Raw genomic sequence first — 54,281 nt, forward strand, 5'->3', positions numbered from 1 at the left:
TGTGACGCGCCCGCACCGGCCGGTCGCAGCGGCAAGCGAACAACCAGAAAGAGCAGGTATGACGGTTCCCCTCCAGCCCGCTCCACGGAGACCTCCCCTGAACCGTGCCCCCCACGTCGCCGCCCTCGGGCTGGCGGGCACCTTCGCGCTTCTCGTCGGCACCGCAACACCCGCGCTGGCCGACACCGAGGCCGCCACGGCCGACCTGGCCGCCGACATCGACGAACTCCTGGCCGACCCGTCGCTGGAGGGCGCCACGAACGGCGTGGTGGTGCGCAGCCTCTCCGAAGGCGACGTGCTTTACGAGAGCGAGCCCGGCACCCCGCTGGTCCCCGCCTCCAACACCAAGCTGCTCACCTCGGTGGCGGCCCTTGAGGTGCTGGGCCCCGACCACCGGTTCACCACCACCGTCTCGGCGAGCGACCAGCCCACCGGCGGCGTGCTCGACGGCGACCTCCACCTCACCGGCGGCGGCGACCCGACCCTGACCGTCGCACGCTACGACGCACTCGCCGCCGACGTCGCGGCGGCCGGCGTCACCGAGGTGACCGGAGACCTGCTGGCCGACGACACGATGTTCGACGACCAGCGGCTGGCCGACACCTGGGAGGCGAGCGACGAACCCTACGCCTACGCGGCGCAGATCTCCGCCCTGACCGTGGCCACCGACACCCGCTACGACACCGGGGTCGTCAACGTCACCGTGAAGCCGGGCAGCGCCCCCGGCGACCCGGTGTCCGTCAGTGTCAGCCCCGACGTCGGCTACGTGACGGTCGACTCGGAGGCGAAGACGGGGGAGGCGGACGGCGGCGCCGGACTCACCATCACCCGGGAATCCGGAACCAACACCATCTCCGTCTCCGGCTCGCTGCCGGCCGGCGGCGGCGCCCAGGCGCAGCTCACCACCGTGCACGAGCCCACCGACTTCGCGGCGGAGGTCTTCGCCGATGCCCTGGAGGAGAACGGCGTCGAGGTGCAGGGCGAGGTCGGCCGCGCCGAGACGCCGCAGGACGCCATTCAGGTCGCCGAGACCACGTCCGCGGAGCTCGGCGACATCCTGGTGCCGTTCCTGAAGATGTCCAACAGCGGGCACGCCGAGATGCTGGTCAAGACGATCGCCCAGGAGACGGCGGGCGAAGGCACCTGGGCGGCCGGGCTGCCGGAGGTCGAGGCCGCGCTCAACCGCATCGGCGTCGACACCACGGGCGTGCAGCTGGCCGACGGTTCCGGGCTCTCCCGCTCCAACGAGGTCCCGGCCGAGGTGATGGCCGACCTGCTGGCGGCGACCCGCGAGCAGCCGTGGTCCGAGACCTGGGAGGCCGCCCTGCCGGTGGCGGGAGAACCGTCCCAGATGGTCGGCGGCACCCTGGCCAGCCGGATGGTGGACACCCCGGCCGCCGGGAACGTGCACGCCAAGACCGGCACCATGACCGGCGCCAGCGCGCTGTCCGGCTTCGTCACCACGGCCGACGGCGAGGACCTGGTGTTCAGCGTCATCAACAACGGCTACACCGGCGCCGCGCCGCGCCCCGTCCAGGACGCCATCGCGGTCCGCCTGGCCGAGTTCAGCCGCGCCGGCGCGACCAGCGGTGTGCAGGAGCCCGAGCAGCCGAGCAGCACGGAGACGCGTTCGCTGGCGCGCTTCGTCGATGTCCCGCAGATCGAGGGCATCGAGCGCCCGGACGAGCTGGAGTGCACCTGGGTCGGCGCCTGCTAGCCGCACCCCGCCCCGAGCCCGGACCACCGGGCACCGCGAACGCCGGCCGGACCTTGGAGGTCCGGCCGGCGCCGTTCTTCCGGTTCCTGTTCTTCGGGGCGTCAGCTCTTGGCCGTGGGAGGGACGGCGATGACGATCGTCCGCCCGGCGTGGTCGTGCACCGTACGGTGATACGGCTCGTCCACCAGTCCGATGATGGCGTCGATGAGCGTCCCGATGCCGGAAACCGCACTGAGACCGATGATGGTGAGAAGCCGGAGCGCGGACCGCCCCTTGCTCGGCGGGAGACCGGTCTCCATATCGATGACGCGGATGCCGAGCACCCGCTTGCCGAGTGTCTGACCGGATTTGGCCACCGGCAGCCAGAAGTAGCACCAGTAGGCGGTCAGGCCGCCCAGGAAAGCGATCGGGCCGGTCAGCAGGATCGCGACCCCGTTGAGATCGTCGGGAGTGCCGCCCATCAGCAGGGCCGTGATGAGCATGAGGCCCGGAAAGAAGACGTAGAAGATCAGAGTCGCGAGAAAACCGTCCAGCATGTTGGCCAACAGCCGCTGCCAGATGCGCGCCGGTTGGGGGCCGTACGACGGGACGTGGACTCTCCCCCAGTCCGCGGGCGGGTACGCGTCTTCCCCAGGGGCGGGCCATCCAGGCGCTGGCGCACCACCGTACGGGGCGGGCGTCGGGGCCGGAGCCGCCGGAGGCAGGAACGTGGGGTTCCCGCTGTTCACGGGCCGGCCGGAGTACGGTCCGGCAGGCTGACCAGCGGGGACGCCGGGCTGCGGCGGCGGGGCGGGGTAATTCACTCTTCTGATTCCTCAATGTCGGGTGCCACGGGACGGGGGGGACCGGCACGCGGGCGCGTTCCGGTGGGTTCCCGTGGGTCACCCCGAGCGACGGCCGGCAGGCCGGTCGGTCACCCGGGGTGCGGCGCACCAGGGCCGTGATCGCCGTGGCGAGCGCGATCGGCATTTCTACCACTTCGCACCGACAGCGGGGCGGGAAGCCGGTCCGGCCGGTGCCCCCTTCCGGCCGAGGGCACCCGACGGCTGTCAGGCGACGGTGAAGCCACCGTCGACGGGGAGGATCGTGCCGGTCACGTAGTCGGAGCGGACCAGGTAGCGGATCGCTTCAGCGACGTCGGCGGGCTGGCCGACCCGGTTGGCCGGCAGGCTCGCCGCCGCCTCCGTGAACTGCGCCTGGCGGTGCTCGTCGGGCAGGAACGACCACCAGGGGGTGTCGACGACCCCCGGTGACACGGCGTTGACCCGCACGGGCGCGAGCTCGGCGGCCAGCGGCGGCACGATCCGGTCGATCGCCCCGTTCACCGCGGCCAGCGTCACCGTGCCGGGGACGGCGGCCCGTGCGCTGGCGGCGGAGACCACGGTGATCGATCCGGTGACCTGAGCGTGCTGAATCGCCGTCAGGTAGCCGAAGAACTTGCCGTCGAACGCCGCTCTGATATCCGCCTGCTTCGTCTCGCGAACCGGCCCCAAGCCGATCGCACCGGGGCTGAACGCCAGGACGAGGTGGTCGAACGCGCCGATCCGGTCGAAGAACGCCGCGACCTCGTCCTCGGACGTGCCCTCGACCGCCTCCGCGGCCGTCACTCGCTCCCGCACCGCGGCCAGCCGGTCGGTGTCGCGGCCGGTGACGATGACCTCGGCGCCATCGGCCACCAGCTGCTCGGCGGTGGCCAGCCCGATGCCGGACGTGCCGCCCATGATCACAACGCGCATGACGCGCCTCCATTTCTAGACGTTGCGTCTCGATATTAATCCGAGACGACACGTCTTGTAAATTGGGTTCCATGACCAGTGAGCGCCGACCAGGGCGGCCCCGCAGCGAGACAAGGCGACGGGCGATCCTGGCCGCCGCCATGGCGGAACTGGAGGAGCGCGGCTACGCCGACCTGACCATCGAGCGCATCGCGGCCCGGGCAGGTGCGGGCAAGCAGACGATCTACCGCTGGTGGCCGTCCAAGGCCGACGTGGTACTCGACGCCCTGGTCGACATGGCGGAGACCCGGATCGCCCTCCCTGATGAGGGATCACTGCCGGACGACCTCATGGCCTTCATCTTGGCGACGTTCCGCCAACGCGGCCAGCGCCCGGTTCTCCTCGGCCTGCTGGCGCAGGCGCTGCTCGACCCGGTGTTCGCGAAGGCGTTCCGGGACCGGTTCCTGTTCCGCCGACGTGCCGTGCTCCGCCAGATCCTCGACCGGGCGGTCGCCCGAGGGGAGATCGCCCCGGAGACGGATCCGGAACTCCTCATCGACGTCGTCTACGGCGTGCTGTGGTACCGGTTGATGCTCGACCACGCGGCGCTTGACGACGATGCGGGCCGGCAACTCAGCTCACTGCTCTTGCGCGCGGCCCGGCCAGGACCATAGCCGCGAACGATCGGCGCGGCCACACCCTTCGTGTCCCGGCGCACGACCGACGTCCGGGGCCCGCTGCGGGGGCGCCCGCCACAGGCCGACGGGCGGTCCGATCACTCGGGCAGCCGCCAGGCAGGCCCCGCCGGGCCTCGCAGCCACGCCCGGTGCGTCCCGTCGACGCCGACCGTGAGGCCGTACTCCGTGATCCCCGGGCGTCCGTACCGCTGCCAGTCCCCGTATGCGTCCGCCAACTCGTCCCACAGCCGACGCGGTCCGGCCTGCTCCACCCGGCCGTCCGCGTACAGCCTGGCCCACGAGGGGCCGTCGGCCGCCGAGACCCAGACGCACTGGGCGCCGTCCACGAGGCGCACCCCGATGCGGATCGCCGGCACCATCAGCGCCAGTTGGGGACCCGCCTCGGCCATCACCATCGTTTGCGGATCGCCGTCCAGGGTCCGTACGTCCTCCGCCGTCCCGTTCAGGTCGTGCGGCGGGCCGCCGCTCCACCGGTGCCCGCGCAGCTTCATGAAGGCGGAGCCGCCGGTGAACCGGCCCTCGGCCCTGTCCCGTTCCTCGGACACGACCAGGCGGGCCATGAGACCACCGGGGAGATCGGCACCCGGAGCCCACGGGGTCACGATCACACCGCCCGGCCGCGTCTGCGTCACCCAGTCCGGCGGGACGCGGACGACGCAGCAGGTCGCGATCACCGCATCGAACGGGGCGGCATCGAGGCACCCTTCGGTCCCGTCCCCGGTGACCACGCGGGCGGCGTAACCTGCGGCGGCCAGATTGGCGCGCGCGGCGTCGGCGAGCCCCGGGTCGACCTCGATCGTCGTGACGGCGCCCGACGGGCCGACGAGTTCGCACAAAACCGCCGCGTTGTAGCCGGTGGCGGCACCGACCTCCAGGATCCGGTCCCCCTTCCGCACGTCCGCCGCTTCCAGCATCGCCGCCATGACGGAGGGCTTCGATGACGAGGAAGTCGGGCGACCAGGGCCGTCACCGGTGCTGTCATCGACCTGGGTGACGATCGAGGCGTCCTGATACACCAGGTCGGCCCACGCCTCAGGCGCGGACTCCCGATCCAGCGGCGGACCGAACGTCTTGGGCCACACACGGGACGGGATGAACAGGTGGCGGGGGACGGCGGCGAACGCGGCGCGGATCGGACCCTCGACCGTCATGGCCGAGACCATGCGCCAACGTCGTTGCGACCAGTCGGAAATTGGGATCACTTCTGCCCCGTCCCATTGCAGTTCGGGCACGGCACCAGCTCTCGGGATTTCCACGGGTTCGACCCGTCGCCGTCCGTTTCGACGGTGATAGCGCCGGTTCCATCGCACATTTGACATTTGGACACGCGCCGCGCCCTCCGGATTCGTCAACACGACAGGACGAAGCGTAGTTGCAGGGTTGTGACGCGTCATGTTGCTGGCCAAAGGAGGTCACGAGGTGAGTGAGTGCCGCCGAGCGTGCCCGCTTGTGCTCCCGCCCGGCCAGTATGTCGACATATCGACTTAGCGCTGGTACTCGCCGATCCACAGGCTGGGGGCCGTGCTCTGGAGGTGGGCCGCCATTTTGCGGTAGTCGCCGATGCCCCGCACCGGGAACCGCAGGCGGGCACCGGGCAGGTCCGGCCGGGGTGGCTGTTCGCGCTGCGTGGTGGACTGGATGAGGGCGAGGCGCTTGTGCCCGGCCACCGAGTTCGGGTCGGTCAGGAAGACCTCGATCGCGAACTTCTCCCGGCCATCGTCGGTGAGCGCGGCGCGGGCGATCTCCTTGCCGATCGCGCTGCCGAGACTGCTCGCCGGGGCCTTTCGCGCCCACATCCAGCTGCCGCCGATGGCGCGGATCAGCGGCCACGCGACGAGTTCGGCCTGCTGGCGGTCGATGTACCAGAGGCCGAACCGGTCGAACGCCACGCCGTGCGTCCGCAGCGCGTTCGGCAGCGACACCAGGACGGCGAGCAGCAGCAACCCGAAGAACACCGCGATGACCGCCGAGATGATCCGCAGCGTGCCCGGATCGCCGCCGGTGAGGAACCGCTCCGGCCAGATCGCGCCGAGCGCCGCGCAGACGGTGAAGAACAGCAACAGCGCGACGCCGAGCAGCAGGCACCCCATCCCGCTGCGGCCGAGATTCACGAACGCGGCATCGGCCGCGGGCCATGGCTGGTTCGGGTGCTTGGGCGCGGGTATCCGGTCCATCGGTCGTCCCCCCTCAGGGCTCGGGAAGGTGATCACGTGACGCCGTTGTTCGACGTCACCGGCCGGCCTGCCGTTCCCGGGCGGGGTGACGGGGGAGGGTTACAGCTCCTCGCGCTTGACGGCGGTGAGGAAGACGGTCCACTCGGTGCGAGAGAGGTAGAAGGCACCGGCGTCGCGGTTCTTGGAGTCGCGGATGGCGTAGGAACGGGCGCCGCCCAGGGTCGGTCCTGCCTCGACGCACTTGGAGTTGCCGTTGGCGCTGTAGCTGCTGGTGCGCCAGCCGACTTCGACGCATTGGCCACTGCTATTGACGCTGTAGCTGCTGGTGCGCCAAATCCACTGCGTCTGTCTCATGAGAGATCCTTCTCCTTGGCCGTGATGAAGCTGATCGACTCCGTGGTGCTGAGGCACTTGTCCCGAAGCCGACCGTAGAGGTCTGTCAGCTTAGTGACGTCTTCTCGCTCCAGGAAGATCATGCCAGCGGCACTATCGATATGCGCGACCTGCGGGAAGGGGTCCGGCAGCTTGATGAGTGTGAACTCTCCATCCGGGTTCGCATAGATGCCTGCCTCGAAGGGAAGCACTCGGATTTCGACCGTGGAGCGCGTGGCCATTTCGGCGAGGCGCCTGCACTGCCGCGCCATACTCTCTCGGCTTCCGGGGAGGCGGTGCAGTGTAGCCTCATCGAGGATGACCGACAGTTGCGTAGGACTATCGCCCTGCAAGATGTTCTGCCGGGTCATGCGCATCTCAACCCATCGCTCGATCTGCTGCTGCGATGCAGGTGGATCACCAGCATTGACGACCGCGTACGCGTACTCGCGAGTCTGGAGCAGTCCCGGGACGACAAATGGGCTGAAGATGCGAATGTGCTGGGCGCGATTCTCAAGCCAGACATAGTCGATCGTTCTCTGGAAGACGTCCTTTGAGTACTTCTCCCACCAGCCGGTCTTCGATATTTCGTCCGCGAGCTGGAGTAGCGCTTTCCGTTGATGCTCGCCGTCAACCCCATAGAGATTCAACAGGGATAGAACGTCTGCGCGATTGATCGGGAGATCGCCAGATTCGAAGCGGCTCAGCGTCGATGGGTTGCGTTGGATGTAGTCGCCGGCTTCCTTCAGTGTCATGGCGTTGCTCTCACGAAGGTCCCTGAGGAGCTTGCCTAGCCACTGGGCACGCAACGTCGGATGTCGCTTGTTCGCCATCAGGGGCCACCTCGAAATCTGTCCGGAAAGTTTTCCGGAATGCTTGCGGAGATCAACGCCAGCTGCCACTCTAGCAGTCAGTGAGAGGTGTTTCACGTGGAGTGATTGCACTGAGGGCCTCAAACAAGCGGCCGTTGGCGGGTGTCGACACCACCCGCCAACGGCCTCGTCCCACTCGCCTGGTCATGACAGGGAGCGAACATGTCCCACGTTATCCCGCGCCCCACCCCCGCGCACCCCGGCGCCGCATGGGGACCCGCCTACGACCACCTGGGCCTGCCCGGAACCCTCGAAGCCCCCGCCGAGCTGCGCCTTTGGGCCGTCCGCCGACTCGTCCAGTGCGGCCGTCCCTACGGCAACACCCCCGACCTCGCCGACGCGCTCCGCCTGGTCGCCAGTGAACTCGCCACCAACGCCATCCGGCATTCGGCCTCCGGCGAGGACGGCGGCTTCCTCATCGCCGCCCTGCACTTCCCGCACGACTGCGTCGCCCTGCGCGTCTTCGACCTCGGCCCCAAGACCTCCGCACCGACCAGCCCCGCCGAACCCCCGAACGTCCTGGACGACCCCGACCTGCACGACGCCGAGCACGGCCGTGGCCTCGCGCTCATCGCCCTGCACGCCCGCCGCTACGGCTGGACCCGGCCACCCCGCCACCGCGTCCACTCCGTCTGGGTCGAGCTGCCGGTCGAACCCACCCTGGAGGCGGCATGACGACGCTGTACGTCCACCCCGTCCCTGCCGCCGCACCCGCCCCGGCCGTCCGACCGTCCTGGCGACCGGCGCCGTCAACGGCCGTCCCGGACTGGATGCGGCACACCCTCCGCGCAGAGGAAGAAGCAGCCGCCCGCGCAAGCCGGATCGCGGCCGGTGCCACCGCCACGCCGACGGACGATCGCCCAGACGACTCCCCGGCGGCCGTCGCCCGCCGCACCGGCCACTACCGCCCCCGGCACGCCCGCCCCGGCCCGCGCCTCCGCAGGTCCCGGGGACGACGGCGCGGCACGGTGGCGCGGCTCGTGCACGAGGCGCGCACCTCGATCGGCGGCATGCTGCTGCTCCCGCCGTTCACCGCCGTCGGCTATCTCTGCTCCGAGCTGCGCATGCTGCTCTTCTGACGGCGGCCCCGCGGCACCGTCCGCAGCGCAGCGTGGGGAAGAAGTCACAACCCGGTATGGCGCCTGTGCGGCGTCACCCGGTAGAACGGTCGGCATGTCCGCCAGCAACGCACACGTCGCCGCCTGGTCCCGGATCGATGTCGCGGAAGGGCTCGGCATGGGGTCGCTCATCGCCGAGCCCACCGGCTTTCGGCTGGAAGGAAGCGAGGTCATCGCCGAGGGCGATGACCGCTACTCGTGCCGCTTCACGGTCACGGCCGACCTGGCGTGGCGGACCCGCGTGGCGCGCGTGGAGGTGGTGTCGGGCAACGGGACGCACGTCGTGGAGCTGGCGGCCGCCAACGGCGGGCACTGGACGGTGAACGGGCGGCGGGATCCGGCGCTGGACGGCTGTGTGGACGTCGACGTCGCCGCCACACCGGTGACCAACACGCTCCCGATTCGCCGACTCGGCCTCGCGCCCGGGGAGTACCGCGACCTCGCGGTGGCCTGGGTGGACGTGCCCAGCCTCCAGGTGCGCCGACTGAGCCAGCGCTACATTCGGCTGACCCCCACGGCCGGGGTGGACCGCTACGAGTACATCCACCCGCCCACCACCACCTACACCTTGACGGTGGACCCCGCCGGCCTGGTGATCGACTACGAGAGGTTCGCCCGGCGGGTGCGATGAGCGGGAGCGGCGCGGCCCCGCCGGTCGCGGTCGGGCAGGCGCCTCACGTCAGCCGGAACCGCCCGGCTTCCGCGTCCCACTCCGCCGCCGTGCCGTCCACGTGGACCCGCCATCCGGTGGTGGGAAGCGCCGCCCGCACCTCGCTGAGCAGCTGCAGCCAGTGCTCCACCTGCAACAGCATCAGCTCCCATGGCGCCTGCGTGTGGCTGACCTTGACCGAGCCGGCGAGGACCTCGCCCGGCTCCAGCGTGTCGGCGGAGTACCAGCCGAACGGCTCGCAGTACTCCCGGACCAGCTCCGCGGCCTTACCGGGGAACTCGCCGTCCACACGGTCCACGAGGCCGCCGCTGTACCGCTCGGTCAGCGCGTCGACGCGTTCCCGCTCGGTGGGCGAGAGGGGAGTGTCGCGGGTGATCGTGTAGTAGAGGGAGACGCCCATGATCCGTTCCTCCGGTCGGCGGGGGCGGCACACTACCGCGAGACACCGACAGTGGCGCCGTGCCCGACTCTCCGGCGTGCTCGCCTGCGGTACCTGGCAGGAGGACGGGACGGGGCCGAATGCGAGTGCGGCACCGTCCAGGAGGCGGGGGAGCCGCGGCTTCCTCTTGTACCGCCTCTTTCGGGGAAGGGAAGGGCAGACCCGCGCCACGGGGGCCTGGCGCGGGTCCCGTCCGATGGCCGGGCATGAACCGGGACATCAGCCGCGATTCGCCCGATAAACGGGCGAACGTTGAAGAAGATAGCGACCCGCTTCGGCTCGCGACAGGGCTGTCACGCAGCGCGAGGAACAGGCGGAGCGCGCCCTAAGTTAACGTTGAGTAACCCACGCATCACCTGCGGAGTGTGATGTTTCGAGTGAGTAGGGCGAACACCAAAATGTTCGTGGGCCGTTCGAAGCGGCGGGTAACGTGCCGTGCGCCCGCAAGTGGCACGGGTGTCCACTTTCGGCCAGCGCCGCGTCACCGGACGTAGTCGCGCCGGAGGCGCGCGGACCGTCCGGCGGCCGTGCGCTCGGGACGGTCGGCGGGCCGACAGGACGAGGGGGAAGCGTGCGCCCGGAGGTGGGAGCCACGCTGTCCCGGTGCCGGGAGTGCGGCGGACACGCGTACGGCGGTGCGCCGGCGTGTGCGAGCTGCCGCGTGCTGGTGGACGGGCTCGTGGAAGAAGAGTGGCGGCGCCTGCTGGAGCGCTGGGACGTGGCCGCGGAAGAGGAGACCGCCCTCGCCGAGCCGGTGGCCGACGAGCCCCACCGGCACGACCGGCGGGTGGTGGACGCGGCCCTGGACCGGCTGGTGTGCCCGGACTGCGGCGGCAGGCTCGGCCGCGGTCCCCTCGGCTGTCCCGCCTGCGACCTCGCCCACGGCTACCGCTACTCGGCGATCGAGACCGATCGCCCGGGCGTCCCGCCGGGCAACGAGCACGCGATCCGTGTCAACGTCTCGGTGGTGCGCCGCCCGCACATGACCTCGGCGAACGAACTCCTCCTGCGCCGCCTGCTGCTGCCGGCCCTGCTCGTCGGTTTCCTGCCGACCACCAGGCAGGCCCAGGCGATGAGCGCGCTCGCCCGGCGGACCCCGCCGAGGGAGCGGGCCGCCCTCATTGAGCGGGCGGTCGACTGCGCGGACGCTGACCCCGCACGTCCCGGCGGGCGCCCGGCGCGGTCGCCACTCGCCGGGCGCCCACCGGTCAGCCGTGGGAGCGCGGGCGCTCCAGAAACGTCCCATCGGGTGCGGCGAAGCCGAACTTCGCGTACAGACCGTGCGCGTCGTCGGTGTGCAGCAGCCAGCGGAAGTTGCGCCCCGGCCCGTTCTCGATCATCTCCTCGACCAGCCGGACGCCCAGCCCGTGCCCTCGCTCCGCCGGTTCGACATAGACGTCGGCCAGGTAGCCGATCGCCACGCCGTCGGAGACCGCCCGCGCGAACGCGACCATCCGCCCGTTGTCCCGCCGGTACGCCGCCACCACCCGCCACGCCGACGCAAGTTGCGCCTCCACCATCTCCCGGGTGCGGTGCCGGGACCAGTACGCGTGCTGGGACAGGAACGTCCATAGCGCGTCGCGGTCGATCCGGGACGGGTCGGCGTCGAACTCGACATCGGGTGCGGTCTCGTCCACGCTCATGCTCCTTCCTCCGTTGACGGCGGATGGCCGTCGCTTGACCTGGCAATATGGCGCATGTCACGCGCGTGAGCCGCCGCTGTCGCCGGTGGCCGGGCGCCGGCGGCCGGACCGCCTGCCATGGCGTACTCGGCTACCCGGCGTGCCGCCCGCATGGCACTCGGTGATTGGACAGATGAGGTAGACCTGGAGTTCATGAATCCATGGGACATTGTTTACGACCGCCGGGGTCACGGCACCCCGATGGTCCTCCTCCATGGACTCGGCCACAGCCGGAGGGGCTGGGACCCGGTCATGGACGAACTCGCCGCGCGCCATGACGTCATCTCCATCGACCTCCCCGGGTTCGGGCAGTCCCCGGCGCCCGCCCGCGACGCCCGATTCGACGTCCCCGCCCTCGTCCAGGCCGTCGGACGGCTCTGCGGCGAGCTGGGACTGCGCCGGCCGCACATCGTGGGCAACTCGCTCGGCGGCGCCATCGCGCTGGAACTGGGCGCCCTCGGCGCGGCGGCCTCGGTCACCGCGTTCTCACCGATCGGCTTCTCCCCGGTGGGGGAGACTTTCGGGCGGCGCATGCTCGCCTTCGGCGCCGGGCTGGCGGCCCGCGTGCCGGAATCCGTCCGGCTGGCCGCCGCCGACAGCCCACCGGCCCGCGCCCTCGCCCGGCGCGTGCTGCGCGGTCCCGCGGCCGACCCCGCCACCGTGCGGAACCTGAGGTTCGACGCCACCATGCTCGCGCCGGGGACGCCGTTCGTCCGCCTGGCCGCGCACGTCGCCGGATACGTGTTCGGGGCCGCCGAGATCCGCTGCCCGGTGACCATCGGCTGGGGCGACCTCGACCGGGTGCTGCCGGTCCGCGCCGCCCGCCGCGCCGTCGCCCGCATCCCGCACGCCCGTCAGGTGACGCTGCTCGGCTGCGGACACGTGCCGATGAGCGACAACCCCATCGCCGTCGCCGGCACCATCCTGGACACTTGCCGGGTCGCCGAGGTGCTGGCCCGGGACCTCGCCGTCCGCGCGTGAGACGGCCCGGCGGTCCGGGGGCTTCTCGCGGTGCACAGCGGGCCGTCCCGGCACGCGCGCCGTCGGTGGGGGCTGGAACACTCGTCCCATGAACGCGATCCCGCCGGAGAACTACGCCCAGAGCTGGGCCGACGACACGCGCACCCCCATTCCGCTGGTGGGGGACGAGCGGGAGATCCTCACCGCCGCCCTCGACTGGCATCGGGCGACGTTCGAGCTCAAGTGCGCGGGCGTCCCCGCCGAGCGCCTCTCCGAGCGGGGCGTCCCGCCGTCCGGTCTGAGCCTGCACGGCCTGCTCCGCCACCTCGCCGGAACGGAACGGTGGTGGTTCCGCCAGCAATTCGCGCGGGAGGACGTGCCGCACCTGTACTACTCGGACGACCGCCCCGATCAGGATTTCGAGGACCTCGACGGCGACGTCGGGGAGGCGTTCGCCGTCTGGCGGGCGGAGTGCGCCCACGCGCGGGCGATCGTCGCCGCCGCCCCCTCGCTGGACGCGACCGGCGTCCAGCTCGCGACCGGCCGGCCGATCTCGCTGCGCCGCATCCTGGTGCACATGCTGGCCGAGTACGCCCGGCATAACGGGCACGCCGACCTGCTGCGCGAACGCGTCGACGGCGCCACCGGGTTCTAGGCACCACCGGTCGTCGCGCCGGCCGGGGGCGAGGTGTCTACTGGAACGAGCGCACCGCCCCGGCCGCCGTCACGGCCCGCCGGTGATCGCGTCCGCGGGGCCGCGCGGCACGCGGCAGCGACTCGTGGAGGCGACATGACGCAGGAGGCACGGCCACCCTTCCCGCCGTTCACCCGGGAGACGGCCGTCCAGAAGGTCCGCCGGGCGGAGGACGCCTGGAACACCCGCGACCCGGAGCAGGTCGCCCTCGCCTACACCGAGGACTCCCGCTGGCGGAACCGGGCCGAATTCGTCACCGGCCGCGACGAGATCACCGCCTTCCTCACCCGCAAGTGGCGGCGGGAACTGGACTACCGGCTCATCAAGGAGCTGTGGGCCTTCGACGGCGCCCGCATCGCCGTGCGGTTCGCCTACGAATGCCACGACGACTCGGGGAACTGGTTCCGCTCCTACGGCAACGAGAACTGGGAGTTCGACGCCAACGGCCTGATGCGGATCCGGCACGCCTCCATCAACGACCTGCCCATCCGGGAGGCGGAGCGCAGGTTCCACTGGCCGCTCGGCCGCCGCCCCGACGACCACCCCGGACTCAGCGATCTGGGGCTGTGACCGCACGGGGCGACGGCCGGGGTGCCCGGCACCCGGGCCCGAATCCGGTGGTCTCGCCGGTCAGATTCCCCGCACCGACGCGACGGTGAACGGGGTCTCGGGGGTGCCCGGTCCCATGGGGCCACCCTGATCGAACTGCGACCGGACGACGAAGAGCCGTCCACGGTCGTGCACCAGCGTGGTGGGCAGTTGCAGCGCGTCGTCCGTCAGCAGCCGTTCGCGGCGCGCCGTCGTCCCGTCGGAATCCAGCCGCCACCTGCTGATCGCGTCGGTGGTGTTGTGGGCGGCCCACAACGTGCCGCCGCGTAGTTCGAGGCCGTCGGCGTTCAGCATGTCCCCGCCCTCCAGCGCCACCCGCCGGACCGAGCCGGAGACCAGGTCGACGCGGTAGAGGCCACCCTCCGTCATGTCCGCCGTCAGCAGGTGACGGCCATCGGTGACGATCCCGTTGAGAGAGAAGACTCCGGGTTCGCGGGGTCCGAGTTCGCCGCTCAGATCGACGTACTCGGGAAGCGCCGCCGCGCCGCCCTCCGTTCTCGCCAGAAGGCCGGGGGTGACCCGGTAGACGACGTTCCGGAGGCTGTCGGTCAGATACGCGGTGCCGTCCGGCGCGACGGTGACATCGTTGACGAAGAACGGGGCGTCGCCGGGGACGTCGAAGCGGGCGAGCGGTTCGCGGTCGCGCGTGTCGTAGACGGTCACCCCGGCCGTCGAGTCGGTCACCCACAGCCGTCCGGACCGGTCGACCGCCAGCCCGTTGGCGGTGGTGCGGCCGTCCGCGCCCGCCGGCAGGAAGATCTCGGCCACCCGCCGCCCGGGGGCCACCCGGAAGACGGTGCCGTCGGCGTAGGAACCCGCGTAGAGCACACCGGTGCGCGGATCGGCGGCGATGCCCTCCGGGTACACCCGGTCGCCGGGCAGTTCGAAGGCGGTGGAGATGCGGGCGGTGCTGTGGAGGCCGGCCGCGGACGGCGGTGGCGCGGGCGGTGATGTGGCGGCGGTCGCGGCGGGTGCGACGGTGAGGACGGCGCTGAGGATGGCCGTCGCGGCGACCGCGCGCAGGCGGAACGAGGGCATGGCACCTCTCTCGGAATGCGTATGCTCGGCTTAAATCGTGTTCGAACGTTAGTTAGCGTTCTAATGTTTCGTCAAGCCGTCGCGGGGTGACTAACATGCAGGAGTGACGACGATGCCCCTCGCCGAGCGTCTGGGCTCTCACCTCAAGCGCACGGTGCGAGCGCTCGATTCGGCCAAACAGGCGGCCCTCAAGCCGGTCGGCCTGACCGTGCCGCAGTACGCCGCGCTGCTCGAACTCGACGAGAACCCCGGCATTTCCGCGGCCGCGCTGGCCCGGGCGTGCGGAGTCACGCCGCCGACCATGAACACCGTGCTGCGCAACCTTCAGGATCAAGGTCTGATCGAGCGCACCACGCACGAGTGGCACCGCAACGTCCTGGAGATCCGGCTCACCGACAAGGGGCGGGAGGCCGTGAACCGCGCGGACGCCCGCGCGGTCCCGCTGGAACGCGGGCTCGCGGCCGAGTTCACCCCCGAGGAACGGAAGACGCTCCTCGCGCTGCTGGCCCGCTGCGCCGACTACCTGGAGTCCCCCCGGGCGGACTGACGGCCCTAGGGCGCCGTCCGCCCCCCGTTATCCGGCCCGGTATGACCGCTGTCCCCTGTCGATCGGATGACCACGCGGACCGGTACCTGCGCACCGGCGAGCCGCCGCCGGGCGGCACCGAGTGCTGACCCGGTTCGGGAGGAGACCCCGGCTCGTCCGGGGCCTCACCAGCCTGCGGGAGTGGCGGCCAGCGCCGCCACCACGGCCAGCGCCATCAGGGCGCCCGCGCCCAGCGAGGCACCGCAGCCGTGCCCACCGGCCCGGGCCACCAGGGTCGTGATCGCCCACGCGATCCCGGCGAGCCCGGCCGCGTCCCAGAAATTCCACGGGGGCTGGAACGGCAGCGTCGCGAGCGTCCAGGACCCCTGCGCGAGAGCGAACCCCATGGCGTCCTCCAGGGCCGTGCGATGCCGGCGCGATGGGCGGGCGCCGGGTGAGCCCACGGGCGTGGGGTCCGGCAGCGCCCCCTCGTCCGCCGGGGTGCGTGCCGCGCGCAGCCTATCCCGGTGAACCGGTGATCGGTACCCGTGGCGCCGGGAGCCGGGGGTGCTGCCGTGAGAACGGGTCCGCCCGCACGTGCGCACCGCCCGGGGTCGTGCGGCGGGTCTCCGCGCCGGTCACGGCGAACGCGGCCGAGCGGCGGTCGCCGGTGGTACGGCGCTGCGGGCCGGGCGGAACGTGCCGCCCGGCCCGCAGCGCGACGGGTGACCGCTCCCTACTCCGCCGCGCTGGTGGCGCGGCGCTTCTTCGCGACCCGCGACCGGTCGAGCAGCGGCTCGAAGCGGGCCGTGTACTCCTCGACGCAGGTCTGGCAGGCGTCGATCTCGCGGACGGCCTGGTCCCAGGCGAACTGGATGACGCCGTCGGCTTCCACTCGCGTGCCCTGGAAGTCGTGGGCGTCGCAGTAGGTGCGGGTGATGACCTCGGTTACCACCGTGGCAACGTGTCCTCTCGGCAGTGACGGGGCGGGCGACTGCCCGCCGGGCGCGGCGCGCCGAACCGGAAAGATACTCCCTCTCGGGGACATCTTGCGGCGTTTTGTTCGATCGGTGACGTGTTCGCCGACGGAATCGCCGGACGACGCCGCCGACTCCGCGCGGCGCCGGCCGCACCAGGGGAAGCGCGGGGCGGGAACGCGGTCAGCCGGCCGCCACGGCGCGCTGGACGCTCTCCCGGAGCAGGGTGCGGCGCCGCTCGTGCACCTCCGGAGGTTCGTCGGCGGTCGCGGCGTAGACGTTGCTGACCGGCGACCATGCCATGGACATCGCGATGACCACGGCCATCACGTCGAACGGGTCTCCGGGCCGCACGGTGCCGGCGGCCTGCGCCTCGGCGATGGCGCGCAGCTTGGGGTCGTCCAGTCGCTCCGCGTCGGCGACGAGGTGACCGGCCGGGCGGCGCTCCAGGCGTGCCCATGTGGCCAGGCGGATGAGGTCGGGACGGCGCAGGTACTCGTCGTAGAGGCGCACGGCCCAGTCCGCGAGGTCGGTCGCGTCGATCGGCACGACGTTCATGATGCGCTCCAGCGAGCCGAAGAAGATGGCGTCGAAGAGCCCGTCCTTGCTGCCGAAGTACGCGTAGAGCTGCGCCTTGTTGGTGCGTGCGGCGGCCACGATCCGCTCGATGCGCGCCCCGGCGATCCCGTGCTCGGCGAACTCCCGGGTCGCCACCTCGATGATGCGGTCGCGGGTGGCGGCGCCGCGAGGGGTGAGGGCGTGGTCGGCCATGCCCGCCAGCATAGCCAACAGAACGGTCGGTCTTTTTCGCTCGCCGCCTCGGCTAGCATCAAATAGACCGAACAGTCTGTCTGGAGGAGTCGGTATGCGAACGACAACGGGATGGCGTGCGGACGGCCCGACGCTGCGGCGGGCGACCCTCGAACGGCGCGACCTGCGTCCCGACGACATCGCGGTCCGGGTGGACTACTGCGGCGTCTGCCACACCGACCTGCACGCCGTCCGCGCACACACCGGTGCGGACGGCCCCGTTCTCGTGCCCGGCCACGAGTTCACGGGCGTGGTCACCGAGGCCGGGCGCGCGGTCACCCGGTTCCGCGTCGGCGACCCGGTCGCGGTGGGCAACATCGTCGACTCGTGCGGCGCGTGCGCCATGTGCCGGGCCGGCCAGGAGAACTTCTGCCACGAGTTCCCGACCCTGACCTACGGTGGTGCCGACCGCGAGGACGGAACGACCACGCTCGGGGGCTACTCCCGCGAGTACGTGGTCCGCGAGCGATTCGGCTACCCCCTTCCCGCCGGTCTCGCCCCCGCCGCCGCGGCCCCCCTGCTCTGTGCCGGGGTCACCGTATGGGAACCGCTGCGCGCCCTCGGTGTCGGGCCCGGTACCCGCGTCGCCGTCGCGGGACTGGGCGGCCTGGGCCACCTGGCGGTGAAACTCGCGGTGGCGCTCGGCGCCGACACCACCGTCGTCAGCCGCACCCCGGACAAGGCCGCCGATGCGCACCGGCTGGGCGCCCATGACCTCGTCGTCTCCACCGACCCGGAACAGATGGCCGCCGCGAGGGACCGGTTCGACGTCGTCCTCGACACCATCTCCGCCCCGCACGACCTCGGCCGCTACCTGCGGCTGGTGGCCATGGACGGGACGCTCAGCCTCGTGGGCCACCTCGGAGCGGTGACCGTACAGGCCACCGACCTGCTCATCGGACGGAAGAAGCTCGGCTCGGCCGGCAGCGGCGGGCGGCCGTCCACGGCCGCCCTGCTGGACTTCTGCGCCGAGCACGGCATCACCGCCGACATCGAACTGATGCCGTCGGCACGCGTCAATGAGGCCCTGGACCGCCTCGGGCGCAACGACGTCCGCTACCGCTTCGTGCTCGACCTGTCCGACCTGTCCTGACCGAGCGGTGCGGCCACCGTCACTCGTCCCAGGCCTGCACCATCAGATGGCGCGAAATGCGCCCGTCCTCCAGATCGAGCATCGAGTTGCACAGCACGCACGTCCCATCGGGGTACCGGCACGACTCGGTGTAGGCCGCCAGGTCGTCGTACACCACGCAGCGGTCCAGGGAGTGCGTCATGTCGCGGGCGCAGACGTCCTCCAGCGTCCGGCGGATCTCATCGCGTCCGCGCAGAATCAGCGGGTTGCTGGGGGAATTGGTGTGGTCGACGATCTCCACCTCGGCGTCGTCGTTGTAGAGCGAGATCAGCATGTCGGCGTCTCGCCCCTCGATTCCGCGCCGGAGCCGCGTCTCGTCGAACGTTCCGGCCATGGTCGTCATGTCGGGCCTCCTCACGTCGCACTCCGGCGGGCGTCCACCGTCCCGCCCGCCGGGCGAGTGCGGTCTCTGCTACCCATCATGCGCGCGGGGGCGTCAACCATGGCCCAATCGGGCGTCAATCCGGTGCTGTGCGCGTTTTCCGGCCGAGCAGCCGGATCCGGGCCCCCTCCAGGCTGTCCCGGTGCAGCCGCTCGATGACGCACGACCGGTGTGCCACGAGCGCGGTCCCGCCGGGCCCGTCGGCGCTGCGGGCGTCCAGGACGATGCCGTCGCCGCCCGGCGACAGGACGGTGGGCGTCCCGCAGAGGTCGCAGCCCCACCGGAACTCGCGCAGGTCGGCCGAGCGCAGGGTGAGACGGACCAGGACGGGCGGGAACCACCGGCGGACCGTCTGGACGACGGCGTCGGCCTCGGTCCCGACGGCCGGGTACTCGCCGGGAAGCGCGCGCGGCGATCCCGACGGGCTGTCGATCACGGCGGCGTCCACCGACGCCGCCACGTCCGGGTTCTCCAGGATCGTCACGAACACGCCCCACGGCTCATGGCGGGCGATCCGCACCCGTACCCGCATCCCGGGGACGAGGTCCGCCGCGGCGGAGTCGAAGCGTCGCATGCCCGCATTGTCCCGTGTGCCCGGGGACGCGGTGCCGGGCGTCCGCGTGCTGTTCAATGATCGCCATGACCGACCCCGCACCGGTTCCCGTGCCTCCCGCCGCGCCGCGCGCCCGCGCAGCCGCGGAGAGCCCGCTCCGTCGCCCGTCCACGGGAACGGCGGCCGGACCATGAGCGACTACCACGACCTCGTCTTCCGCGCCGTACTCCCCACCACCGTGTCCGAGGAGTTCCTGGCCGAGCTGCGGTGGCAGCTCCGGCTCCCGCACGCGCCGCAGCCGGAACACCCGGCGGTGTCCTACACCGGCTGGGGCGATGAGCCGTACCCCGTGTTCATGGGGGACGGCCCCAGTACGCACTTCACCGGCAATGACCACTCGCGCCTGCTCCACCGGCCCGGCGGCGTGGAGTGGCTGGTCGACGTGCGCTCGGAGGTGCACGAGGACGAACTGGGGATCGTCTGGGAGGTCCTGGAATGGATCCTCCGGCATTCCGTCACCCGGGGGCGGTTCGGCCGGATGACGTCCACCGGTGACGATCACGTCTGGACGCTGTTCTGGGACGGGCGGCGGGCGGTGCCCCTGCGCGACGCGACCGCCGCGCCTCCGCCGCCGGAGCCGCCGTCCGAGCGCGGCCCGGGCGGCGCGCGTGACGCCGCGACGCACCGGCCACGTGCGGACGCCGCCTCCGCCGGGCGGTCACCGCGGACCGTGCTGGTCCGGGGCCCGGCCGGCACACCGGACGTGTCGCTGGGCGTGGCGGCTCACCTGCTACGGCCGAAACCCGGCCGCGCCGGCGCCGACGGCCCCGCTCCGGAGCCCGGCCGGGGCCGGCGATCGGGGAACCGGGGCACCGACGCCGGTCCGTCGTCGGCCCGGTGACCCGGCCGGGTGCCGGTTCACGCGGTGACGCCGTTCTCATCGCCCCGGAACACCGTCGGGGCGATGGGGATCGGTGATCGGCCGACGCCCTCCGGCAAGCCGTGCCCGACGCGGAGGTGCGCACCGGTCCGGCACGCGGCGAGGTGCTGCGGCTGGACCGGCTGGACCAGGAGCTCGCCTCCGGAATGGGGCGGTTCCTGGGCACGACGGCCGCGCTCGCCCTCATCGTGGCCGCGGTCATGGTGGCCGGGCTGTTCGCGCTCGCCGCGCGGGGCAGAGCCCGTGAGTTCGCCCTGCTGCGCACCGTCGGCGGAGCGGCCGACGATTCGAGCCAGGCACCCCGTCCGGGCTCCCGCGATGGTCCTCGCGTGATCGGCTCGGCCTCGACCACGGGGTTCGCTGGGGCCGCCCCGAGCCGGCGGCCGGCGCTGCCGCGTAACCCCACCTCGCCGGAACGCGGTCGGCCCTCGGCATCCCTGAGCCCCGGCTGTGCCCAGAGGCGGCGGTACGTGGATCGTCCTCAGGGACGAGGCACGGCAGGTGCGGCTGTGCCCGTATCCCGTGGGACATCGCGGTGCGGCCGGGCGGGGACGACGCCGACCGCCCGGCCGACGTCACACGGTCCTGGCCCAACGGGCGTCCGGCGGCTGCCGCCGCCGGAGGTGGGCGCCGACGGTGGTGCGCGCGGCCCCGGAACTCCGGGCTCGCATGGCGGCCCGCAGCTGGGCCGCCGTGACCGCGGAGGCCGACCGGACAGTGGGGGCCGGTCGCCAGTCCACGCCGTCGATCACGATCCGCCGCTCCGCCGTCATCCCGTTCTCGCCCCGCCGGAGGCGCACCGAGAACTCGCCGGGGGTGGCGCCGGGGTCGTCCGGCGTTCCGGTGAGCGCCGGCCGCGCCTCCCAAATGACGTGACGGGGGGTCGTCCAGACGCCGCCGCGATCGAGGCGGACCTGGTTGTTCCACTGCTCCGTCTCGTTGTCGAGCTGGTGCAGGCGGGGTATCAGGCTCGCCCGGGCGCCGGCGGGCAGCGCGGCGAGGTCGCTCGCGGCGCCCGGGGAGATCTCCAGGTGCCGGAAGACGGCGTCGCGGAAGAAGGGGGAGTGGTCCCGGCACTCCTCGGCGGTCAGCCAGGTGCGCCGCCATCTCTCGAAGCGCACGCCCGCGGTCTCTGCGGAATCCATGGAGTCATCGTTCCACCGTGAGACGGCCGTCCGGTCAGGCGGCCGTCAGCCGCTGGCGCTGCCGGCCCAGGCCGTCGATCTCCAGCTCCAGCACGTCACCGGCGGCGAGGTACGGGAACCGCCCGGACAGCGCGACACCCTCCGGGGTGCCGGTGTTGATGACGTCGCCCGGGTCCAGCACCATGTACTGCGACAGGTGCCAGACCAGGTGGTCCACCGGAAAGATCATGTCGGCGGTCGTGGAGTCCTGCCGCGCGTCACCGTTGACCCACGAGCGCAGGCCCAGGGCGGCCGGGTCGACCTCGTCGGCCGGGCGCAGCCAGGGCCCGAGCGGGTTGAAGGTCTCGGCGCACTTGCCCTTGGACCACTGGCCGCCGGACCGCTCCAGCTGGAAGGCGCGCTCGGAGACGTCGTTGGCGATGGTGTAACCGGCGATGTGCGCGGCCGCGTCCGCCGGAGAGGCCAGGTAGCGGGCACGGCGGCCGATCACCACCGCCAGTTCCACCTCCCAGTCCACCTTCTCCGCCCCGGGCGGGATCAGCACGTCGTCGTCCGGGCCGACCACCGTGTTGGGATGCTTGAAGAAGACGATCGGCTCCTCCGGCGGCGCGGCGCCGGATTCCGCGGCGTGTGCGGCGTAGTTCTGCCCGATGCACACGACCGCCCCCGGCCGGGCGATCGGCGGGCCGACCCGCAGCGACTCGGCGTCCGGTAGCACCGGCAGCCTCTCGGCGGCGAGCGCGTCGCGGACGGTGGCCGGTCCGCCGGCCGCCAGGAACGCGCCATCGATGTCGGCGGTGAGCGGGCGCAGGTCGCGCACCGCGCCGGAGTCGTCGCGGACCGCGGGGATCTCGGAACCGGGCGGGCCCAGACGCATCAGGTACATTGCGGCTCCCTTGGGAGGTGCGGGCGGTCGGCCCCGCAGCGGCACCCGCGCGCCCGGCGTCGTGCCCGGGCGGTCCGGTGTCGGCGTGCGGGTCACCCGGCCATTCTGCGCCACCGGCGGTGCGGCGGAACGGCCGGGCCGCGCATCGCCGGTTCCCGGGACGCCGTAGTGGCAAGAGCAGGAAGAACGACGCCGACATCACCACGCCGACGATGCACACGATCATCCCGATCGCGATCACGACGCCCAAGCCGTCGCCGATGCCGGACACGCTCTCGGTGCCATAGGACGTCCGCGGTCACCTCGTCGTGCGTGGCCACGTAACGGATCAGGAACGGCAGGAAACCGGCGCAGGCCACGCACACGGTGGGGGCCGCCCATCGTACGATCCGCCACCCGGCGTCCTCGTCCGGCGGCCGGAGGACGGCCGGGCTGCGCGCGGGCAACTTGTCGGCGAGCAGCCGGGCGCCCTCCGTGAGGCCGTTGATCCGCAGGCGGGAGCCGTCCGAGAACCCGACCACGCACCAGACGTCCACGCCGAGTCAGTGCACCAGCCGTCCCAGCGGGGTGGGATCGTCGCCCGTGCCCGACCGCACGCCTATCTCGGCCACCTGCTGCCATGTCCAGCACTGCCGCGTGCCTTGGGTGCGGTGCGCAAGCCCGTTCTCGTACGACTCGACGGCCTCCGAGCGGCCACCGCGCATCGCGCTGGTCAGGAGTGCGGCGACCAGGGACCCGGCGGCCACTGGTATCAGGGGGGAGACCGTCGATGGGGGTTTGCCGGACCGGCGGCAGGCATGGTGAAGCGCGCCGAAGACGCGGTGTACGACCCGCCTCGACGCCCTGGGCAACGTACCGCCGTCTCGACGACCACGTCGCTGACTCGGTCCGGCGGCACCGGACACCGGACCCCGCCCGGCCGTGACCCAGGTCCCGCCGGGCCGCGATCCCCACCGCCGGAGGTCGTCACACCGGCACATCGAGGCGGTCATTCCGGGAGCCGAAGAGTCGGCCCGGGCCACAGCCCCATCAGGCACGCAGCACCGAACGGCTCTGGGCACGCCCCCGCCAACACGTCCTCGCCCTCAACCCCACGATCCGAAACGACCGGCTTGCCGACGTGCCCGTCAAGCACTCACTCGCGGCCTACGACCATTGAGCAGCACACGGCCCAGTTCAACGATCGAGCCCCGGATCCTGCCGGAGCCGGAGCCAGGAGCCGGAAACGCGATGGAGACGGTCGGCGGGAGGGCTGCGAGAAAGGCGAGTCGGAGCGCCGTCCAGCGGCGCGCGTTGTCCACCGGGTGCGTGCCGACCAGCCGGCCGAGCCGGCCGTCGTCCGGTTCAGCGGTCGCCGTCACGGCCGTTCCCCGCTTCCCACCCGGACGGCCGCACCGCTCGCCGGTTCGGCGCGCGCGGGCGGATCCGGCCATCGGCAGGCGGCCATCATGCCCGCCGCGCCGCCGGGGACCGTGCCCGGAAGCGGTCAGCCGGCCACCCGTCCGGTGCCGTCCGCGTCGTCGGTGCCGAAGTACTCCGGGTGGCGCTCTCGGACGAACTTCACGGTCTCCAGGATGAGCCGCAGGTGCGGCGTGAGGACCGCGTCGCCGGCCGCGGCGTCGCGGGATTCCACCGCGTCCACGATGGCCCGGTGGTCGGCCACCAGTCCCTCGTATCCCGTGGCGTCGGGCAGCGTGAGCCGCCGTACCCGGTCCATGTGCGGGCGGGCGCGCCGGGCGACCGCTCCCGCGCCCGAGTGGCCGGCGGCGTCGAACAGCAACTGGTGCAGGCGCTGGTCCAGCTCCACGAACCGTTCGGCGTCCGCGCGGCGCATGGCGTCCTCCTGCTCCGCCAGGTTGGCGCGCATGCGGGCGATGTGTTCGGAGGTCGCGCGCTCGGTGGCGAGGCGCAGCGCGGAGCGCTCCAGGGACTCCCGGACGAACTGCGCGTCGGCGAACGCCTGCTGGTCGATCCGGGCCACGAAGGTCCCGTGCTGCGGGAAGACCTCGACCAGCCCCTCCTCGGCGAGCCGGTACACGGCGTCCCGGACCGGCGTTCGGCTGACGCCGAGTTCGGCGGCGAGGTCCTTCTCGGACAGCCGTCCGCCGGGCGGATAGCGGACGGTGACGATCGCCTGGTAGAGGCGGTCGTACACCTGCCCCGACAGGCCGCGGGAGGTGCGCCGGGGGAGCGGGCCGTCGAGCGGGCCGGTGGTCGGGAGCGTCATGGCGTCTCATTTTTCCACATCCCGACTGTTGACACACTTGCATGCAAGCATGCTTAATGTGTGGCGCAGGTTACGTGACTCCGGTCATAGCTCCGGAGCGGATCATGCGGGAGCACCATGAGCAGTGAGCCCAGCGGCCGGCCCGACGGTGGAGTGGCCGGCCGGCGGCTGATCGTCACCGGCGGCGGCAGCGGCATCGGCCGCGCTGTCGCTATCGGCGCGGCCCGGCGCGGCGCGCGCGTCGTCGTGGCCGGCCGCCGGGCCGCCGAACTCGACGCGACAGCGCGGGACGGCGGCGGCCGGATCACCGCGGTGCCCGCCGACGTCGCCGACGACGCCCAGGTGGACGCCCTCGTCGCGACCGCCGCCGAACGGCTCGGCGGCCTGGACGGGGTCGTCAACGCCGCCGGCGTGCACGGCGCCGCCGCCAGCATGGACCTGAGCACCGGCGACTTCGCCCGGATCCTCGACGTCAACCTCACCGGCGCGTTCCGGGTCTCCCGCGCGGCGGGGAGGGTGCTCGCGGCGTCCGGCGGCGGCGCGATCACGCACGTCGCCTCGCTGGCCAGCTTCGGCGGCTTCCCCGGACGGCTGGCGTACGGCGTCGCCAAGGCCGGGCTCGTCCAGCTGGTGCGCACCCTCGCCGCCGAGTGGGGGTCGCTCGGGGTACGCGTCAACGCCGTCGCCCCCGGATTCGTCCGCACGCCCATCGCGGACGAACTCCAGCGCCGCGGCATCCTCGACACCGCCCAGATCGAGCGCCGCACCCCGTTGCGCCGCCGCGCCGACCCCGAGGACATGGTCGGCCCCACGCTCTTCCTGCACTCCGCCGACGCCGGGTTCGTCACCGGCGAGTGCCTCGTCGCGGACGGCGGCTGGCTCGCGCACACCGGCTTCGTGGACCACTACAGCGACCCCGAACGCCCGGGCCCGGCCGGCGCGAGCCCCGGCTGACCGGTCCCCCGCCCGGACCGGCCACCCCTCGCCCGAAACACCCCCGTGCCTGACCCCCACCGGCACCCCACCCGTCCCAAGGAGACGTCTTCGTGGACACACCGAGCGACGTCCGCGCCCCCCTACCCCGCCCTCGGGGGCTGCGGCACAACCTGCGCTGGGCGATGGTCGGCCTCTGTTCGCTGGCCTTCGTCTTCAACTACCTCGACCGCACCGTGCTCAGCGTCTCGCTGCCCTACATCGGCGAGGACATCCACATCCCCGCCAGCGTCGAGGGGCTGCTGCTCGGCGCCTTCTTCGTCGGCTACGCGCTGTGCCAGCTACCGGCCGGGGCGCTCATCGACCGGTTCGGCGTCCGGCGGCTCTTCGCCGGCGGCGCGCTCATCTGGGGCGGCGTCACCGCCGCCACCGGCCTGGTCCGCACCCCCGCGGAGCTCGTGATCGCCCGGCTCGGCCTCGGCGTCGGCGAAGCGGTCGCCTACCCCGGCTCGGCCAAGGTGGTCTCACGGTGGTTCCCGCGCCGCGAGCGCGCCCTCGCCAACAGCATCTGGGACAACGGCTCCCGGATCGGCGCCGTGCTGTCGCTGCCGCTCGTCACCGCGCTGATCGCCGCCTTCGGCTGGCGCTGGGCGTTCGCCGTCGCCGGGTTCCTGGCCGTCGCCTGGGTGGTGCTGTGGGTGCGCGCCTACCGCGAGCCGCGCGAACACCCCCGGCTCAGCGCCGAGGAGCTCGCCTACATCGAGGCCGGTGGCGCCCGGCTGGAGGACGCCCCGGCCGAGGGCGCGTCCGCCGCGCCGCGGGTGCGCTGGCGGTCGCTGTTCCGCTACCGCACGGTGTGGGGCATGATGCTGGGCTTCTTCGCGCTGAACTACGTCATCTTCTTCTTCATCACCTGGTTCCCCAGCTACCTGGTGCGCGACCGCGGGTTCGACCTGCTGCAGCTCGGCGTGTACGGGATGATCCCCGGCATCGTCGCCATCGGCGGCAGCCTGGCCGGCGGCATCACCTCCGACGCGCTGCTGCGCCGGGGCTGGAGCCTCAACCGGGCCCGCAAGACCTGCCTCACCGGCGGGCTGCTGTTCTCCTCGGTCATCGCGGCCGCGGTGTTCGTGCCCACGGCGGGCATGGCGCTGGCGCTGCTGTCGGTGAGCTACGCCAGCGTCGCGTTCGCCGCCGCCAGCGTCGCCTCCCTGCCGGCCGACGTCGCCCCGCAGCCGGAGCAGGTCTCCTCGCTGGCCGGTATCCAGAACTGCGCCTCCAACATCGCCGGTTTCCTCGGCCCGTCGGTGACCGGCCTGATGCTGCAGCTCTCCGGCGGATCCTTCGTCGGCCCGCTCGTCCTGTCCGGCGCGATCGCGGTCGTCGGGGCGCTCTCCTACGGCCTGCTGATCAAGCGCGTCGAACCGCTGCCCGTCCACCCCGTGAAGGAGGCGACCGCATGACGTCACCCGGCCGGCCCGCCGCCCTGCTGCTGGAACCGCGCAAGATCGAGATCACCCCGCTCCCGGTGCCCGAGCCGGGGCCCGGACAGGTGCAGGTGGCGGTGCACTCCGTCGGCCTGTGCGGCTCCGACCTGCACTACTACGCCGAGGGCCGTAACGGTCCCAACGTGCTGCGCGCGCCCTGTGTGCTCGGGCACGAGGGCGCCGGGACCATCACGGCGGTGGGCGCCGGCGTGCCCGCCGAGCGGGTGGGCGAGCGCGTGGCGATCGAGCCCGCGCACCCCTGCGGCGACTGCGAACTCTGCCGCGGCGGACGGTACAACCTGTGCCGCGCCGGCAGGTGCTTCGGCTCCCCGCCCACCCACGGCCTGCTGCGTTCCCACACGGTGCTGCCGGCCGCGTTCGCCCACCCGCTGCCCGGCACGGTCGGCGACGACGAGGCCGCGCTCGTGGAACCGCTGGCCGTGGCCGTGTGGGCGGTCCGCCGCGGGCGGGTCGGTCCCGGCGACCGCGTGCTCGTCACCGGCGCCGGACCCATCGGGCTGCTGTCCGCACTGGCCGCGCTGCGGTGCGGCGCCGCCGAGGTGACCGTGCACGACGTCGACCCGGTCCGGCTCGCCGCCGCCCGCGCGGCCGTCGGCGGCACCGGCGTCCAGGTCCGCGACGCGCCGCCGGGCGGCGAGGTGGACCGGCTCCTGGAGTGCTCCGGCGCCCCTGCCGCGCTGCGCGCCGCCGAACGGCTCGCGCCGGGCGGGGTGCTCGCCCTCGTCGGCACCCCCTCCGGTGCGCCGCCGGCCGAGCTGACCGCGCTCACCCAGCGCTGGGAGTTCGACGTCGCCGGCTGCTTCCGGTACGGGCCCGCCTCCTTCACCACCGCCGTCGCCTGGGCGGCCACCGGCCTGCCCGGCCTGCGCGGACTCGTCACCGCGCGCTACCCGCTCGCCGAGGCCGCCGCGGCGCTGGAACGGGCGCGCACCGACCGATCCCAGCTCAAGGTGGTCATCGACGTGACCGCTCCCCCCGCCGACATCCCCGCACCGAAGGAAGGGCAGAGCCCAGCATGAGGATCACCGACGTCAAGGTCATCGTCACCGCGCCCGGGCGCAACTACGTCACCCTGAAGATCAGCACCGACGAGGGCGTGGTCGGCTGGGGCGACGCCACCCTGAACGGCCGCGAGCTTTCGGTCGCCTCCTACCTGACCGAGCACGTGGCGCCGCTGCTCGTCGGCCGCGACCCGCAGCGCATCGAGGACATCTGGCAGTACCTGTACCGCGGCGCGTACTGGCGGCGCGGCCCCGTCACCATGACCGCCATCGCGGCCGTGGATGTCGCCCTCTGGGACATCAAGGGCAAGATCGCCGGGCTGCCCGTCTACCAGCTGCTCGGCGGCGCCTCCCGCGACGGCGTCATGGTGTACGGGCACGCCAACGGAGAGACCGTCGACGACCTGCTCGCCGACGTCGGCCGGTTCCTCGACCTCGGCTACCGGGCCGTGCGGGTGCAGGCCGCCGTCCCCGGCCTGGAGAAGACCTACGGCATGGGCGGCAACAGCCACGGCCGCACCTACGAGCCGGCCGACGGCGACCTGCCCGCCGAGCACGCGTGGGAGACCGGGCCCTACCTCGACTTCCTCCCCGGTCTCATGGCGGCGGTCCGCGAGCGGTACGGCTACGGATTCCACCTGCTGCACGACGTGCACCACCGGCTCACCCCGATCGAGGCGGCTCGGCTCGGCAAGTCGCTGGAGCCGTACCGGATGTTCTGGATCGAGGACGCCACCCCGGCCGAGGACCAGCAGGCGTTCCGGCTGATCCGCCAGCACACCACCACCCCGCTCGCCGTCGGCGAGGTCTTCAACTCCATCTGGGACTGCCAGCAGCTGATCTCCGAGCGGCTCATCGACTACATCCGCACCTCGGTCTCGCACGCCGGCGGGATCACCCACCTGCGCCGCATCTTCGACCACGCGCACCTGCACGGCGTCCGCACCGGCTCGCACGGCGCGGGCGACCTCTCCCCGGTCTCCTTCGCCGCCGCCCTGCACGTCGACCTCGCCGTGCCGAACTTCGGCATTCAGGAGTACATGGGGCACCTGGACCCGTGGCAGGAGGTGTTCAAGGTCGGCTACACCTTCGAGAACGGCCTGTTCCACCCGGGTGACGCGCCGGGGATCGGCGTCGACGTGGACGAGGAGGCGGCGGCCCGCTACCCGTACCAGCGCCGCTACCTGCCGGTGAACCGGCTGCGGGACGGGTCCATGCACGACTGGTGACGATTCGGCGAAGCGCCGAGGCCGGCCGTCGGCACGCCGCCCGATCCGATCGGGACCGTCGGCGGCCGGCCCTGGCATGCGCCGACCGGATCGGCCCGTCGGCCGGGGCCAGGGCCGGACGTCCTCACGCCGGCAGCGCGTCGTCCCGGGCATCGCCGGGGAGCGTGCCGCCGTCCCGGTACCGCTGGGGGCTGATTCCGCGTTCCCGCTTGAAGGCCGCGCTCAGCGCGAAGGCGCTGCCGTACCCCACCCGGCGGGCCACGGCGTCCAGCGGCGCGTCGGACCCGCGCAGCAGGTCGGCGGCGAGCGTGATCCGCCACCCGGTGAGGTAGGTCATCGGCGGCTCCCCGACCAGGGCGGTGAATCGCCGCGCCAGCGCCGCGCGGGAGACGCCGGTCTCGGCGGCCAGGGCCGCGACCGTCCATGGGCGGGCCGGAGCCTGGTGCAACAGCCGCAGGGCCCGGCCGACGACCGGGTCGCCGTGCGCGCGGAACCACGCGGGCGCGTCCGCCTCCGGGCGGGTGAACCAGGCCCGCAGCACCGCGATGAGCAGCAGGTCCAGCAGCCGGTCGAGCACCGCCTCCTGTCCGGGCAGCTCCTTGACGACCTCCTCGGCGAGCAGGGGCACCAGCGGGCTGTCCCACGCGTCCTGGGGGAGGACGAGCAATCGGGGCAGCGCGGTGAGCGGCCGGCGCCCGACCTCGCCCGGAACCTGGTAGGTGCCGGTGAGCAGCACCGTCGAGCCGTCCAGCCGGGTGCCCCAGGTGCGGACGCCCAGATCCGTCAGGTCGGTCAGCGGCGTGCCCGTCAACGTGGTGCAGCGCTGGCCCGGATGGATGATCGCCCGCGGCGGCGTTCCGGGGGTGTCGGCGACGACGTAAGGGTCCGGCCCGCGCACGACGGCCACGTCACCGGTGCGCATCACGGCCGCCGGGCCGTCCCCCGGAAGCACCCAGGCCGAGCCCTCCAGCACCGCCATCAGGGTGAGCGGCGCCCGGTCCTCGATGCGCAGCGACCAGGGCGGACTGAGGACGGACCGTTGCAGGAACGCCCCTCGGGCACGCGGCCCGTCCAGTAACCCCGCGAGTGCGTCCACGCGGGCGAGTGTAGACGCCCGCGTATGGGGACCGACGTCTCGGCCATGGCCTCCGCCACCCGGACGTACTTCACTGGTGGGGGCGGCCGATCCGGGCCGCCCCACGACCGGCCGGGACGTTGGAGGACCACACGATGCCGGAGCTGTTCCGAGACGCCGTTCTCGTCGCGGCCACTTTGACCACGGGACTCGCGGCCGGCCTGTACTACGGGTTCGCCTGCGCCGTCATGCCCGGCCTCGGCCGGGCCGACGACCGGACGCTTGTCACCGCGATGCGGCAGATCAACGCGGCCATCCTCAACGGGTGGTTCCTGCTGCTGTTCCTCGGCGGACCGGCGATGACGGCGCTCGCGGCCGTACTGTCCTTCGGCGCCGCCGACCGTGCCGACCTGCCCTGGACCATCGGCGCGCTCGCCGGGCACGCGGTGGTGCTCGGCGGGACGTTCGCCCGGAACGTCCCGCTCAATAACGCCCTCGACCGGTCCGCCGCCCCCGGCGCCCCAGCCTCGCCCGAGACGGCGCGGGTGGGATTCGAGAAACCGTGGGTGCGCTGGAACGCCGTTCGCACGGTGGCGGCCACGGTGGCCTTCGGCTGCCTCGTCATGGCGCTCGCCGCGCCGGTGGGCGGGTGACCCCTTCCAGCAAGTCGGCACCCCGGCGGCCCGGCGGCCCGGGCGGGGCGCCGGCACGGCCGCTCGGGCGGTCCCGGCATCATCCGGCGCGCCTCGATCGGCAGGCAACGGCGCGCCGCTCAGGCCGGGGCGGTCGAGACCTCGGACCCCGTCCCACGGTGCCCGCGACACCAGGCCACGGGCGCCATGCCGCGCCGCCCGGCGGGCCGGGAATCCCACGTGCCCGCCGGGCCGGTTCGCGCTAGGGTCGGAAGAGTGACGGAGCGGCGGCGCGGACCCCGCCCGTACGCGACCGGACGCACGACAGGAACGCAGGCGATGGCACACACGGTGGGGCGGCGAGCTAGTCGCGCCGAGCCGGGGAACGACGGCTCCGTTTCCTAGGCCCTCGGCCCGGCTCGGCGGTGCTGGTCCACCTGTCTGCTTCGTCCTGAAGAGGCTGATGCCGTCATGCGCTCCACCGATATTCGTTCCACCTTCTTCGACTTCTTCGCCGCGCGCGGGCACCGCCGCGTCCCGTCCAGCCCGCTCGTGCCCAGCGACCCCACCCTGCTGCTCGCCAACGCCGGGATGAACCAGTTCAAGCCGTACTTCCTCGGTGAGGCCGAGCCGGAGTCGACCCGGCTGATGAGCGTGCAGAAGTGCGCGCGCACCTCCGACATCGAGAACGTCGGCCGCACCACGCGGCACGCGACCTTCTTCGAGATGCTCGGCAACTTCTCCTTCGGCGACTACTTCAAGGCCGAGGCGATCGAGTACGCCTGGCGGCTGCTGACCGACGGGTACGGCCTGGACCGGGACCGGATCTGGATCACCGTCTACACCGACGACGACGAGGCGCACGCGCTGTGGCGCGGCCTCGGCGTCCCGGACGAGCGCATCCAGCGGCTCGGCATGGCCGACAACTACTGGTCGATGGGCGTCCCCGGGCCGTGCGGACCCAGCTCGGAGGCCAGCTACGATCGCGGGCCCGCGTTCGGCCCGGAGGGCGGCCCCGCCGTCAACGGCGAGCGGTACGTGGAGCTCTGGAACCTCGTCTTCATGCAGAACCTGCGCGGCCCCGGCCACGGCAAGGACGACTACCCCATCGTGGGTGAACTGCCGCGGCGCAACATCGACACCGGGCTCGGCCTGGACCGGCTCGCCGCGATCCTGCAGGGCGTCGACACCGTGTGCGAGACCGACCTGCTGGCGCCCACGCTGCGCCGCGTGGAGGAACTGGCCGGCCGCGGATTCCCCGGCCGGGACGGCTCGGAGGAGTCGGTGGCGTTCCAGGTCACGGCGGAGCACGCGCGCTCCATCGCCTTCCTCGTGGCCGACGGCGTGCTGCCGTCCAACGAGGGGCGCGGGTACGTGCTGCGCCGCCTGATGCGCCGCGCCGTCCACCGCGCCCGCACGCTCGGCATCACCGGCCCCGTTCTGGACGCCGTCACCGCCAGCGTGGTCGACGCCCTCGGCGGGAGCTGGCCGGAGCTGGCCCGGCAGCGCACCCTGATCGAGCATGTCGTGCGCGCCGAGGAAGAGGCGTTCTCCCGGACGCTGCGCACCGGCTCCCGGCTGCTGGAGGCGGCGATCCGCCGCACCGCGGACAGCGGGGGCGAGGTGCTGCCGGGCGACGCGGCGTTCGAACTGCACGACACCTACGGCTTCCCGGTGGACCTCACCGTCGAGGCGGCCCGGGCCGCGGGGCTGCGGGTCGACGAGGAACGGTTCGCCGCCCTGCTGGAGGAGCAGCGCCGGCGGGCCCAGGACGGTGGCCGGGCGCTCCGCGGCGACGCCGTGCGGCGCATGGACGCCTACCGCGCACTACTGGCCGAGCACGGGCCGACCAGGTTCCTGGGGTACGAGGCCACCGAGGCGGAAGGTCGCACGCTCGCGGTGCTCATCGACGGGGTTCCGGTCCCGGCGGCGGGCGAGGGCGCCGAGGTGGAGCTGGTGCTGGACGCCACGCCGTTCTACGCCGAGGCCGGTGGCCAGGTCGGCGACACCGGATCGCTGCGGTTCGGCAACGGCGCCGAGGTCGCCGTCACCGGCACCAGAGCCGAGGTCGCGGGCTGCCACGTGCACCACGGACGGGTGGTGCGCGGCGAGGTGCACGCCGGGCTGGCGGCGCTGGCCCGCGTCGACGCCGCGCGCCGCTCGGCCACCGAACGTTCGCACAGCGCGACCCACGTGCTGCACGCCATGCTGCGCCGGACTCTGGGCGACCACGCGGCACAGCGCGGCAGCCTGGTCGCGCCCGGACGGCTGCGCTTCGACTTCGCGCACTTCGACGCGGTCTCCCCGGACGAGCTGGCCGTCATCGAGCGGCGCGTCAACGACTACCTGCTGGCCGACCCGGAGGTGCGAGTCTGGCACACCACCTTCGAGGAGGCGCGCTCGGCCGGTGCCATGGCACTGTTCGGCGAGAAGTACGCCGACCGGGTCCGCGTGGTCGACATCGGCGACGCGTCCCGGGAACTGTGCGGTGGCACCCATGTCGGGCACGGCACACAGGCGGGGCCGGTGCGGTTGCTCGGCGAGTCGTCCGTGGGGGCGAACCTGCGCCGCATCGAGGCGCTGACCGGCGCCGACGCGCTCCGCCACTACGACCACGAACGCCACCTGCTCACCGAACTGGCCGGCATGCTCGGCGCCCGCCCGGAGGAGGCGCCGGCCCGGCTCGCCAAGCGCCTGGCCGCCCTGGCGGAGGCGCGCCGCGAACTCGACCGGCTGCGCCGCGAACGCGCGACGACCCTCGCGGGAGAGATCGCCGACCGGGCGCGGCCCCGGCACGGCGGCTGGCTGGTCGCGGAGGAGGTCGCGGACCTGACCGCCGACGACCTGCGCGACCTCGCGCCCCGCATCCTGGAGCGCAAGGGCGGAACCGGCGTGGTCGTCCTCGGCGTCCGCAGTGCCGATCGCGCGAACCTGGTCGCCGCGCTCAGCGACGACCTGCACGCCCGCGGCGTCCGCGCCGACGAGGTCCTGACCCGCCCGGCCCGGTGCGTCGGCGGCGGAGCGGGCGGCCGCGGCCGGATCGCGAACGCGGGCGGACGGCGGCCGGACGGCCTCCCCGAGGCGCTGCGCGTCGCGGCGGCCGAGGCGGAGCGGATGCTGACGGGGTAGCGGCAGCCGCCGTAGTCTGCGGACCGCGGTCAGCAGCGGAGGTCTCCGGTGGCCGTCACCTCGAACCACGGGGTCGGCTCCCGGAGCCCCCGGCCATTGACGGCGGTTCCGCGAACGGCCGCGGACATGGTGCGGCGCCGGGGAATGGTGGGCGACGACCGGCCGCGCCGCCCTCCTCCCTCCTCACCGCGCGCGTGGCCGGGCCGCGCCGGTGCGCCCGAGTGGCCACGTAAGCGGACCGCGGCGGTCATCCTGACCCCGGAGAACCGGCCGTCCCCCGAGCGGCACGCCGCCCGCACCACCCGGGGCCTGGGGACGGGCACCCGCCGCGCATCCTCGCGCAGCGGCCATGATCCGGCACGCCCCGCCGATCGGGCGCCCCGGTCCAACGGGCACCGATCGCTCGGGAGCACTGAACAGCGGCGCGCACCACCCCCGTCCGCGGCCCCGCCGGCCGCTACCGCAAACCGCCCCGCGGGGCGTTGCGGCCGTTGAGCCCGGCGCGCTGGTGTCCGCGTGTGGTCGGCTCCCGGCTGATGTTCGTGCGGCCCAGCGGCAGGTCGTGCCGGGTGCGGCCCTCAGTGCTGGGGACAGGCCTGTCCAGCAGGCCCGATCTTCGCTGTGCGTCGGCGCTGTTCTGCTGCGCCGTGAAAGCGGCCTGGTCGATCGGGTCATTCGCCATTTCGGCGGCGAGTTCGGCGCGCCGCCGCTCCTCCTCTTCCTTGCTGGTGATCGGGGCCGGTTCCTCGGTCGCCATCTGCGCTCCTTAGGTCCCTGAGGTTTCTTAGGTCGTCACGGCGAGGGCCGTCGGCCCCCGATGCGTCGCGATCCGATACTCCAGAGGCCGCCCGGACGCCCGTTCCGTCGGTTCACGGCGGAGAGCCGTCCGAGCATTCGCCCGGTACGCGAGACTACGCCCAGAACGGCGCGAGGGCGGCGCCCGCCGCCGTCAGGCGCGTCCGCCGGTCGTCCGGGGGACCGGAATGGGCGGCGGTGGTTCGATGGACTGCTGGTGCCGGAAGACGTTCAGCGGGTCCCAGTACCGCTTGACCTCCTGCAGTGTGCCGTAGTGCGGCCCGTAGTACAGCTTCGCCCAGGATCTGGGGTCGATGTTCCACGCGCGGTCGCTGAGGTCGACGTCCGGATAGCCGATGTAGCAGCCGTCGGTGATCCCGGCACCGATGTCCTTGGTGACCGGCACCCCGCCGGTGTCGGCGTACATGTCCCGGTACAGGGTGCGGATCCAGTTCAGGTGGCTCGCCCCGTCCTCGGTGGCCGGCCAGTACACCTGGTGCTGGAGCTTCAGGATCGAGTCGCGCTGCGCGACGGCGGTGTCGGTCACGTCCGTCCGGTTGATCGCGGCGCCGTAGGAGTCGATCTGCACCACCGCGTCACGGACCACGTGCCGGCCCTCGCCCGCCAGGCCGTGCCACAGCGCGCGGACCTGGCGCTCGGGCAGCGGTTCGCGCATGTAGGCGGACTTGTGCTTGCCGCACCGGAGGTTGTCCACCGGCCCGAGCAGCTTGTCCACCGACTCCCACGGCAGCGGCTGCGGCTGCCGGAGTCCGGCGAGGGCCGGATACTCTCCGTACCCCTCGGTCAGGTCCTCGAAGGGCGGTCGCCGCAGGCCCACGCGCCAGCCCCGGGAGGTCATGGCGCGCTGGAACTCCGTCATCCGCTGGCGGGCCCCGTCCACACCGGCGTCGATCTGGGCGATGAGGCCGATCTTCGGCTGACTGCGGTGGGTGAGCAGCAGAATGGCGAACAACGGGTCGAACTTCGGATCCCGCTGGGCGAAGAAGCGCCCGAAGTTGTCCACGATCTGGCGGAACTGCCGGAAGCCGCGTTCGCCGCGGGCGAGGCTGGACCACTTCCAGCCACCGGCGGAGAACAGCACCCGCTCCGGCGCGTCCGGCAGGTTCTTGAACCACATCCGGGTGAGGATCCCGAAATTGCCGCCACCGCCGCCGGTGTGCGCCCACCAGAGTGAGCGCTCCGGTTCGTCGCTGTCCTTGCCCGCCCGTACCAGCCGGACGTCGCGGTTCTCGTCCACCACGGCGACCTCGACCTCGTGCAGGTAGTCGACCGTGAGCCCGAACTGCCGGGACAGCAGCCCGAACCCACCGGCGGGCACGTGCCCGCCGACCCCGACCGAGGGGCAGGAGCCGCCCGGGAGCACCTTCCCGGTCTTCAGGAACAGCTGCTTGCGCAGGTCGCCGTTGGTGGCGCCGGCCTCGACACAGACCATCCCGTCGTCCTCATAGATCTCGTCCATGAGCGAGACGTCGATGATCACCCGCACGTCAGGGGCGCAGACGAAGTTCTCGTAGCAGTGGCCGCCGGAGCGCGCCGTGATCCGGGAGCGGACCGGGTCGGGCGGTTGCGGGGTGAGCGCGTCCCGCAGCGCGCCGACCGTCTCCTCGGGGGTGCGGACCAGCTCGATGTAGTCGGGTTCGGACTCCCATCGGGGGTTGTACCCGCGGCGCAGCGCCGCGTAGCGACGGTCCCCCGGTGTCACCCTGATTCCGCGCGCGGTCGTCCTCGGCTCCGTCATGCCCCTCACCTCGCCTGGTCGAGCTCGTCCCGGCTCGCGGGCGGCAGGGGGCGGACCGGCCGTCCGCCCTCCTCCCGTCCGCCTGTGCCGGGCACCGCTACCGCGGAGCGGGCAAAACGCACCCCAACCGTCGCACCCTGTTGCCTGCGGAGGGACCGGTGGGCGCCGGACCGGGCGCCGCGGGAGCACGGCGGCGGCCCCGGCGCTAGTCGGGCCGGAGCGCCCTGAGCTGTTCCTCGAACGGGACGACGCTCTCGACGGGATGCGCGTCCGGGCGCCCGGACCGGGCGCGGACCAGCTCGGCCAGTTCCCCGCCGGCGCGCGCGATGCGGCTCGGAAGGGTGTCGGTGAGCGGGTCGCCGGTGCCGCCCCAGTCCTCGGACGCCGCGTACACGGCGGTGGGGGCGACCACCGCCCGCAGATACGCGAACAGCGGGCGCAGCGCGTGCTCCAGGGCGAGCGAGTGCCGCGGCGTGCCTCCGGTCGCCGCGATGAGAACGGGGGTGCCGGCCAGCGCGTCCTTGTCGAGGACGTCGAAGAACGACTTGAACAGGCCACTGTAGGACGCCGAGAAGACCGGGGTGACGGCGATCACGCCGTCCGCGCCGGTGACCGCCTCGACGGCTTCGCGCAGCTCCGGCCCGGGGAAGCCCGTGACCAGGTTGTTGGCGATGTCCACGGCCAGTTCGCGCAGCTCGACCACCCGCACCTCCACCGGCCGGCCGTCCGCCGAGAGCTTCTGGCGGGCCGCCTCGGCGAGCCGGTCGGCGAGCAGCCGGGTGGAGGAGGGCCGGCTCAGGCCCGCCGACACGGCCACGAGGCGCCGCGATGCCGTCCGCGCCGTCATCGCGCCGCCTCCGCGGCCTGCTCGGCGCGGCGCGCGACCAGCGAGGCGTGGGTGGGGGCGTCGGGGACGTCGGCGGGGCGGTTCCGGGCGAACTCCGCGCGCAGCACCGGCAGGATCTCGCCGAGCATGTCGAGCTGTTCCAGCACCGTGGACAGGGGCAGGCCCGCGTGGTCGACGAGGAAGAGCTGGCGCTGGTAGTCGCCGAAGTGCTCCCGGAAGGTGAGGGTCTTGTCGATGACCTCCTGCGGGCTGCCGACGGTGAGCGGCGTCTCCGCCATGAACTGCTCCAGGGACGGGCCGTGCCCGTACACCGGCGCGTTGTCGAAGTAGGGCCGGAACTCCCGCACCGCGTCCTGCGACCGTCTGCGCATGAAGATCTGCCCGCCGAGGCCCACCACGGCCTGTTCCGGGGTGCCGTGGCCGTAGTGCGCGTACCGCTCCCGGTAGAGGGAGATGAGCCGCTGGAAGTGCTCCTTGGGCCAGAAGATGTTGTTCGCGAAGAAGCCGTCACCGTAGTAGGCGGCCTGCTCGGCGATCTCCGGGGACCGGATCGAGCCGTGCCACACGAACGGCGGGACGCCGTCCAGCGGGCGCGGCGTGGCCGTGAAGCCCTGCAGCGGCGTCCGGAAGCGGCCCTCCCAGTCGACCACGTCCTCGCGCCACAGCCGGTGCAGCAGCGCGTAGTTCTCGATGGCGAGCGGGATTCCCTGCCGGATGTCCTGTCCGAACCACGGGTAGACCGGCCCGGTGTTGCCGCGCCCCATCATGACGTCGACCCGGCCGCCGGACAGGTGCTGCAGCATGGCGAAGTCCTCGGCGATCTTCACCGGGTCGTTCGTGGTGATCAGGGTCGTGGCGGTGGACAGGATCAGCCGCTCCGTGCGCGCCGCGATCCAGCCGAGCATGGTGGTCGGCGACGACGGGACGAACGGCGGGTTGTGGTGCTCCCCGGTGGCGAAGACGTCCAGGCCGATCTCCTCGGCCTTGAGCGCGATGGTGGTCATCGCCGTGATCCGCTCGTGTTCGGTCGGCGTCCGGCCCGTGGTCGGGTCCGGGGTCACGTCGCCGACCGTGAAGATTCCGAACTGCACCGGGGTCCCCCTCCATGTGTTGTTGACGCATCAACTATATGCGCTCGTGTGTTATTCCCGGGCCGCCGCCCCCCGCTCACGCGGAGGTCAGGAAGCCTCCCCCGTCCGGGCCAGGATCTGGTGGGAGATCTCGTCCAGTGCGGTGAGCTGCTCCGGCGACAGGTGGTCGAAGACCAGCCGCCGGACCACCTCGACGTGCCGCGGCGCCGCGGCCTCGATGGCCGCCCGGCCCTGCGGCGTGACGGCGATGAAGGCGCCGCGTCCGTCGTCGGGACACTCCTCACGGCTGACCAGCCCGCGCCGCACCATGCGGGCGATGTGGTGCGACATCCGGCTCTTCTCCCACTCCACGGCCCTGGCCAGCTCCAGGAACCGCATGCGGCCGTCCGGTGTGTCCGTGAGGTTGACCAGCACGCTGTAGTCGGCGACCGAGAGGTTCGACTCCTGCTGGAGTTCGCGCCCCACCTGGGTCATGAGTTCACTCTGCATGCGCAGGAACGCCCGCCAGACCCGCTGCTCCTCCGGTGACAGCCAGCGAGGTGTCTCGTCCATGGCCACCAGCGTACGCGTTAATTGACGTGTCAACAAAGTCGTGCCGAACGGGCGTCCGGCGCGGCTCGGACGATGGCCCGGCGGCAGACCATGCGCGGCCGGTCCGGCATCCGGAATCATCCCGGTCGGGCGCATCCCGGCCGGCTCCGGCCGCGCCGACACCGAACGCCGCCTACGGTAAGTGCCGGGACGGCCGGCGTGGGCGGCCGGCGATGGACGAGCGGGGTGGACGACGTGCGAGAAGACGAACACGCGGCGGCGCTGCTGGCGGCCGCACGGTCCGGTGACGGCACGGCGTTCGGGCGGCTGGTCGAGCCGTTCCGCGGCGAGCTGTACGCGCACTGCTACCGGATGCTCGGATCCGTCCACGATGCCGAGGACGTGACCCAGGAGGCGCTGCTGCGCGCCTGGCGCGGGCTGGACCGGTTCGAGGACCGCGGGTCGGTCCGTCCCTGGCTGTACCGGATCGCCACCAACCGGTGCCTGACGCTGATCGAGCGGCGCGGACGCCGGGAACTGCCGGTCGACCTCGGTCCCGGCGCCGCACCGCCCGTGGAGACCGCGTGGGTGGAGCCGTGCCCCGACGACCGGCTCGGCCTGACCGACCTCGGACCGGAGGCCCGCTACCTCGCGCGGGAGAGCACCGAACTGGCCTTCGTCGCCGCGCTCCAGCGGCTGGGCGGCCGCCAGCGCGCCGTCCTGCTGCTGCGCGAGGTCCTGGGGTTCTCGGCGCGCGAGGTCGCCGATCTGCTGGAGACCACGGTCCCGTCCGTCAACAGCGCCCTGCAACGGGCCCGAAAGGTGCTCGGCGCACCGACCCCGGACCGGGCGCGCGCGGCCACCGCCCCCGAAGACGAGCGGGAGGTCCGGCGGGTGGCCGGGCGGTACGCGGCGGCGTGGGAGCGCGGCGACGTCGACGCCATCGTGGCGATGCTGGCCGACGACGCGCGGTACTCCATGCCGCCGCTGCCGGAGTGGTACGGCGGGCGGGCCGCCATCCGGGCGTTCCTGCTGGCGGGGCCGCTGGACCAGCGCTGGCGCTTCCGGCCGACGCGGGCGAACGGGCAGCCCGCTTTCGGCACCTACCGCTGGGACGAGGAGCGGCACCGGTTCCTGCCCGCCGGCCTGGACGTGCTCACGGTGCGCGGAGGACGCATCGCGGAGGTCGTCTCGTTCCTCGGCGCGGACCTGACGCTCTTCGGGCTGCCCACCGAGCTGGCCGACTGACCCCGCGGAGCGCGAACCACCGAACGTCCGGAGCCGTCGACGCTCTACGCCGTAGGCCCGTCCGCGTTGGCAGTGGAGGGGAGTGAGGTGGTGAGCGCGACCGGGGGCACAGGGCGCGAACCACCGAACGTCCGGAGCCGTCGACGCTCTACGCCGTAGGCCCGTCCGCGTTGGCAGTGGAGGGGAGTGAGGTGGTGAGCGCGACCGGGGGCACAGAGCGGCGAGCCGCCGAGTGTCCGGAGCCGTCGACGCTCTACGCCGTAGGCCCGTCCGCGTTGGCAGTGGAGGGGAGTGAGGTGGTGAGCGCGACCGGGGGCACAGAGCGGCGAGCCGCCGAGTGTCCGGAGCCGTCGACGCCCTGTGCCGTAGGCCCGTCCGCGTCGGCGGTGGAGGGTAGTGAGGTGGTGAGCGCGACCGGGGGCACAGAGCGGCGAGCCGCCGAGTGTCCGGAGCCGTCGACGCCCTGTGCCGTAGGCCGAGTCGCGTTGGCGGTGGAGGGTAGTGAGGTGGTGAGCGCGACCCGGAAGCACCCGCCGCGATGAGTTCGGCGCCCGCCCGGGGTTACAGGGGTGACGGAACGACAGTCGCGCGGCGGGGCGGCCCGCCGCGCGCCGACCTATAGGAGGCTCCCATGCGGGAGATCGTCACCCACCTGACCTTCGACAAGGGGGCGGAGGAGGCCGTGGACTTCTACACCTCGATCTTCCCCGACTCCCGGATCACCGGAATGACCCACTTCCGGGCCAACGAACCCGGCCCGGAGGGGGCGGTGCGCACCATTCGCTTCGAGATGCTCGGCCAGAAGTTCCTCGCGGTCAACGGCGGCCCCGAGTTCTCGTTCACCCAGGGCGTCTCGCTGCTCGTGCGGTGCGACACCCAGCGTGAGATCGACGAGCTGTGGGACCGGCTGAGCGAGGGCGGCGAGACCGAGGTGTGCGGCTGGGTCATCGACCGCTACGGCCTGTCGTGGCAGCTCGAACCGGCGGTGGTGGAGGAGTACATGTACGGCCCCGACCCCGAGGCCGCGCAGCGCGTGGTCGAGGCCATCTATGGGATGACCAAGATCGACATCGCGGGGGTGGAGCGCGCCTACAAGGGCGAGTAGCAGGAGTTCGGCGGATCCCGGGCGGGCGATGCGCAGGGGCCGCCGCCCGCCCCGGGGTCTCCGCGTGGTGTCGGTTCCCGTTCTCCGCCACCGCGGCCTTGCAGGCGGCCACGCCGTCGATCGGCTCGAAGGGGAAGCCGACCAGGCTCACGGGCACCCGCCGCCGATCGCCTCCTGCACCCGGGCGGCGGTGACCACGGGCGCGCCGCCGCGGATCTCCACCAGATCGCCGCCCTGGCGGACGAACTCGGCCGCCACCTCCGCGGCTGTGGACGCGTCCCGCGCAGCGACCACCGCCGCCCGGTCGCCGACGTGCGTGTGGACGACGCGCTGCCGGGCCGGGCGGCCTCGGGGCGGCGTCGATGGTGACCGAACCGCGGCTCGGGCCGGGCGCCGCCCCGAGCCCGTGGCCCGCCGCGACACCGCCCGGCACCTCGACCAGCCGGACCCTGGCCGCGCCTGCTCGGCGGCCACCCGGGCCGCCGCCGCGCCGTCCGGGTTCCGAACGAGCAGCGTGCGCTCGCCACTGTGCACCCGCGCGATTCGGTCGAGGCCGGGGTCCGTCCCCGGCGCCGGGAGCGGAACGCCCCGTCGAACTCCGCCATGCCGCGCGGCTTTACATCGAGTTAACTGGAGGTTCTAGGGTGGCGCCGTATGCCGACCGGGCAGGAGGTACCGCCATGCACCGCACCGCCGTCAACCCGTGGAACTATCCCGAAGGCTTCGACCAGGGGGTGCTGATCGAGGGGCACCGTCGGCTGCTCTTCGTCAGCGGACAGTGCGCGGTCTCGCCCGAGGGGGAGTCCCGCCACCCGGGCGACATGCGGGCGCAGGCCCTGCTGGCCCTGGAGAACGTCGAGCGGGTGCTCGCCGAGGCGGGCATGGGCGTGGCGAACATCGTCCGGATGAACACCTACGTCACCGACGTCGACGCCTACCTCCAGCACGCGGCGGACGAGATCGCCGAACGGCTGGCGGCTCACGACGTGCGGCCGCCCGGGGTCCTCGCCGGCATCGGCCGCTTGGCCCGGCCGGACCTGCTGATCGAACTGGAGGCGTTCGCCGCCGACTGAGCGGCCACCGTCCGTCCCGGGGCCGGGCGGTGGGCTACCCGCCGCGCAGGTGGTCGCGCAACCGGCGCGCCACCCGGCCCATCAGCGCCTCGGCCTCCGGCTGGTGGATGGCCGGGACCCGCGACTCCGTGAGCGCGGCCACCGCGAACCTCTGGCCGTCGGCGTGCTCCACGACGCCGATCTCGTGCCGGAGGTTGATCAGGGTTCCGGTCTTGGACGACCACGTCGAGGAGTCGGAGCTGAAGTCCGGCGCCAGCCGCTGCCGGAGCACGTTGTCGCCCAGGAGTTCGCGCATCCGCCCCGCCACCTCCGAGGGGATCGACGACGGCGTCCACAGCGCCTGGAGGAGTTCGACGCACGCGCGCGCCGATCCCGAGTTCGCGCGGCTGACGTCGAGCTGAGGGACCGGGTGCCCGCGCCCGGCGGTGCCGGCGCCGATGGCGAGGGAGTGCGCGAGGTGCGCGTCGGCGGGTCCGAGGAGTTCCGCCACCGTCCGGCTGAGGTCGCGCAACGTGCGCCGGACGGTGATCCCGCGCAGGCCGAGGCCCGCCACCAGGCGGGCCACCTCGGCCGGGGGCGTGAGGCCGAACAGGGTGTCGGCCGCGGCGTTGTCGCTCACGCAGGTGCTGAGGTAGAGCAGGTCGTCCACCGCGATCCGGGTCGGGTGCCGGAACCTGCTGAGCCCGAACGGCCCCGGGGCGGTGATCGCGTCCGGACGCACCAGGATCCGGGTCGCGCCGTCGAGTTCGCCGCGCCGGATCCGCTCCAGCGTGGCGATGGCCAGGGGCACCTTGACGAGCGAGGCGATCGAGAACTCCAGGTCGGGCTCGATGCCGAGCTCCTGCCCGGAGTCCAGGTCGCGCACCAGGAACGAACCGTGCAGGCCGGCGTCGTCGAGTTCCGCGCGGAGCTCCCGGAGCAGCCGTTCGGCGCTCACCCCGTCACCTCCGCGTGGACGGCCGCGCCGAGGCACCGGGCGATCCCCGCGCCCAGCGACGTCCGGACCCGCTCCACCTCGTCGCCGGTCGCGGCGGCCACATCGTGACCGCGCGTGAGCTCGATCTCGCCGATCGGCCGCCAGTGCAGGTCCAGTTCCGCGGCCTGCGCGGGCGAGCAGAGCAGGAGGTCGGCCGAGTCGAGGACCTCCGCCGCCGCTGAGGTCAGCGACGCCGCGACGGTGACCTGCCCGGGGCGCAGTCCCACCGTGTCCCGGACCCGCATCAGCCGGTCGCGCACGTGCGGGACGTCGTCCTCCGGCTGGATCCAGACCCGCCGCCGTACCGGATCCGTGCGGCCGCCGCGGAGCGTCTCGATGTAGACGGTCCGCGCGCGAGGCTCGGCCGCACTCGCCAGCCCGAGCGGCGCCGACCAGCGGGCCTCGCTCTCCGGCACCGGCGTGATCGCGGCCCGCACCTGGAGCGAGCGCAGCAGCTCGGCGCGTCGCGCCGGCGGCGCCTCGTGGAGGTCGAGCCGCAGGCCCTGGCGGCGCGCGTCGACGTCGAGGTGGGCGAGGTCCCGGGTGGCGCAGATGTCGGGGACCGCCAGCCGCATCGGTGCCAGCTTCGCGCGTTCCGCGTCGTACTCCATGGCCTCGGCGAGCTGGACGAGGCGCCGGGCCGACGGCAGCATGTCGCGGCCGAACGGCGTGAGCGTCGCGCGCCGGGTCGAGCGGTCGAACAGCCGCCCGCCCAGGTGCCGCTCCAGCGCCGCGATGCGGCGGCTCGCCACCGGCTGGGGGATCTGCGCGGCCGCGGCGCCGAGGGTGAAGCTGCCCCGCTCGCTCACGCTGACGAAGGCCCGGCAGGCGCCCACGATGTCCATGGCCGCAGACTATGCGCTTTCTGCATCGAACCTGTCATTTTCGTCTTCGACAGCATCGACGCTCCGGCCCACACTTACTCCGTGGGGCCCCACCACCGAGCATGCGAACGAGCATGCGCCGCATCGAGAGACAGGACGCCAAGCATGTCCATCCACCTCACGCGACGCGCCAGGTTCGCGGCCGTGGCCGCGCTCGCGCTCACCCCGCTCGCCGGCTGCGCGTCGGCCGAGACCGCCGCGCCGGTCGCCGAGACCTCGTCGGCCGCGGCGTCGCCGGACTCCGGCCACGAGGCCGCGTTCGCCCGGCTGGAGAACGAGTACGACGCCCGGCTCGGCGTCTACGCGATCGACACCGGCACCGACGAGGTCGTCTCCTACCGGCCCGATGACCGGTTCGCCTACTGCTCCACCCACAAGGCGTTCTCCGCCGCCGCCGTCCTCGACCAGAACTCCCCCGAAGAGCTCGACGAGATCGTGCACTACACCGAGGAGGACCTGGTCGACTACTCGCCCATCACCGAGCAGCACGTCGACACCGGCATGTCGCTGATCGACGTGGTCGACGCCGCTGTCCGCTACAGCGACAACACGGCGGCGAACCTGCTCTTCGAGGAACTCGGCGGCCCGAGCGGCCTGCAGGAGGCCCTCCGTGAGCTCGGCGACGACGTCACGCACGTCGACCGCCTCGAAACGGCGCTGAACGAGGCCACCCCGGGCGACATCCGCGACACCAGCACCCCGGAGGCGATGGCCACCACGCTGCGCGAGTACACCCTCGGCGACGCCCTGGCGGCCGACGAGCGCGAGACCCTTGTCGACCTGCTCCGGCGCAACACCACCGGCGACGAGCTGATCCGCGCCGGTGTTCCCGACGGCTGGGTCGTCGGCGACAAGACCGGAGCCGGTGACTACGGCACCCGCAACGACATCGCCGTCATCTGGCCCCCCGAGGACGACCCGATCGTCATCGCCGTCATGTCCAGCCGCGACGCCCAGGACGCCGAGTACGACAACGCCCTGATCGCGGACGCCACCGAGGTCGTCGTCGACTCCCTGACGTAGTTCCCCGCCCCTTCCGCACCCGCGGCCCGGCAGCACCCCGGGCCGCGGGTGCCGGCCGTTCCGGTGCGGCGCGGGTGCCCGCGGGAGCGGCCCGGGGCCGGCGGGGCTCAGGAGCCGTTGGCGCGGAAGGACGAACGGTAGGACTGCGGCGTCACTCCGACGACGCGCTTGAAGCGGTCCCGGAAGGCGGTGGGCGAACCGAAACCCGCCTGTGCCGCGATGCGCTCGATCCCGTGGTCGGTGGTCTCCAGCAGGAACTGGGCGCGCCGCACCCGGGCGCGCAGCAGCCACTGCAGCGGTGTGCTGCCGATCTGCTCCCGGAACCGGCGGCTGAAGGTGCGCTCGCTCATCCCGCAGCGCGCGGCCATCGCCGACAGGGTGAGGTCCCGACCGAGATTTTCCTCGATCCAGGCCAGCACCGGCTCCAGCCGGGAACCCTGGGGCACCGGCGGCTGCGCATGCACCATGAACTGGGCCTGCCCGCCCTCCCGCTCCAGCGGCGTCACCGCCAGCCGGGCCGAGTCCGCCGCCACCGCCGAGCCCAGGTCCCGCCGGATCATGTGCAGACACAGGTCCAGCCCGGCGGACGCCCCGGCCGAGGTGAGGATCCGGCCGTTGTCCACGTACAGCACATCGGGCTGGACGTCGACCTTCGGGAACAGCTCGGCCAGCCGGCCGGCCGCGAGCCAGTGGGTGGTCGCGCGCCGGCCGTCCAGCAACCCGGCCCCGGCCAGGATGAACGCGCCCGCGCAGATGGAGGCGATCCGCGTGCCGGTGGCCGCGGCCGCGCGCAGCGCCTCGTGCACCTCCTCGCCGGGGGGCTCCGTGTGCTCCGCGCAGCCCGGCACGATGATGGTGTCGGCCTCCCGCAGCGCCGCCAGGCCGTGCGGCACGTTCATGGTGAACGCCTCGCCGGCCACCCGCGGGGTCGCCGCGCAGACCAGGACGCGGTACGGCCGACGCCCGTCGGCCAGCCGGGCGCGCCCGAAGGTGTCGATCGGGATCGACATGTCGGACGCCACCACATGGTCGAAGACCAGAACCGCCACCGTGTGCATTCGGCCACGGTAACCGAGAATCCGCCAGGCCGGAATCCGCTGGCCGACCGGCCGGACCGGGGAGAAGCGCCGGAACGGACGGGTGGCGGAAATCCGTTGGAGATTGGCGATTCTGCCACTAGGGCGCCGGAGCGGCCGCCTCTAGCGTGGGCTTCGTACCTGGAGGAGCACGGTGCGGTCCGCGCGGGAAGGGAGTGTCGCATGCTCGCGCAGTTCCTGCTGTACGGGCGCTGGGCACGCCACCGGGCGGAGTCCCGGACTCTCCGGTCCGCGCCTCCCGCGAGTCCGGAGCCGTGGAGCGGGCGGCGCGCCGCGCCAGGTGAATGGCGACCGTTCCGCGCCGCGTGGGCGCACCGGCGGCGGCCCCGTGACGGAGTGGACGCGCCGTCCACCGCCGCGGTCCGTGCACCGCGACCGACGCGGGAGGACGCCGAACCCCTCCGGGCCGGGTCCGGGAACCGCAAGCCCGTCATCGCGGGCACCCTCTCGACGTCCGCCCGTGGCTTCCGTGCCCGGGCCCGCCGCCGCCGGGAAATCCGGGTGTGGGACGGGTTCGGCGCCCTGGACGTCATCGCCCCCCTACGAGGTCTTCCACATGGCGGGGCCGTCGGCGGTGGAGCGGTGACCGCCGAACCCGTGACGGCCGAAGGCGCCCGCGAGGTCCCCGGCGGCGTCCCGGGGGTGAGCCCGACCGTGACCGCCGCGCTCGGCCCGGTACCCGCCGACGTCATCGTCGTGCCGGGCGCGGCCGGGGACCTGCGCCGGGAGCGGGATCGCACCGAGGAGGAGCGGCGGCACACCATCGCGGTGATCACCGGCCGCGCCCTGCGGACCGGCCCGCCCGCCCTGGTGAAGGAGGCGCTGGACCGCGATGACACGCTGGTCGCCACGGTCCGCGGCGGCTCCCTGCTCCTCGCCATGGCCGGCCCGATCGAGAGGCGCACCGTCACCGGGCACCACTTCGGGACGGTGGCGGGCGGACTTCAGGGCCGTGCCGATCAGCGCCCGAGTCGTCGACGACGGGGACCTCGTCACCGGAGGTGCCGTCACCTCCGTCCGGGACCCCGCCCTCGACCTTGTGGAGCGCGAGATCGGCCCGGGGTCGCGCAGCGGGCCATTGGTCTTGCCCTCGCCTCGGTAGGCCCCGGACATGCGGTCGACCGTGCGGCCGGGCACCTAGCCGACCCGCTGGCCATGGGCGATCAGCAGGGTCATCCGCGCGTGGGACGTGCTCAAGCCCGCTCCGTTCCCCGCGCGACCGGTACGTCCGTGGCCCGGAGAACACTCCGCCGACAGGTCCTGGACCAGCGATGACCGGTTCTCGATCAGTGGCCGGAGCGTCCCGGAGGACCGGGCGGCCATTCCTCCCGAGCCACCAGCGGCGAAGCACCATCAGTCACACCCGGTCCCCCCGGACCGCCGCACCTTCTTAAGGACACCACCATGCCAGCAGCCGTAACCGTCCGCCCCGCCACCCGGCCGGGCCGCGCCCGCCCGAACGGCGGCCCCCGTGCCCTCCGGACGGCGGACCGCCGGGCCACCGCAGCGGCGGGAGCCGCCCGATGACCAAGCTGCTGCTCTCCCTGCACGTGCTGGCCGCCATCATCGCGATCGGGCCGGTGACCGTGGCGGCCAGCATGTTCCCCGCGGCGGTCCGCCGGGCCGAAGCCGCCGGCCGGGAGGGGACGGCGGTGTCCGCCGTCCGGCTGCTGCACCGCATCTGCCGGGTCTACGCCGTCGTCGGGATCGCCGTGCCGATCTTCGGCTTCGCCACCGCCAGCAGCCTCGGCGTTCTGACCGACCCGTGGCTGATCGCCTCGATCGTGCTCACCGCCGCCGCGGCCGGAATCCTGGCCCTGCTCGTCCTGCCGGGGCAGCAGGCGGTGCTGGCCCGGTTCGACGGTGCGGGCGGCGCGGTGGAGCGCCGCACCACGGCGCGGCTGGCGATGCTGACCGGCGTCTTCAATGTCCTCTGGGCGGTCGTGACGGTCCTCATGATCGTCCGCCCCGGCTCGACCACGGGGGTGTGACCATGCCGCGTCCCCGGCGGGTCATCTGGTCGTGCTCGCCGTCTCGCTTCCCTCCGCCGCCGACACGGGGAGGGCGCGCGCGGGGTGTCGACGGCTTCGGGCGCTCGGCGGCTCGCCGCTTCGTGTTGCTGCGCGGTGCCGCCGCGGTCGAGCTCGGCACGCTCATCGTGATGCTCGGCAACATGGCCACCGCCCACCTCCCCGAGATCTCGTCGCTCGCCGGTCCCACCCACGGCTGCGCCTACCTGTTCACCGTGATCGCCGTCGCGCGCGACCCACGGCGCACGTGGCCGTCCGTCGGCCTGGCGATGCTGCCGGGGATCGGCGGCCTGCTGGCCCTGCGCCGCCTGACCAGGGCGGACGCGCGGGCCGAGGCGGTTCCCGCCGACTGAGGCCGGCCGGTGGCCGCACGGTGCGGCGTGGACGCGGTGTGCGCCGCCCGCAAACCCGGGTAGGGGCACCGCCATGCAACGGATCGACACGGTGGTGGACGGCCGGCCCATGGCCGCCTGGCGGACCGCCGGGCCCGGGCCGCCGGTGGTGTGCGTTCATGGCGCCGGGGTCTCCAGCCGGGAGTTCCTGCCGTTCGTGAACGCGCTCGGCCGCCGGCACGACGTATGGACGGTGGATCTCCCCGGCTTCGGCGCCAGCGGCGGTCCGGTGCGTCCACTCGGGCTGCGGGCGCTGGCCGACGCGGTCACCGCGTGGACGGCCACGGCCGGTCTGCAAGGCGCGGTGCTGCTCGGCAGCTCGTTCGGCTGCCAGGTGGCCGTCGACGCCGCCGCCCGGCATCCGGGCCGTTTCGCGGGACTGGTACTGGTGGGGCCCACGGTCGACGCTGCGGCCCGGGATCCGATCCGCCAGGCGCTGCGCTGGCTGCGCAACTCGCCCGCCGAGCGGGCGTCCATGGCCTTGCTCAACCTCGCCGACTACCGCGACGCGGGCCCGCGCCGGGTGATCGGCACGTTCCGCGAGGCGCTGCGCGACCGGGTCGAGGACCGGCTGCCGCTCGTCCGGACGCCCGCGCTGGTCGTGCGCGGGGCCCGCGACCGGCTCGTCCCCCAGGAGTGGGCGGAGGAGGTGACCCGGCTGCTGCCGGAGGGGCGGCTGGCCGTGGTGCCGGACGCCGGCCACATGGTGCCCTACCGGCGCCCGGACGCGCTGGCGGAACTCGTCACCGGCTTCCTGGCCGGACTCGCGCCCGCCGGAGGCGGCACCCGGCCGGAGCAGGGGAGGGCCCAGGGATGAAAGCGTCCAGAGCGGTCGCCGCCTTCGACTCCGCCACCGGCATGCTGCGGGCCCTCTCCCGCTTCCTGGCGGGCGGGGACGTTCCGGCCATCGGCCAGTTGCCAGCGGCCCTGGAGGCTCCGATGTCCGGCCTGTTCGGCGCGCTGAACCGGTTCCCGCCGGGCGTCCGGGAGCGGGCGTACGCGGCGAGCGGGTGGACCGAGGCGATCCCACGGCACCGGACGGGCGACGTCCGATCCGAGGCGCTCGCCGAGTGGGTCACCGGCCACTACCCGCGGCGCCGCTACCCGGTGATCTTCCTCGGATCCGCCAACGGGGCCCTGGTGCACCTCGCCGCCGCCCTCGACGCGCCATGGCTGCCGCAGACACTGCTGCTGCCGGTCCGCCGCCGCGGCGTCACCCCCGACGATCCGCGCGGCGACCTCGCCGCCGTCCGCGACGCGGGCCGCGCCCTGCTCGCGGCCAACCCTGACCTCGTGCTGCACCACATGCACGACCCCAACCAGGACCGGCTGATGATCGCCGGGATGACGTACTTCCGGGTGAAGTGGCACCGGCTGCCGGAGGCGTACCGGAGGTTCGTCCACGACCACCTGGCGCCCGGCGGGGTCGTCGTCGCCGCCGACTGCGCGCTGCGCTGGCCCACGACCCGCGTCGACGACCGGTACGTCTTCCAGTTCGGCGCCTTCGGCGACGCCACCCCCGAGGAGTACCGCGCCGGCGGCCCGCGCGTCGCCGGCCTCCTGGAACGCTACGGCTCCCCGGTCCGTGCCTGGGACCCGCCCCCTGCCGATGGGGACGGTCCCGAGGCCGAGTGGGGGCTGCGGACGGAGTTCCTCGACGACCTCGCCGCGTTCGCCGAACACCACCGGTTCCGTCTGGACCGGCTGCGGTTCGACGCCCCGCAGCGGCTCAGTCCCGCCGTCGCCGGCCTCTACCGCGACTGGTACACCGCCCGCGGCATCCCCGCAGGGCGGTTGCTGGTCGAGTCGTTCCTGCTCCTCGACCCCTGGCAGACGCTGCGCACCGGCTCGGTCCCGTACTGGTCGGTCTTCGGCACGGAGACCTGCCGCGCGGACCTCGACGCCTACCTGGACGGCACCGACCCCTACGACGAGATCCGGATCCTGCTCTTCAACCACGGCACCGACTCCATCGGCCTGGCGAGCGCGGCCGACTGGCGGCGGACCGCCGCCCGCGCCCGCAAGGTCGGCGTCCTGACCGGCGTGGACCCCGGCGCCTACCCGCGCGACTTCGCCAGCCTGGTCCGCTCCCACCGGGAACTCCGCCGCGTCCGCGCCCGGTATCCGATGCCGCTCCCGCTGGAGGTGGGAGCGGCCGCCGCGGCGGTCACCGCGTGGGACGGGGTCACCTGGAGCACGCTGAGGTGACGGGGACCCCGCCCCGGCGCGCCCCCGGCCCGGCTACGCCGAGCGCGCGCTCCGCAGGCCGGCCGGTGCCGCGGTGTCCGCCGGCGCGGCCGTGCCCGCCGGCCCGTCCTCCGGCGTGCGGGCCGCCCCCCGGCCCGGGAGGAAGGCCGCGAACGCCAGGGCGACGATCGCCGCGATCGCGCCGATCGCCAGGATCACGCGGAAGGCGTCCTGCGAGGGCACGGCGGTGCCGCCGACCGTCACCGTCAGCTGGGCGAGGATGACACCGGCCACCGCGCTGGAGACCGACGTGCCGATGGCGCGCATCAGGGTGTTGAGGCTGTTGGCGGCCGCGGTCTCCGAGACGGGCACGGCGCCCATGATGAGCGCGGGCATCGCGCCGTACGCCAGCCCGATTCCGGCGCCGATCACGCTGGAGACGAGCACCAGGTGCCACACCTCGGACATCAGCACCACCCCGAGACCGTAGCCGGTGGCGACCACGACCGCGCCGAGCATCAGCGTCACCTTGGGGCCACGGGCCCGGGTGATCCGCGCGGAGATCGGTGACATGCACATCATCACCAGTCCGGAGGGGGCCATCACCAGGCCCACGGTCAGCAGCGACCGGCCCATGCCGTAGCCGGTGGCCGCCGGAGTCTGCAGGATCTGCGGGAGCACCAGGGACTGGGCGAACATCGAGAACCCGAACACGGCCGAGGCGAGGTTGGTCACCAGCACCTGGCGGCGGGCGGTGGTGCGCAGGTCGACCAGCGGCTGGGCCGTGCGCAGCTCCCACCAGCCCCACAGCACCAGCACGGCCGCGGCGGCGCCGAACAGGCCGATGGTCACGGCGCTCGACCAGCCCCACCCGGCGCCCTTGGAGATCGCCAGCAGCAGGCAGAGCAGCGCGGCGGACAGCCCCGCGGCGCCCACCACGTCGAAGCGTCCGCCCGAGCGCACCGCGGACTCGGGCACCAGCGTCACCACGAGCACGGCGGCGGCGACGCCGAGGGCCGCGGCGGTCCAGAACAGCATGTGCCAGTCGGTGTTCTCGACCAGCAGGGCGGCCGCCGGCAGCCCGAGGGCGCCGCCCACGCCGAGGGAGGCGCTCATCAGCGCGGTCGCCGATCCCAGGCGTTCGGCGGGCAGTTCGTCGCGCATGATGCTGATTCCCAGCGGGATGACACCCGCCGCCAGGCCCTGCAGGACCCGGCCGGCGACCATCGGCGTCAGCGAGTCGCTCAAGCCGCACACGACCGAGCCTGTGACGAGCAGCACCAGGCTGGCCAGCAGCATCCGCCGTTTGCCGTACATGTCGCCCAGCCGCCCCACGACCGGAGTCGCGACGGAACTGGCCAGCAGCGTGGCGGTGACCACCCAGGTGGTGTTGGACGCCGAGGCGTCCAGGAGGCCGGGCAGCAGGGGGACCAGCGGGATGACCAGGGTCTGCATCAGCGACACGACGATTCCGGAGAACGCCAGCACCGCCACGACGGTGTTCGCGCGCGGTGGTCTGGACGTGCCTTCGGACTCTGCGGTGGTGCCGGGCATGGCGGAGTCTCCCTCTTCGGGCCGGGGCGATGGATGCGGCGCGGCAAAGCTTAAGTCATTCGCTTGACTTAAGATATCGGATCGGGTTAGCTGGGCAGCGATCGACGACGCGTATCGAGGAGGCCACTATGGGTCAGGACGCCGGCGAACGGACCCTGGACTACCCCATCCCCAGCGAGGCCGCGCTGGAGCCCCCGGCGGAGTGGGCCGAGCTGCGGCAGCGGTGCCCGGTCGCCCACGTCAAGCTGCCCAGCGGCGACGACGCGACGCTCCTCACCCGATACGACGACGTCAAGGAGGTGCTCGCCGATCCGAGATTCACCCGGCGGCTGACCGCCGACGGCGCCGCGCGCATCACGAACACGGAGAAGGGCGGCGTCTTCAACAGCGACATGTCGTCGGCCATCCCGGACGGCGGCGAGGGCCATCTCCAGTGGCGCCGGATGATCAGCAAATGGTTCACGGCCAAGCGCATGGCCGCGCTGCGCCCCGGCATCGAGGCCATGGCCGAGCGGCTCGTCGACGAGATGGTGGAGCGCGGCCACCCGGCCGACCTCTATTCCAGCCTCGGGTTCCCGCTGCCGGTGTGGGTCATCTGCGACATGCTCGGCGTGCCGGAGTCCGACCGGGACCGGTTCTCCTACTGGTCCGACACCATGCTCAACCTGACCCGCTACACCCAGGCGGAGATGGACTCCGCCCAGGCCGAATTCGTCGCCTACATGGCCGGGCACGTCGCCGCCCGGCGCGCCGAACCGGGCGACGACCTGCTCAGCCAGCTCATCGCCGCCACCGACCCCCAGGGCCGCGGGATGCCCGACGCCGCACTGGTGGCCACCGGCCAGGGGCTGCTCGTCGCCGGCCACGAGACCACCGCCAACATGATCGGCAAGATGGTGGCCATGCTGCTGAGCGACCGCAGCCGCTGGGAGCGGCTGCTGGCCGACCGCTCGCTGGTGCGCTCGGCGGTCGAGGAGGCCCTGCGGTTCGACGCCAACGGCGGGTTCGGCCTGCCGCGCTACATCCCCGAGGACGCCGAGGTCGCCGGGACCACGCTCAAGGGCGGCTCCACCGTGATCTGCAGCATGTCGGCGGCCAACCGCGACGAGGCCGCGTTCGACGGTGCCGACCGGATGGACCTGGCCCGCACCCCCAACCCGCACCTCGCCTTCGGCGCCGGCGCCCACTCCTGCATCGGGCAGGCCCTCGCCCGCACCGAGCTGCAGGCCGTGCTGGAGGTGCTGCTGCGCCGGCTCCCCACCCTCGACCTCGCCGTCAGGCCGAAGGAACTGCGGGCCCGCGAAGGGCTCGTCGTCGGCGGGCTGGCGGAAGTCCCGGTGCGGTGGTGACGTGACCACGACCGGCAGAAGCGTCCGCGCCGAACGGCGGGCCGAGACCCGCGAGCGGATCCTGGTGGCCGCGGAGCGGCTGTTCGCGGAGCAGGGCATCTCCACGGTGTCCAACCGCCAGGTCAGCGAGGCGGCGGGACAGGGCAACAACTTCGCGGTCGGCTACCACTTCGGCGACAAGACCGGACTGGTCCGCGCGATCATGCGCCGGCACGCCGAACCCACCGAGCGGCTGCGCGAGCGCTACCTGGCCGAGAACGGCGACGTCGACGACCTGCGCGGCTGGGTCACCTGCCTGGTGCGCCCGATGACCGAGCACCTCGCGGCGCTGGGCACCCCCACGTGGTACGCCCGGTTCACCGCGCAGGCGCAGACCTCTCCCGCGTTGCGCTCCTTCATGGTCGAGGAGGCGCTCACCCAGCCGGCGCTCCGGCGGATCAGCGCGGGGCTCGACCGGTGCCGCCCCGCGGCGCCGGAGGAGGTGCGCCGGGAGCGTG

57 protein-coding genes (1 of these 57 cut by a window edge) are annotated in these 54,281 nt (G+C 73.1%); 28 read left to right on the top strand and 29 right to left on the bottom strand.

Features of this window, described 5'->3' with window-relative positions:
* The first annotated feature begins 58 nt into the window (after positions 1-58).
* Positions 59-1,717, top strand: a complete 1,659-nt coding sequence (dacB, locus tag ACFQRF_RS10645) for a D-alanyl-D-alanine carboxypeptidase/D-alanyl-D-alanine endopeptidase (protein WP_379870849.1) — start codon at positions 59-61, stop codon at positions 1,715-1,717.
* Positions 1,718-1,818: 101 nt separating this feature from the next.
* Here the strand turns inward: dacB and ACFQRF_RS10650 are convergent, their stop codons facing one another.
* A complete protein-coding gene (locus ACFQRF_RS10650) occupies positions 1,819-2,520 on the bottom strand; it encodes an RDD family protein (protein ID WP_379870850.1) in 702 nt (233 codons plus the stop codon).
* Between the two features lie 246 nt (positions 2,521-2,766).
* A complete protein-coding gene (locus tag ACFQRF_RS10655; RefSeq protein WP_379870851.1) occupies positions 2,767-3,453 on the bottom strand; it encodes an SDR family oxidoreductase in 687 nt (228 codons plus the stop codon).
* A 71-nt stretch (positions 3,454-3,524) separates the two neighbouring features.
* Between ACFQRF_RS10655 and ACFQRF_RS10660 the strand changes: the two genes are divergently transcribed.
* Positions 3,525-4,106, top strand: a complete 582-nt coding sequence (locus tag ACFQRF_RS10660; protein ID WP_379870852.1) for a TetR/AcrR family transcriptional regulator — start codon at positions 3,525-3,527, stop codon at positions 4,104-4,106.
* A gap of 101 nt (positions 4,107-4,207) precedes the next feature.
* Here ACFQRF_RS10660 and ACFQRF_RS10665 read toward each other — a convergent pair whose 3' ends face one another.
* From ACFQRF_RS10665 to ACFQRF_RS10680, 4 genes are all read right to left on the bottom strand, one after another.
* The gene (locus ACFQRF_RS10665) at positions 4,208-5,281 is read right to left on the bottom strand and encodes a methyltransferase domain-containing protein (RefSeq protein WP_379870853.1); all 1,074 of its coding nucleotides are present in this window, start codon (positions 5,279-5,281) and stop codon (positions 4,208-4,210) included.
* 333 nt (positions 5,282-5,614) lie between these two features.
* The gene (locus tag ACFQRF_RS10670; RefSeq protein WP_379870854.1) at positions 5,615-6,304 is read right to left on the bottom strand and encodes a hypothetical protein; all 690 of its coding nucleotides are present in this window, start codon (positions 6,302-6,304) and stop codon (positions 5,615-5,617) included.
* Positions 6,305-6,403: 99 nt separating this feature from the next.
* Entirely contained in the window at positions 6,404-6,658 is a 255-nt protein-coding gene (locus ACFQRF_RS10675) for a DUF397 domain-containing protein (protein WP_379870855.1), read from the bottom strand.
* On the bottom strand, positions 6,655-7,509 hold the full coding sequence (locus ACFQRF_RS10680) for a helix-turn-helix domain-containing protein (protein ID WP_379870856.1): 855 nt from the start codon (positions 7,507-7,509) through the stop codon (positions 6,655-6,657). Before ACFQRF_RS10680 ends, ACFQRF_RS10675 begins: the two co-directional genes overlap by 4 nt.
* Positions 7,510-7,710: 201 nt before the next feature.
* Between ACFQRF_RS10680 and ACFQRF_RS10685 the strand changes: the two genes are divergently transcribed.
* The 3 genes from ACFQRF_RS10685 to ACFQRF_RS10695 all read left to right on the top strand — a co-directional run bounded on the left by ACFQRF_RS10685 (position 7,711) and on the right by ACFQRF_RS10695 (position 9,297).
* Positions 7,711-8,223: an ATP-binding protein gene (locus tag ACFQRF_RS10685; RefSeq protein WP_379870857.1), complete on the top strand. Its 513-nt coding sequence runs from the start codon at positions 7,711-7,713 to the stop codon at positions 8,221-8,223.
* Positions 8,220-8,627, top strand: coding sequence for a hypothetical protein (locus tag ACFQRF_RS10690; RefSeq protein WP_379870858.1), 408 nt, complete (start codon positions 8,220-8,222; stop codon positions 8,625-8,627). Before ACFQRF_RS10685 ends, ACFQRF_RS10690 begins: the two co-directional genes overlap by 4 nt.
* A 94-nt stretch (positions 8,628-8,721) precedes the next feature.
* Positions 8,722-9,297, top strand: coding sequence for a putative glycolipid-binding domain-containing protein (locus ACFQRF_RS10695; RefSeq protein WP_379870859.1), 576 nt, complete (start codon positions 8,722-8,724; stop codon positions 9,295-9,297).
* 43 nt (positions 9,298-9,340) lie between these two features.
* Here ACFQRF_RS10695 and ACFQRF_RS10700 read toward each other — a convergent pair whose 3' ends face one another.
* The 3 genes from ACFQRF_RS10700 to ACFQRF_RS10710 form a co-directional block, all read right to left on the bottom strand.
* Positions 9,341-9,736 carry a hypothetical protein gene (locus ACFQRF_RS10700; protein ID WP_379870860.1) on the bottom strand — a complete coding sequence of 132 codons (396 nt, stop codon included), beginning with the start codon at positions 9,734-9,736 and terminating at the stop codon, positions 9,341-9,343.
* A 930-nt stretch (positions 9,737-10,666) separates the two neighbouring features.
* A complete protein-coding gene (locus tag ACFQRF_RS10705) occupies positions 10,667-10,897 on the bottom strand; it encodes a hypothetical protein (RefSeq protein ID WP_379870861.1) in 231 nt (76 codons plus the stop codon).
* An 86-nt stretch (positions 10,898-10,983) separates the two neighbouring features.
* Positions 10,984-11,412, bottom strand: coding sequence for a GNAT family N-acetyltransferase (locus tag ACFQRF_RS10710; protein ID WP_379870862.1), 429 nt, complete (start codon positions 11,410-11,412; stop codon positions 10,984-10,986).
* A 246-nt stretch (positions 11,413-11,658) separates the two neighbouring features.
* Here ACFQRF_RS10710 and ACFQRF_RS10715 point away from each other — a divergent pair, with 246 nt between their 5' ends.
* The 3 genes from ACFQRF_RS10715 (at position 11,659) to ACFQRF_RS10725 (ending at position 13,681) form a co-directional block, all read left to right on the top strand.
* A complete protein-coding gene (locus tag ACFQRF_RS10715; protein WP_379870863.1) occupies positions 11,659-12,438 on the top strand; it encodes an alpha/beta fold hydrolase in 780 nt (259 codons plus the stop codon).
* Between the two features lie 88 nt (positions 12,439-12,526).
* Positions 12,527-13,072, top strand: coding sequence for a DinB family protein (locus ACFQRF_RS10720; protein WP_379870864.1), 546 nt, complete (start codon positions 12,527-12,529; stop codon positions 13,070-13,072).
* A gap of 135 nt (positions 13,073-13,207) precedes the next feature.
* Positions 13,208-13,681, top strand: a complete 474-nt coding sequence (locus ACFQRF_RS10725) for a nuclear transport factor 2 family protein (protein ID WP_379870865.1) — start codon at positions 13,208-13,210, stop codon at positions 13,679-13,681.
* A gap of 60 nt (positions 13,682-13,741) precedes the next feature.
* Here the strand turns inward: ACFQRF_RS10725 and ACFQRF_RS10730 are convergent, their stop codons facing one another.
* Positions 13,742-14,758 (bottom strand): SMP-30/gluconolactonase/LRE family protein, encoded by a 1,017-nt coding sequence (locus ACFQRF_RS10730; RefSeq protein WP_379870866.1) that lies wholly within the window; start codon positions 14,756-14,758, stop codon positions 13,742-13,744.
* Positions 14,759-14,870: 112 nt separating this feature from the next.
* On the opposite strand from ACFQRF_RS10730, the gene ACFQRF_RS10735 reads away from it, so the two are divergent.
* Positions 14,871-15,305, top strand: a complete 435-nt coding sequence (locus ACFQRF_RS10735) for a MarR family winged helix-turn-helix transcriptional regulator (protein ID WP_379870999.1) — start codon at positions 14,871-14,873, stop codon at positions 15,303-15,305.
* A gap of 164 nt (positions 15,306-15,469) precedes the next feature.
* On the opposite strand, the gene ACFQRF_RS10740 is transcribed toward ACFQRF_RS10735, so the two are convergent.
* The 3 genes from ACFQRF_RS10740 to ACFQRF_RS10750 form a co-directional block, all read right to left on the bottom strand.
* On the bottom strand, positions 15,470-15,691 hold the full coding sequence (locus ACFQRF_RS10740; protein ID WP_379870867.1) for a hypothetical protein: 222 nt from the start codon (positions 15,689-15,691) through the stop codon (positions 15,470-15,472).
* A 329-nt stretch (positions 15,692-16,020) separates the two neighbouring features.
* A complete protein-coding gene (locus tag ACFQRF_RS10745; RefSeq protein ID WP_379870868.1) occupies positions 16,021-16,239 on the bottom strand; it encodes a hypothetical protein in 219 nt (72 codons plus the stop codon).
* A gap of 205 nt (positions 16,240-16,444) precedes the next feature.
* Complete coding sequence (locus ACFQRF_RS10750) at positions 16,445-17,032, bottom strand: TetR/AcrR family transcriptional regulator (protein WP_379870869.1); 588 nt, start codon at positions 17,030-17,032, stop codon at positions 16,445-16,447.
* A 94-nt stretch (positions 17,033-17,126) separates the two neighbouring features.
* Here ACFQRF_RS10750 and ACFQRF_RS10755 point away from each other — a divergent pair, with 94 nt between their 5' ends.
* Positions 17,127-18,164, top strand: coding sequence for an NAD(P)-dependent alcohol dehydrogenase (locus ACFQRF_RS10755; RefSeq protein WP_379870870.1), 1,038 nt, complete (start codon positions 17,127-17,129; stop codon positions 18,162-18,164).
* A gap of 19 nt (positions 18,165-18,183) precedes the next feature.
* Here the strand turns inward: ACFQRF_RS10755 and ACFQRF_RS10760 are convergent, their stop codons facing one another.
* Both ACFQRF_RS10760 and ACFQRF_RS10765 read right to left on the bottom strand, forming a co-directional pair.
* The gene (locus ACFQRF_RS10760; RefSeq protein ID WP_379870871.1) at positions 18,184-18,546 is read right to left on the bottom strand and encodes a nuclear transport factor 2 family protein; all 363 of its coding nucleotides are present in this window, start codon (positions 18,544-18,546) and stop codon (positions 18,184-18,186) included.
* Between the two features lie 115 nt (positions 18,547-18,661).
* Positions 18,662-19,159: a hypothetical protein gene (locus tag ACFQRF_RS10765; RefSeq protein ID WP_379870872.1), complete on the bottom strand. Its 498-nt coding sequence runs from the start codon at positions 19,157-19,159 to the stop codon at positions 18,662-18,664.
* Between the two features lie 169 nt (positions 19,160-19,328).
* On the opposite strand from ACFQRF_RS10765, the gene ACFQRF_RS10770 reads away from it, so the two are divergent.
* Complete coding sequence (locus ACFQRF_RS10770; protein WP_379870873.1) at positions 19,329-20,039, top strand: hypothetical protein; 711 nt, start codon at positions 19,329-19,331, stop codon at positions 20,037-20,039.
* A 614-nt stretch (positions 20,040-20,653) separates the two neighbouring features.
* Here the strand turns inward: ACFQRF_RS10770 and ACFQRF_RS10775 are convergent.
* From ACFQRF_RS10775 to ACFQRF_RS10785, 3 genes are all read right to left on the bottom strand, one after another.
* Entirely contained in the window at positions 20,654-21,223 is a 570-nt protein-coding gene (locus tag ACFQRF_RS10775; RefSeq protein ID WP_379870874.1) for a hypothetical protein, read from the bottom strand.
* A 34-nt stretch (positions 21,224-21,257) separates the two neighbouring features.
* On the bottom strand, positions 21,258-22,109 hold the full coding sequence (locus tag ACFQRF_RS10780; protein ID WP_379870875.1) for a fumarylacetoacetate hydrolase family protein: 852 nt from the start codon (positions 22,107-22,109) through the stop codon (positions 21,258-21,260).
* 1,486 nt (positions 22,110-23,595) lie between these two features.
* Complete coding sequence (locus tag ACFQRF_RS10785; protein WP_379870876.1) at positions 23,596-24,336, bottom strand: GntR family transcriptional regulator; 741 nt, start codon at positions 24,334-24,336, stop codon at positions 23,596-23,598.
* Positions 24,337-24,453: 117 nt separating this feature from the next.
* Here ACFQRF_RS10785 and ACFQRF_RS10790 point away from each other — a divergent pair, with 117 nt between their 5' ends.
* The 4 genes from ACFQRF_RS10790 (at position 24,454) to manD (ending at position 29,007) form a co-directional block, all read left to right on the top strand.
* A complete protein-coding gene (locus ACFQRF_RS10790; RefSeq protein ID WP_379870877.1) occupies positions 24,454-25,290 on the top strand; it encodes an SDR family NAD(P)-dependent oxidoreductase in 837 nt (278 codons plus the stop codon).
* A 92-nt stretch (positions 25,291-25,382) separates the two neighbouring features.
* The gene (locus ACFQRF_RS10795) at positions 25,383-26,732 is read left to right on the top strand and encodes an MFS transporter (RefSeq protein WP_379870878.1); all 1,350 of its coding nucleotides are present in this window, start codon (positions 25,383-25,385) and stop codon (positions 26,730-26,732) included.
* Positions 26,729-27,796, top strand: a complete 1,068-nt coding sequence (locus ACFQRF_RS10800) for an alcohol dehydrogenase catalytic domain-containing protein (protein WP_379870879.1) — start codon at positions 26,729-26,731, stop codon at positions 27,794-27,796. Before ACFQRF_RS10795 ends, ACFQRF_RS10800 begins: the two co-directional genes overlap by 4 nt.
* Positions 27,793-29,007, top strand: a complete 1,215-nt coding sequence (manD, locus tag ACFQRF_RS10805) for a D-mannonate dehydratase ManD (protein ID WP_379870880.1) — start codon at positions 27,793-27,795, stop codon at positions 29,005-29,007. Before ACFQRF_RS10800 ends, manD begins: the two co-directional genes overlap by 4 nt.
* A gap of 124 nt (positions 29,008-29,131) precedes the next feature.
* Here manD and ACFQRF_RS10810 read toward each other — a convergent pair whose 3' ends face one another.
* Positions 29,132-30,103, bottom strand: coding sequence for an AraC family transcriptional regulator (locus tag ACFQRF_RS10810; protein ID WP_379870881.1), 972 nt, complete (start codon positions 30,101-30,103; stop codon positions 29,132-29,134).
* Positions 30,104-30,237: 134 nt separating this feature from the next.
* On the opposite strand from ACFQRF_RS10810, the gene ACFQRF_RS10815 reads away from it, so the two are divergent.
* A complete protein-coding gene (locus ACFQRF_RS10815; RefSeq protein WP_379870882.1) occupies positions 30,238-30,735 on the top strand; it encodes an anthrone oxygenase family protein in 498 nt (165 codons plus the stop codon).
* Between the two features lie 450 nt (positions 30,736-31,185).
* Entirely contained in the window at positions 31,186-33,843 is a 2,658-nt protein-coding gene (gene alaS / locus ACFQRF_RS10820) for an alanine--tRNA ligase (RefSeq protein WP_379870883.1), read from the top strand.
* A 457-nt stretch (positions 33,844-34,300) separates the two neighbouring features.
* Here alaS and ACFQRF_RS10825 read toward each other — a convergent pair whose 3' ends face one another.
* From ACFQRF_RS10825 to ACFQRF_RS10845, 5 genes are all read right to left on the bottom strand, one after another.
* Positions 34,301-34,600 carry a hypothetical protein gene (locus ACFQRF_RS10825; protein ID WP_379870884.1) on the bottom strand — a complete coding sequence of 100 codons (300 nt, stop codon included), beginning with the start codon at positions 34,598-34,600 and terminating at the stop codon, positions 34,301-34,303.
* 192 nt (positions 34,601-34,792) lie between these two features.
* Positions 34,793-36,397 carry an FAD-binding oxidoreductase gene (locus ACFQRF_RS10830; protein ID WP_379870885.1) on the bottom strand — a complete coding sequence of 535 codons (1,605 nt, stop codon included), beginning with the start codon at positions 36,395-36,397 and terminating at the stop codon, positions 34,793-34,795.
* Between the two features lie 205 nt (positions 36,398-36,602).
* On the bottom strand, positions 36,603-37,244 hold the full coding sequence (locus ACFQRF_RS10835; protein WP_379870886.1) for an FMN reductase: 642 nt from the start codon (positions 37,242-37,244) through the stop codon (positions 36,603-36,605).
* Positions 37,241-38,335 carry an LLM class flavin-dependent oxidoreductase gene (locus tag ACFQRF_RS10840; protein ID WP_379870887.1) on the bottom strand — a complete coding sequence of 365 codons (1,095 nt, stop codon included), beginning with the start codon at positions 38,333-38,335 and terminating at the stop codon, positions 37,241-37,243. Before ACFQRF_RS10840 ends, ACFQRF_RS10835 begins: the two co-directional genes overlap by 4 nt.
* 87 nt (positions 38,336-38,422) lie before the next feature.
* Positions 38,423-38,887 carry a MarR family winged helix-turn-helix transcriptional regulator gene (locus tag ACFQRF_RS10845; RefSeq protein WP_379870888.1) on the bottom strand — a complete coding sequence of 155 codons (465 nt, stop codon included), beginning with the start codon at positions 38,885-38,887 and terminating at the stop codon, positions 38,423-38,425.
* A gap of 234 nt (positions 38,888-39,121) precedes the next feature.
* On the opposite strand from ACFQRF_RS10845, the gene ACFQRF_RS10850 reads away from it, so the two are divergent.
* Together ACFQRF_RS10850 and ACFQRF_RS10855 are read left to right on the top strand one after the other, a co-directional pair.
* On the top strand, positions 39,122-40,114 hold the full coding sequence (locus ACFQRF_RS10850) for a sigma-70 family RNA polymerase sigma factor (RefSeq protein ID WP_379870889.1): 993 nt from the start codon (positions 39,122-39,124) through the stop codon (positions 40,112-40,114).
* 631 nt (positions 40,115-40,745) lie between these two features.
* Positions 40,746-41,219 (top strand): VOC family protein, encoded by a 474-nt coding sequence (locus tag ACFQRF_RS10855; protein ID WP_379870890.1) that lies wholly within the window; start codon positions 40,746-40,748, stop codon positions 41,217-41,219.
* 147 nt (positions 41,220-41,366) lie between these two features.
* Here ACFQRF_RS10855 and ACFQRF_RS10860 read toward each other — a convergent pair whose 3' ends face one another.
* Positions 41,367-41,753 (bottom strand): DUF6506 family protein, encoded by a 387-nt coding sequence (locus ACFQRF_RS10860; RefSeq protein WP_379870891.1) that lies wholly within the window; start codon positions 41,751-41,753, stop codon positions 41,367-41,369.
* A gap of 146 nt (positions 41,754-41,899) precedes the next feature.
* Between ACFQRF_RS10860 and ACFQRF_RS10865 the strand changes: the two genes are divergently transcribed.
* The gene (locus ACFQRF_RS10865) at positions 41,900-42,292 is read left to right on the top strand and encodes a RidA family protein (RefSeq protein ID WP_379870892.1); all 393 of its coding nucleotides are present in this window, start codon (positions 41,900-41,902) and stop codon (positions 42,290-42,292) included.
* A gap of 34 nt (positions 42,293-42,326) precedes the next feature.
* Here the strand turns inward: ACFQRF_RS10865 and ACFQRF_RS10870 are convergent, their stop codons facing one another.
* Entirely contained in the window at positions 42,327-43,229 is a 903-nt protein-coding gene (locus tag ACFQRF_RS10870) for a serine hydrolase (RefSeq protein WP_379870893.1), read from the bottom strand.
* Positions 43,226-44,113, bottom strand: a complete 888-nt coding sequence (locus tag ACFQRF_RS10875; protein WP_379870894.1) for a LysR family transcriptional regulator — start codon at positions 44,111-44,113, stop codon at positions 43,226-43,228. Before ACFQRF_RS10875 ends, ACFQRF_RS10870 begins: the two co-directional genes overlap by 4 nt.
* A 144-nt stretch (positions 44,114-44,257) precedes the next feature.
* Between ACFQRF_RS10875 and bla the strand changes: the two genes are divergently transcribed.
* The gene (gene bla, locus ACFQRF_RS10880; protein ID WP_379870895.1) at positions 44,258-45,175 is read left to right on the top strand and encodes a class A beta-lactamase; all 918 of its coding nucleotides are present in this window, start codon (positions 44,258-44,260) and stop codon (positions 45,173-45,175) included.
* A gap of 107 nt (positions 45,176-45,282) precedes the next feature.
* Here bla and ACFQRF_RS10885 read toward each other — a convergent pair whose 3' ends face one another.
* On the bottom strand, positions 45,283-46,233 hold the full coding sequence (locus ACFQRF_RS10885) for a GlxA family transcriptional regulator (RefSeq protein ID WP_379870896.1): 951 nt from the start codon (positions 46,231-46,233) through the stop codon (positions 45,283-45,285).
* Between the two features lie 621 nt (positions 46,234-46,854).
* Here ACFQRF_RS10885 and ACFQRF_RS10890 point away from each other — a divergent pair.
* From ACFQRF_RS10890 to ACFQRF_RS10910, 5 genes are all read left to right on the top strand, one after another.
* Positions 46,855-47,547, top strand: a complete 693-nt coding sequence (locus tag ACFQRF_RS10890) for a hypothetical protein (RefSeq protein WP_379871000.1) — start codon at positions 46,855-46,857, stop codon at positions 47,545-47,547.
* A 248-nt stretch (positions 47,548-47,795) separates the two neighbouring features.
* Positions 47,796-48,263 (top strand): DUF2269 family protein, encoded by a 468-nt coding sequence (locus ACFQRF_RS10895; protein WP_379870897.1) that lies wholly within the window; start codon positions 47,796-47,798, stop codon positions 48,261-48,263.
* A 122-nt stretch (positions 48,264-48,385) separates the two neighbouring features.
* A complete protein-coding gene (locus ACFQRF_RS10900; RefSeq protein WP_379870898.1) occupies positions 48,386-48,655 on the top strand; it encodes a hypothetical protein in 270 nt (89 codons plus the stop codon).
* A gap of 73 nt (positions 48,656-48,728) precedes the next feature.
* A complete protein-coding gene (locus ACFQRF_RS10905; protein WP_379870899.1) occupies positions 48,729-49,511 on the top strand; it encodes an alpha/beta fold hydrolase in 783 nt (260 codons plus the stop codon).
* Positions 49,508-50,902 carry a hypothetical protein gene (locus ACFQRF_RS10910; protein WP_379870900.1) on the top strand — a complete coding sequence of 465 codons (1,395 nt, stop codon included), beginning with the start codon at positions 49,508-49,510 and terminating at the stop codon, positions 50,900-50,902. The genes ACFQRF_RS10905 and ACFQRF_RS10910 overlap by 4 nt, the downstream gene beginning before the upstream one ends.
* 33 nt (positions 50,903-50,935) lie before the next feature.
* Here ACFQRF_RS10910 and ACFQRF_RS10915 read toward each other — a convergent pair whose 3' ends face one another.
* Positions 50,936-52,435 (bottom strand): MFS transporter, encoded by a 1,500-nt coding sequence (locus ACFQRF_RS10915; protein ID WP_379870901.1) that lies wholly within the window; start codon positions 52,433-52,435, stop codon positions 50,936-50,938.
* Between the two features lie 128 nt (positions 52,436-52,563).
* Between ACFQRF_RS10915 and ACFQRF_RS10920 the strand changes: the two genes are divergently transcribed.
* Positions 52,564-53,784, top strand: a complete 1,221-nt coding sequence (locus ACFQRF_RS10920) for a cytochrome P450 (RefSeq protein WP_379870902.1) — start codon at positions 52,564-52,566, stop codon at positions 53,782-53,784.
* 1 nt (position 53,785) lies between these two features.
* Positions 53,786-54,281, top strand: partial view of a TetR/AcrR family transcriptional regulator gene (locus ACFQRF_RS10925; RefSeq protein WP_379870903.1) — the 5' portion only. The gene runs 176 nt beyond the window's last position; the window shows 496 of its 672 coding nt (coding positions 1-496); the start codon lies at positions 53,786-53,788; the stop codon falls past the right edge of the window.

It is taken from the genome of Marinactinospora rubrisoli (assembly GCF_042664915.1).
GTDB classification, from domain to species: domain Bacteria; phylum Actinomycetota; class Actinomycetes; order Streptosporangiales; family Streptosporangiaceae; genus Marinitenerispora; species Marinitenerispora rubrisoli.

Excerpts from the sequence above, each read along its gene's own strand:
- dacB (WP_379870849.1), top strand. The coding sequence starts at position 59 with ATGACGGTTCCCCTCCAGCCCGCTCCACGGAGACCTCCCCTGAACCGT.
- ACFQRF_RS10655 (WP_379870851.1), bottom strand. The coding sequence starts at position 3,453 with ATGCGCGTTGTGATCATGGGCGGCACGTCCGGCATCGGGCTGGCCACC.
- ACFQRF_RS10660 (WP_379870852.1), top strand. The coding sequence starts at position 3,525 with ATGACCAGTGAGCGCCGACCAGGGCGGCCCCGCAGCGAGACAAGGCGA.
- ACFQRF_RS10665 (WP_379870853.1), bottom strand. The coding sequence starts at position 5,281 with ATGACGGTCGAGGGTCCGATCCGCGCCGCGTTCGCCGCCGTCCCCCGC.
- ACFQRF_RS10670 (WP_379870854.1), bottom strand. The coding sequence starts at position 6,304 with ATGGACCGGATACCCGCGCCCAAGCACCCGAACCAGCCATGGCCCGCG.
- ACFQRF_RS10675 (WP_379870855.1), bottom strand. The coding sequence starts at position 6,658 with ATGAGACAGACGCAGTGGATTTGGCGCACCAGCAGCTACAGCGTCAAT.
- ACFQRF_RS10680 (WP_379870856.1), bottom strand. The coding sequence starts at position 7,509 with ATGGCGAACAAGCGACATCCGACGTTGCGTGCCCAGTGGCTAGGCAAG.
- ACFQRF_RS10685 (WP_379870857.1), top strand. The coding sequence starts at position 7,711 with ATGTCCCACGTTATCCCGCGCCCCACCCCCGCGCACCCCGGCGCCGCA.
- ACFQRF_RS10690 (WP_379870858.1), top strand. The coding sequence starts at position 8,220 with ATGACGACGCTGTACGTCCACCCCGTCCCTGCCGCCGCACCCGCCCCG.
- ACFQRF_RS10695 (WP_379870859.1), top strand. The coding sequence starts at position 8,722 with ATGTCCGCCAGCAACGCACACGTCGCCGCCTGGTCCCGGATCGATGTC.
- ACFQRF_RS10700 (WP_379870860.1), bottom strand. The coding sequence starts at position 9,736 with ATGGGCGTCTCCCTCTACTACACGATCACCCGCGACACTCCCCTCTCG.
- ACFQRF_RS10705 (WP_379870861.1), bottom strand. The coding sequence starts at position 10,897 with ATGAGGGCGGCCCGCTCCCTCGGCGGGGTCCGCCGGGCGAGCGCGCTC.
- ACFQRF_RS10715 (WP_379870863.1), top strand. The coding sequence starts at position 11,659 with ATGGTCCTCCTCCATGGACTCGGCCACAGCCGGAGGGGCTGGGACCCG.
- ACFQRF_RS10720 (WP_379870864.1), top strand. The coding sequence starts at position 12,527 with ATGAACGCGATCCCGCCGGAGAACTACGCCCAGAGCTGGGCCGACGAC.
- ACFQRF_RS10725 (WP_379870865.1), top strand. The coding sequence starts at position 13,208 with ATGACGCAGGAGGCACGGCCACCCTTCCCGCCGTTCACCCGGGAGACG.
- ACFQRF_RS10730 (WP_379870866.1), bottom strand. The coding sequence starts at position 14,758 with ATGCCCTCGTTCCGCCTGCGCGCGGTCGCCGCGACGGCCATCCTCAGC.
- ACFQRF_RS10735 (WP_379870999.1), top strand. The coding sequence starts at position 14,871 with ATGCCCCTCGCCGAGCGTCTGGGCTCTCACCTCAAGCGCACGGTGCGA.
- ACFQRF_RS10740 (WP_379870867.1), bottom strand. The coding sequence starts at position 15,691 with ATGGGGTTCGCTCTCGCGCAGGGGTCCTGGACGCTCGCGACGCTGCCG.
- ACFQRF_RS10750 (WP_379870869.1), bottom strand. The coding sequence starts at position 17,032 with ATGGCCGACCACGCCCTCACCCCTCGCGGCGCCGCCACCCGCGACCGC.
- ACFQRF_RS10755 (WP_379870870.1), top strand. The coding sequence starts at position 17,127 with ATGCGAACGACAACGGGATGGCGTGCGGACGGCCCGACGCTGCGGCGG.
- ACFQRF_RS10760 (WP_379870871.1), bottom strand. The coding sequence starts at position 18,546 with ATGACGACCATGGCCGGAACGTTCGACGAGACGCGGCTCCGGCGCGGA.
- ACFQRF_RS10765 (WP_379870872.1), bottom strand. The coding sequence starts at position 19,159 with ATGCGACGCTTCGACTCCGCCGCGGCGGACCTCGTCCCCGGGATGCGG.
- ACFQRF_RS10770 (WP_379870873.1), top strand. The coding sequence starts at position 19,329 with ATGAGCGACTACCACGACCTCGTCTTCCGCGCCGTACTCCCCACCACC.
- ACFQRF_RS10775 (WP_379870874.1), bottom strand. The coding sequence starts at position 21,223 with ATGGATTCCGCAGAGACCGCGGGCGTGCGCTTCGAGAGATGGCGGCGC.
- ACFQRF_RS10780 (WP_379870875.1), bottom strand. The coding sequence starts at position 22,109 with ATGTACCTGATGCGTCTGGGCCCGCCCGGTTCCGAGATCCCCGCGGTC.
- ACFQRF_RS10785 (WP_379870876.1), bottom strand. The coding sequence starts at position 24,336 with ATGACGCTCCCGACCACCGGCCCGCTCGACGGCCCGCTCCCCCGGCGC.
- ACFQRF_RS10790 (WP_379870877.1), top strand. The coding sequence starts at position 24,454 with ATGAGCAGTGAGCCCAGCGGCCGGCCCGACGGTGGAGTGGCCGGCCGG.
- ACFQRF_RS10800 (WP_379870879.1), top strand. The coding sequence starts at position 26,729 with ATGACGTCACCCGGCCGGCCCGCCGCCCTGCTGCTGGAACCGCGCAAG.
- manD (WP_379870880.1), top strand. The coding sequence starts at position 27,793 with ATGAGGATCACCGACGTCAAGGTCATCGTCACCGCGCCCGGGCGCAAC.
- ACFQRF_RS10815 (WP_379870882.1), top strand. The coding sequence starts at position 30,238 with ATGCCGGAGCTGTTCCGAGACGCCGTTCTCGTCGCGGCCACTTTGACC.
- alaS (WP_379870883.1), top strand. The coding sequence starts at position 31,186 with ATGCGCTCCACCGATATTCGTTCCACCTTCTTCGACTTCTTCGCCGCG.
- ACFQRF_RS10825 (WP_379870884.1), bottom strand. The coding sequence starts at position 34,600 with ATGGCGACCGAGGAACCGGCCCCGATCACCAGCAAGGAAGAGGAGGAG.
- ACFQRF_RS10830 (WP_379870885.1), bottom strand. The coding sequence starts at position 36,397 with ATGACGGAGCCGAGGACGACCGCGCGCGGAATCAGGGTGACACCGGGG.
- ACFQRF_RS10835 (WP_379870886.1), bottom strand. The coding sequence starts at position 37,244 with ATGACGGCGCGGACGGCATCGCGGCGCCTCGTGGCCGTGTCGGCGGGC.
- ACFQRF_RS10845 (WP_379870888.1), bottom strand. The coding sequence starts at position 38,887 with ATGGACGAGACACCTCGCTGGCTGTCACCGGAGGAGCAGCGGGTCTGG.
- ACFQRF_RS10855 (WP_379870890.1), top strand. The coding sequence starts at position 40,746 with ATGCGGGAGATCGTCACCCACCTGACCTTCGACAAGGGGGCGGAGGAG.
- ACFQRF_RS10865 (WP_379870892.1), top strand. The coding sequence starts at position 41,900 with ATGCACCGCACCGCCGTCAACCCGTGGAACTATCCCGAAGGCTTCGAC.
- ACFQRF_RS10875 (WP_379870894.1), bottom strand. The coding sequence starts at position 44,113 with ATGGACATCGTGGGCGCCTGCCGGGCCTTCGTCAGCGTGAGCGAGCGG.
- bla (WP_379870895.1), top strand. The coding sequence starts at position 44,258 with ATGTCCATCCACCTCACGCGACGCGCCAGGTTCGCGGCCGTGGCCGCG.
- ACFQRF_RS10885 (WP_379870896.1), bottom strand. The coding sequence starts at position 46,233 with ATGCACACGGTGGCGGTTCTGGTCTTCGACCATGTGGTGGCGTCCGAC.
- ACFQRF_RS10895 (WP_379870897.1), top strand. The coding sequence starts at position 47,796 with ATGACCAAGCTGCTGCTCTCCCTGCACGTGCTGGCCGCCATCATCGCG.
- ACFQRF_RS10905 (WP_379870899.1), top strand. The coding sequence starts at position 48,729 with ATGCAACGGATCGACACGGTGGTGGACGGCCGGCCCATGGCCGCCTGG.
- ACFQRF_RS10910 (WP_379870900.1), top strand. The coding sequence starts at position 49,508 with ATGAAAGCGTCCAGAGCGGTCGCCGCCTTCGACTCCGCCACCGGCATG.
- ACFQRF_RS10915 (WP_379870901.1), bottom strand. The coding sequence starts at position 52,435 with ATGCCCGGCACCACCGCAGAGTCCGAAGGCACGTCCAGACCACCGCGC.
- ACFQRF_RS10920 (WP_379870902.1), top strand. The coding sequence starts at position 52,564 with ATGGGTCAGGACGCCGGCGAACGGACCCTGGACTACCCCATCCCCAGC.